Annotated in this window: 56 protein-coding genes (1 of these 56 cut by a window edge); 46 read left to right on the top strand and 10 right to left on the bottom strand. The window is 71.7% G+C overall.

Annotated features, from left to right (window positions below; translation table 11 throughout):
* The 4 genes from leuC to BKD26_RS29270 all read left to right on the top strand — a co-directional run.
* On the top strand, positions 1-695 hold the 3' portion of the coding sequence (gene leuC / locus BKD26_RS29285) for a 3-isopropylmalate dehydratase large subunit (RefSeq protein WP_084904343.1). Its footprint begins 730 nt before the window's first position; the window shows 695 of its 1,425 coding nt (coding positions 731-1,425); the start codon falls outside the window, past its left edge; it ends in the stop codon at positions 693-695.
* 6 nt (positions 696-701) lie between these two features.
* Entirely contained in the window at positions 702-1,295 is a 594-nt protein-coding gene (leuD, locus tag BKD26_RS29280) for a 3-isopropylmalate dehydratase small subunit (RefSeq protein WP_084904340.1), read from the top strand.
* A 368-nt stretch (positions 1,296-1,663) separates the two neighbouring features.
* Positions 1,664-1,891 (top strand): hypothetical protein, encoded by a 228-nt coding sequence (locus BKD26_RS29275; protein WP_084904337.1) that lies wholly within the window; start codon positions 1,664-1,666, stop codon positions 1,889-1,891.
* Between the two features lie 141 nt (positions 1,892-2,032).
* Positions 2,033-2,704: an HU family DNA-binding protein gene (locus BKD26_RS29270; protein ID WP_084904334.1), complete on the top strand. Its 672-nt coding sequence runs from the start codon at positions 2,033-2,035 to the stop codon at positions 2,702-2,704.
* Positions 2,705-2,790: 86 nt separating this feature from the next.
* On the opposite strand, the gene BKD26_RS29265 is transcribed toward BKD26_RS29270, so the two are convergent.
* Both BKD26_RS29265 and cofC read right to left on the bottom strand, forming a co-directional pair.
* Complete coding sequence (locus BKD26_RS29265) at positions 2,791-2,994, bottom strand: hypothetical protein (RefSeq protein WP_084904331.1); 204 nt, start codon at positions 2,992-2,994, stop codon at positions 2,791-2,793.
* A gap of 10 nt (positions 2,995-3,004) precedes the next feature.
* Positions 3,005-3,643 (bottom strand): 2-phospho-L-lactate guanylyltransferase, encoded by a 639-nt coding sequence (gene cofC / locus BKD26_RS29260; RefSeq protein ID WP_084904410.1) that lies wholly within the window; start codon positions 3,641-3,643, stop codon positions 3,005-3,007.
* 213 nt (positions 3,644-3,856) lie between these two features.
* Here cofC and BKD26_RS29255 point away from each other — a divergent pair, with 213 nt between their 5' ends.
* The 3 genes from BKD26_RS29255 (at position 3,857) to BKD26_RS29245 (ending at position 6,845) form a co-directional block, all read left to right on the top strand.
* Positions 3,857-4,609, top strand: coding sequence for a lysophospholipid acyltransferase family protein (locus BKD26_RS29255; RefSeq protein WP_084904328.1), 753 nt, complete (start codon positions 3,857-3,859; stop codon positions 4,607-4,609).
* Complete coding sequence (locus tag BKD26_RS29250) at positions 4,606-5,634, top strand: NAD(P)H-dependent glycerol-3-phosphate dehydrogenase (RefSeq protein WP_084904325.1); 1,029 nt, start codon at positions 4,606-4,608, stop codon at positions 5,632-5,634. The genes BKD26_RS29255 and BKD26_RS29250 overlap by 4 nt, the downstream gene beginning before the upstream one ends.
* A gap of 62 nt (positions 5,635-5,696) precedes the next feature.
* Entirely contained in the window at positions 5,697-6,845 is a 1,149-nt protein-coding gene (locus BKD26_RS29245; RefSeq protein WP_084904322.1) for a D-alanine--D-alanine ligase family protein, read from the top strand.
* A gap of 11 nt (positions 6,846-6,856) precedes the next feature.
* Here the strand turns inward: BKD26_RS29245 and BKD26_RS29240 are convergent, their stop codons facing one another.
* Together BKD26_RS29240 and BKD26_RS29235 are read right to left on the bottom strand one after the other, a co-directional pair.
* A complete protein-coding gene (locus tag BKD26_RS29240) occupies positions 6,857-7,351 on the bottom strand; it encodes a DUF3515 domain-containing protein (protein WP_084904319.1) in 495 nt (164 codons plus the stop codon).
* A gap of 20 nt (positions 7,352-7,371) precedes the next feature.
* Entirely contained in the window at positions 7,372-7,605 is a 234-nt protein-coding gene (locus BKD26_RS29235) for an Lrp/AsnC ligand binding domain-containing protein (protein WP_028802415.1), read from the bottom strand.
* Positions 7,606-7,808: 203 nt separating this feature from the next.
* Here BKD26_RS29235 and BKD26_RS29230 point away from each other — a divergent pair, with 203 nt between their 5' ends.
* Positions 7,809-8,771 carry a thiamine-phosphate kinase gene (locus BKD26_RS29230; RefSeq protein ID WP_084904316.1) on the top strand — a complete coding sequence of 321 codons (963 nt, stop codon included), beginning with the start codon at positions 7,809-7,811 and terminating at the stop codon, positions 8,769-8,771.
* An 8-nt stretch (positions 8,772-8,779) separates the two neighbouring features.
* Positions 8,780-9,565, top strand: coding sequence for a bifunctional hydroxymethylpyrimidine kinase/phosphomethylpyrimidine kinase (gene thiD, locus BKD26_RS29225; RefSeq protein WP_084904407.1), 786 nt, complete (start codon positions 8,780-8,782; stop codon positions 9,563-9,565).
* Positions 9,566-9,649: 84 nt separating this feature from the next.
* Here the strand turns inward: thiD and rpmB are convergent, their stop codons facing one another.
* Positions 9,650-9,835, bottom strand: coding sequence for a 50S ribosomal protein L28 (gene rpmB, locus BKD26_RS29220; RefSeq protein WP_064070327.1), 186 nt, complete (start codon positions 9,833-9,835; stop codon positions 9,650-9,652).
* A 241-nt stretch (positions 9,836-10,076) separates the two neighbouring features.
* Between rpmB and BKD26_RS29215 the strand changes: the two genes are divergently transcribed.
* The 9 genes from BKD26_RS29215 (at position 10,077) to mutM (ending at position 19,163) form a co-directional block, all read left to right on the top strand.
* Positions 10,077-11,720 (top strand): DAK2 domain-containing protein, encoded by a 1,644-nt coding sequence (locus tag BKD26_RS29215; protein ID WP_179166748.1) that lies wholly within the window; start codon positions 10,077-10,079, stop codon positions 11,718-11,720.
* Between the two features lie 46 nt (positions 11,721-11,766).
* Entirely contained in the window at positions 11,767-13,956 is a 2,190-nt protein-coding gene (gene recG / locus BKD26_RS29210) for an ATP-dependent DNA helicase RecG (RefSeq protein WP_084904313.1), read from the top strand.
* A gap of 69 nt (positions 13,957-14,025) precedes the next feature.
* On the top strand, positions 14,026-14,610 hold the full coding sequence (rsmD, locus tag BKD26_RS29205) for a 16S rRNA (guanine(966)-N(2))-methyltransferase RsmD (RefSeq protein WP_084904309.1): 585 nt from the start codon (positions 14,026-14,028) through the stop codon (positions 14,608-14,610).
* Positions 14,611-14,636: 26 nt separating this feature from the next.
* Positions 14,637-15,116 carry a pantetheine-phosphate adenylyltransferase gene (gene coaD, locus BKD26_RS29200; RefSeq protein ID WP_179166750.1) on the top strand — a complete coding sequence of 160 codons (480 nt, stop codon included), beginning with the start codon at positions 14,637-14,639 and terminating at the stop codon, positions 15,114-15,116.
* 99 nt (positions 15,117-15,215) lie between these two features.
* Positions 15,216-16,295 (top strand): ATP synthase F0 subunit B, encoded by a 1,080-nt coding sequence (locus BKD26_RS29195; protein ID WP_084904303.1) that lies wholly within the window; start codon positions 15,216-15,218, stop codon positions 16,293-16,295.
* A gap of 119 nt (positions 16,296-16,414) precedes the next feature.
* Positions 16,415-17,074 (top strand): DUF177 domain-containing protein, encoded by a 660-nt coding sequence (locus BKD26_RS29190; protein WP_084904402.1) that lies wholly within the window; start codon positions 16,415-16,417, stop codon positions 17,072-17,074.
* Between the two features lie 2 nt (positions 17,075-17,076).
* Positions 17,077-17,250, top strand: coding sequence for a 50S ribosomal protein L32 (gene rpmF, locus BKD26_RS29185; RefSeq protein WP_030496967.1), 174 nt, complete (start codon positions 17,077-17,079; stop codon positions 17,248-17,250).
* A gap of 20 nt (positions 17,251-17,270) precedes the next feature.
* Positions 17,271-18,209 carry a ribonuclease III gene (gene rnc, locus BKD26_RS29180; RefSeq protein ID WP_084904300.1) on the top strand — a complete coding sequence of 313 codons (939 nt, stop codon included), beginning with the start codon at positions 17,271-17,273 and terminating at the stop codon, positions 18,207-18,209.
* Between the two features lie 81 nt (positions 18,210-18,290).
* Positions 18,291-19,163, top strand: a complete 873-nt coding sequence (gene mutM, locus BKD26_RS29175; protein WP_084904296.1) for a bifunctional DNA-formamidopyrimidine glycosylase/DNA-(apurinic or apyrimidinic site) lyase — start codon at positions 18,291-18,293, stop codon at positions 19,161-19,163.
* A 10-nt stretch (positions 19,164-19,173) separates the two neighbouring features.
* Here the strand turns inward: mutM and BKD26_RS29170 are convergent, their stop codons facing one another.
* On the bottom strand, positions 19,174-20,037 hold the full coding sequence (locus BKD26_RS29170; protein WP_084904293.1) for a CAP domain-containing protein: 864 nt from the start codon (positions 20,035-20,037) through the stop codon (positions 19,174-19,176).
* 151 nt (positions 20,038-20,188) lie between these two features.
* Here BKD26_RS29170 and BKD26_RS29165 point away from each other — a divergent pair, with 151 nt between their 5' ends.
* The 4 genes from BKD26_RS29165 to BKD26_RS29150 all read left to right on the top strand — a co-directional run bounded on the left by BKD26_RS29165 (position 20,189) and on the right by BKD26_RS29150 (position 26,493).
* Positions 20,189-20,470 (top strand): acylphosphatase, encoded by a 282-nt coding sequence (locus BKD26_RS29165; RefSeq protein ID WP_073754569.1) that lies wholly within the window; start codon positions 20,189-20,191, stop codon positions 20,468-20,470.
* 410 nt (positions 20,471-20,880) lie between these two features.
* A complete protein-coding gene (locus tag BKD26_RS29160; RefSeq protein ID WP_073754570.1) occupies positions 20,881-21,090 on the top strand; it encodes a hypothetical protein in 210 nt (69 codons plus the stop codon).
* Between the two features lie 206 nt (positions 21,091-21,296).
* Positions 21,297-24,851, top strand: a complete 3,555-nt coding sequence (gene smc, locus BKD26_RS29155) for a chromosome segregation protein SMC (protein ID WP_084904290.1) — start codon at positions 21,297-21,299, stop codon at positions 24,849-24,851.
* Positions 24,852-25,074: 223 nt separating this feature from the next.
* Positions 25,075-26,493 carry a sugar porter family MFS transporter gene (locus BKD26_RS29150; protein ID WP_084904287.1) on the top strand — a complete coding sequence of 473 codons (1,419 nt, stop codon included), beginning with the start codon at positions 25,075-25,077 and terminating at the stop codon, positions 26,491-26,493.
* A 40-nt stretch (positions 26,494-26,533) separates the two neighbouring features.
* On the opposite strand, the gene BKD26_RS29145 is transcribed toward BKD26_RS29150, so the two are convergent.
* Positions 26,534-27,514, bottom strand: a complete 981-nt coding sequence (locus BKD26_RS29145; RefSeq protein WP_084904284.1) for an LLM class flavin-dependent oxidoreductase — start codon at positions 27,512-27,514, stop codon at positions 26,534-26,536.
* Positions 27,515-27,574: 60 nt separating this feature from the next.
* On the bottom strand, positions 27,575-29,023 hold the full coding sequence (locus tag BKD26_RS29140; protein ID WP_084904281.1) for a cytosine permease: 1,449 nt from the start codon (positions 29,021-29,023) through the stop codon (positions 27,575-27,577).
* 139 nt (positions 29,024-29,162) lie between these two features.
* Here BKD26_RS29140 and ftsY point away from each other — a divergent pair, with 139 nt between their 5' ends.
* Positions 29,163-30,389 (top strand): signal recognition particle-docking protein FtsY, encoded by a 1,227-nt coding sequence (gene ftsY / locus BKD26_RS29135; protein ID WP_084904278.1) that lies wholly within the window; start codon positions 29,163-29,165, stop codon positions 30,387-30,389.
* 510 nt (positions 30,390-30,899) lie between these two features.
* Here ftsY and BKD26_RS29130 read toward each other — a convergent pair.
* Positions 30,900-31,550 (bottom strand): bifunctional DNA primase/polymerase, encoded by a 651-nt coding sequence (locus BKD26_RS29130; RefSeq protein WP_084904275.1) that lies wholly within the window; start codon positions 31,548-31,550, stop codon positions 30,900-30,902.
* A gap of 427 nt (positions 31,551-31,977) precedes the next feature.
* On the opposite strand from BKD26_RS29130, the gene BKD26_RS29125 reads away from it, so the two are divergent.
* From BKD26_RS29125 to ftsH, 6 genes are all read left to right on the top strand, one after another.
* On the top strand, positions 31,978-33,450 hold the full coding sequence (locus BKD26_RS29125) for a hypothetical protein (protein ID WP_084904273.1): 1,473 nt from the start codon (positions 31,978-31,980) through the stop codon (positions 33,448-33,450).
* A gap of 317 nt (positions 33,451-33,767) precedes the next feature.
* Complete coding sequence (locus tag BKD26_RS29120) at positions 33,768-35,114, top strand: ammonium transporter (protein ID WP_084904270.1); 1,347 nt, start codon at positions 33,768-33,770, stop codon at positions 35,112-35,114.
* Complete coding sequence (locus BKD26_RS29115; protein WP_084904268.1) at positions 35,111-35,449, top strand: P-II family nitrogen regulator; 339 nt, start codon at positions 35,111-35,113, stop codon at positions 35,447-35,449. The genes BKD26_RS29120 and BKD26_RS29115 overlap by 4 nt, the downstream gene beginning before the upstream one ends.
* Positions 35,450-35,460: 11 nt before the next feature.
* The gene (locus BKD26_RS29110) at positions 35,461-37,893 is read left to right on the top strand and encodes a [protein-PII] uridylyltransferase (RefSeq protein ID WP_084904265.1); all 2,433 of its coding nucleotides are present in this window, start codon (positions 35,461-35,463) and stop codon (positions 37,891-37,893) included.
* A 201-nt stretch (positions 37,894-38,094) separates the two neighbouring features.
* A complete protein-coding gene (ffh, locus tag BKD26_RS29105; RefSeq protein ID WP_084904262.1) occupies positions 38,095-39,645 on the top strand; it encodes a signal recognition particle protein in 1,551 nt (516 codons plus the stop codon).
* A 282-nt stretch (positions 39,646-39,927) separates the two neighbouring features.
* Positions 39,928-41,814: an ATP-dependent zinc metalloprotease FtsH gene (gene ftsH / locus BKD26_RS29100; protein WP_107418027.1), complete on the top strand. Its 1,887-nt coding sequence runs from the start codon at positions 39,928-39,930 to the stop codon at positions 41,812-41,814.
* 22 nt (positions 41,815-41,836) lie between these two features.
* Here ftsH and BKD26_RS29095 read toward each other — a convergent pair whose 3' ends face one another.
* Positions 41,837-42,688, bottom strand: coding sequence for a methyltransferase domain-containing protein (locus BKD26_RS29095; protein ID WP_241518899.1), 852 nt, complete (start codon positions 42,686-42,688; stop codon positions 41,837-41,839).
* A gap of 669 nt (positions 42,689-43,357) precedes the next feature.
* On the opposite strand from BKD26_RS29095, the gene BKD26_RS29085 reads away from it, so the two are divergent.
* The 17 genes from BKD26_RS29085 (at position 43,358) to BKD26_RS29005 (ending at position 56,595) form a co-directional block, all read left to right on the top strand.
* Complete coding sequence (locus BKD26_RS29085; RefSeq protein ID WP_179166746.1) at positions 43,358-43,951, top strand: hypothetical protein; 594 nt, start codon at positions 43,358-43,360, stop codon at positions 43,949-43,951.
* Between the two features lie 155 nt (positions 43,952-44,106).
* Complete coding sequence (rpsP, locus tag BKD26_RS29080) at positions 44,107-44,550, top strand: 30S ribosomal protein S16 (protein WP_073754583.1); 444 nt, start codon at positions 44,107-44,109, stop codon at positions 44,548-44,550.
* Between the two features lie 2 nt (positions 44,551-44,552).
* Positions 44,553-44,792, top strand: a complete 240-nt coding sequence (locus tag BKD26_RS29075; RefSeq protein WP_005311361.1) for an RNA-binding protein — start codon at positions 44,553-44,555, stop codon at positions 44,790-44,792.
* Between the two features lie 94 nt (positions 44,793-44,886).
* Positions 44,887-45,435 (top strand): ribosome maturation factor RimM, encoded by a 549-nt coding sequence (gene rimM / locus BKD26_RS29070; protein ID WP_084904251.1) that lies wholly within the window; start codon positions 44,887-44,889, stop codon positions 45,433-45,435.
* Positions 45,435-46,256 carry a tRNA (guanosine(37)-N1)-methyltransferase TrmD gene (gene trmD / locus BKD26_RS29065; protein ID WP_084904248.1) on the top strand — a complete coding sequence of 274 codons (822 nt, stop codon included), beginning with the start codon at positions 45,435-45,437 and terminating at the stop codon, positions 46,254-46,256. The genes rimM and trmD overlap by 1 nt, the downstream gene beginning before the upstream one ends.
* A gap of 131 nt (positions 46,257-46,387) precedes the next feature.
* Positions 46,388-46,738 (top strand): 50S ribosomal protein L19, encoded by a 351-nt coding sequence (gene rplS / locus BKD26_RS29060; RefSeq protein ID WP_073754586.1) that lies wholly within the window; start codon positions 46,388-46,390, stop codon positions 46,736-46,738.
* A 34-nt stretch (positions 46,739-46,772) separates the two neighbouring features.
* Positions 46,773-47,552, top strand: coding sequence for a signal peptidase I (gene lepB, locus BKD26_RS29055; RefSeq protein WP_084904245.1), 780 nt, complete (start codon positions 46,773-46,775; stop codon positions 47,550-47,552).
* The gene (gene lepB / locus BKD26_RS29050; RefSeq protein ID WP_143662724.1) at positions 47,545-48,636 is read left to right on the top strand and encodes a signal peptidase I; all 1,092 of its coding nucleotides are present in this window, start codon (positions 47,545-47,547) and stop codon (positions 48,634-48,636) included. Before lepB (BKD26_RS29055) ends, lepB (BKD26_RS29050) begins: the two co-directional genes overlap by 8 nt.
* Positions 48,521-49,444: a signal peptidase I gene (gene lepB, locus BKD26_RS29045; protein WP_084904243.1), complete on the top strand. Its 924-nt coding sequence runs from the start codon at positions 48,521-48,523 to the stop codon at positions 49,442-49,444. Before lepB (BKD26_RS29050) ends, lepB (BKD26_RS29045) begins: the two co-directional genes overlap by 116 nt.
* A gap of 103 nt (positions 49,445-49,547) precedes the next feature.
* Positions 49,548-50,288 carry a signal peptidase I gene (lepB, locus tag BKD26_RS29040; protein WP_084904240.1) on the top strand — a complete coding sequence of 247 codons (741 nt, stop codon included), beginning with the start codon at positions 49,548-49,550 and terminating at the stop codon, positions 50,286-50,288.
* Positions 50,281-50,775, top strand: coding sequence for an NUDIX domain-containing protein (locus BKD26_RS29035; protein ID WP_084904237.1), 495 nt, complete (start codon positions 50,281-50,283; stop codon positions 50,773-50,775). The genes lepB (BKD26_RS29040) and BKD26_RS29035 overlap by 8 nt, the downstream gene beginning before the upstream one ends.
* A gap of 55 nt (positions 50,776-50,830) precedes the next feature.
* Positions 50,831-51,139, top strand: a complete 309-nt coding sequence (locus tag BKD26_RS29030) for a DUF2469 domain-containing protein (RefSeq protein ID WP_005311352.1) — start codon at positions 50,831-50,833, stop codon at positions 51,137-51,139.
* 119 nt (positions 51,140-51,258) lie between these two features.
* Positions 51,259-51,621, top strand: a complete 363-nt coding sequence (locus BKD26_RS29025; protein ID WP_084904234.1) for a YraN family protein — start codon at positions 51,259-51,261, stop codon at positions 51,619-51,621.
* On the top strand, positions 51,621-53,234 hold the full coding sequence (locus tag BKD26_RS29020; protein WP_084904231.1) for a YifB family Mg chelatase-like AAA ATPase: 1,614 nt from the start codon (positions 51,621-51,623) through the stop codon (positions 53,232-53,234). Before BKD26_RS29025 ends, BKD26_RS29020 begins: the two co-directional genes overlap by 1 nt.
* Before the next feature lie 477 nt (positions 53,235-53,711).
* Positions 53,712-54,881 carry a DNA-processing protein DprA gene (gene dprA, locus BKD26_RS29015; RefSeq protein ID WP_084904228.1) on the top strand — a complete coding sequence of 390 codons (1,170 nt, stop codon included), beginning with the start codon at positions 53,712-53,714 and terminating at the stop codon, positions 54,879-54,881.
* 263 nt (positions 54,882-55,144) lie between these two features.
* On the top strand, positions 55,145-55,981 hold the full coding sequence (gene whiG, locus BKD26_RS29010; RefSeq protein ID WP_073754594.1) for an RNA polymerase sigma factor WhiG: 837 nt from the start codon (positions 55,145-55,147) through the stop codon (positions 55,979-55,981).
* Positions 55,982-56,034: 53 nt separating this feature from the next.
* Positions 56,035-56,595: a TetR/AcrR family transcriptional regulator gene (locus tag BKD26_RS29005; protein WP_084904224.1), complete on the top strand. Its 561-nt coding sequence runs from the start codon at positions 56,035-56,037 to the stop codon at positions 56,593-56,595.
* The last annotated feature ends 397 nt before the right edge of the window (positions 56,596-56,992 follow it).

The raw sequence follows: 56,992 nt of genomic DNA, 5'->3' as shown, positions 1-56,992 counted from the left end.
AGGGCCGCGCCCACGCGCCCGAGGGCGAGGACTGGGACGCGGCGGTCGCCTACTGGAAGACCCTGAGGACGGACGAGGACGCGGTCTTCGACGCCGAGGTCGTCATCGACGCCGCCGAGCTGGCCCCCTTCGTCACCTGGGGCACCAACCCGGGCCAGGGAGCGCCGCTCTCGGCGTCCGTCCCCGACCCGGCTTCGTACGAAGACGCTTCGGAGCGCCTGGCCGCCGAAAACGCCCTGAAGTACATGGGGTTGACCGCCGGGCAGCCGCTGCGCGACATCAAGGTCGACACCGTCTTCGTAGGCTCCTGCACCAACGGCCGCATCGAGGACCTGCGCTCCGCCGCCGCCATCCTGGGCGGCCGCAAAGTCGCCGACGGCGTACGGATGCTGGTCGTCCCCGGCTCGGTCCGGGTCGCCCTGCAGGCCGTCGAGGAGGGCCTGGACAAGGTCTTCAAGGAGGCCGGGGCCGAATGGCGGCACGCGGGCTGCTCGATGTGCCTGGGCATGAACCCCGACCAACTCGCGCCCGGCGAGCGTTCCGCCTCCACCTCCAACCGCAACTTCGAGGGCAGGCAGGGCAAGGGCGGCCGCACCCACCTGGTGTCGCCCCAGGTCGCCGCCGCCACCGCGGTACTGGGCCACCTGGCCTCGCCCGCCGACCTGTCCGAAGCCCCCGCGACCGCCGGAGTCTGAGCAACCATGGAAGCTTTCACCACCCACACCGGCCGGGCCGTCCCGCTGCGCCGCAGCAATGTCGACACCGACCAGATCATCCCGGCGCACTGGCTGAAGAAGGTCACCCGCGACGGCTTCGAGGACGGCCTGTTCGAGGCCTGGCGCAAGGACGCCGAGTTCGTCCTCAACCGCCCCGAGCGGCAGGGCGCCACGGTCCTGGTCGCCGGCCCCGACTTCGGCACCGGCTCCTCGCGCGAGCACGCCGTATGGGCGCTGCAGAACTACGGCTTCAAGGCCGTCATCTCCTCCCGCTTCGCCGACATCTTCCGTGGCAACTCGCTGAAGAACGGCCTGCTCACCGTGGTCCTCGACCAGAAGACCGTGGACGCGCTGTGGGAGCTGACCGAGGCCGACCCGCAGGCGGAGGTCACCGTCGACCTCGAGGCGCGTGAGGTGCGCGCCGAGGGCATCACCGCTGCCTTCGAACTCGACGAGAACGCCCGCTGGCGGCTGCTGAACGGCCTGGACGACATCAGCATCACGCTGCAGAACGAGGCGGACATCGCGGCGTACGAGGCGAAGCGCCCCTCGTACAAGCCGCGCACCCTGGAGGTCTGAGCCTCCCGCCAGCCCCACGCGTCACCATCCGGTGCCCCCGGCCGATCCACGGCCGGGGGCACCGTCGTATGCACGCGCTCAACTCCGCCGCGCGAACCGTGGGGACGATGGCCGAAAGTGACCTTGCCTGTCATCGTGAGAGGCACCCGAGGGGCCATCCGGCTGACGCCGTTCCCGCGTCCTGGTGCACCCCTCCCAGAGCCTGCCGAGGGGGTGGTGGAGTGCTTCAACTTCCTTATGACGGCGGGCATTTGCGGTTCGAAGGGTGGCCGGCCGGTGAGGCCGTACGCAGGTCCCGAAACGCCGCCGCAGCAGGCCAGTTACCCCCTACGGAGGCGACAACTCGCCCCAGATGGCACAATCGGCGCATGGAACGCGACAGCCAACTCGAGCTCTATCAGGCCGTCGCGGCCCGGCTGAAAGAAGCGCACACCCGAGTGCGTGAACTGCAAGTCCCGGAGGGCGTAAGGATGACGCTGTCCCGGAAGCTGTTGGCCATCACGGCCGTGGCGAAGCACGATCTCGCAGGCGCGGCAAGACGGCTGGACCGGTTGATGAAGGACGTCGACGAAGGCCGATTCCCTGAAGGGGACTGACACTCGAACTCCGCGGCGGCCGACTTCGTTGCGGCACTAGGGTGATTAGCCCGTTTCGTGTTTGATTTGCGGTATATATCTGCCTAACGTGCGAAAAAGCTTGAACACTTTCGTTCCGGCAATGTCTCCGAAGGGGAAGACGTGAACAAGGCGCAGCTCGTAGAAGCGATTGCCGACAAGATGGGCGGCCGTCAGCAGGCCGCCGATGCTGTCGACGCGGTACTCGACGCGATCGTCCGTGCCGTGGTGGGGGGTGACCGGGTCTCGGTCACCGGCTTCGGCTCGTTCGAGAAGGTCGACCGTCCGGCCCGTTACGCCCGCAACCCGCAGACGGGTGAGCGCGTGCGGGTCAAGAAGACCTCCGTTCCGCGCTTCCGTGCCGGTCAGGGCTTCAAGGACCTGGTCAGCGGCTCGAAGAAGCTCCCCAAGGGTGGCGAGGTCGCCGTCAAGAAGGCGCCCAAGGGCAGCCTTTCGGGCCCGCCGCCCACCATCGCCAAGGCCGCCGGCAAGAAGGCCGCCGCCAAGAAGACCACCGCGGCGGCGGCGAAGAAGACCGCAGCGAAGAAGGCCACCCCGGCGAAGAAGACCACCACCGCGGCGGCCAAGAAGACCACCGCCAAGAAGGCCACCCCGGCCAAGAAGACCACGGCGAAGAAGGCCACGCCGGCCAAGAAGACCACCACCGCGGCGGCCAAGAAGACCACCGCCAAGAAGACCGCGCCGGCGAAGAAGGCCACGGCGAAGAAGGCACCCGCCAAGAAGACGACGGCGCGCAAGACCACCGCCAAGAAGACCGCCTCGCGCAGCAAGTAAGCGGCACGAGGCCCCAGGGCCGCTCACACGCCGGGCCGGGCTCCCCGAGAGGGAGCCCGGCCCGCGGTGCGTGGGGAACCGGAGGGTCAGAACGTCTGGAGCGTCACCAGTGTGATCCGCAGGGCGTCGCCCTGCCCTTCCGTCTCGATCCGCACCCGCTGCCCCGGCCGCAGCAGCCGCAGCCCGCCCGCGTCGAAGGCCGCGGTGGAGAAGTCCACCGGGGTGCCGTCGTCGAGCAGCACACTCCCGCTGCGGGATTCGGGGTCGTACGTGTACGCGGTCGCCTGCATGAACGGCAGCTTATCCGGCCGCCCCGCCCGCCGCTCGGACGTCCACCGCCCACCGCTCCGCCGTGCGCGGCCCCACACCCAGCCCCAGCGCGGCCCGCAGATCGTCGCCCGTGTCCACGTCCTGGCGTACGGAGGGGACGCCGTCCAGCCGGATTTCCACCGCACCCGACAACAAATGCCGGCGCCGCGACTCCCCGCCGAAAGCCGGGCGCAATTCCACTCCGGGCCCCGCCGACAGCAAAGTCGTGCCGATTTCGGCGGCATCCGGGAGAAAAGCGCGCGGGAATTCCGAGGCAACGGCCAGCACCCGCGACAGTTCCGCCGGCCGAAGTGCCGGGAGATCGGCGTTCAGGGTCGCCACCGGTGCGCCGGGGCGCCGCGCGCGTACCCTCTCCGCCCCGTACGCCAGTGCGGCATTCAGGCCCGCGGCCGGGGCGTCCGGAACGATCCGCGCCCCCAGGGCACCGAGCGTGAGCGCCGCCACCGGATCGTCCGTGACGACGGACACATCCCGCACCGCCGGGCAGGCCAGTGCCGCCGCCACCGTGTCCTGCGCGAAAGCCAGCGCCAGCCGAGGCCGCACCAGCGGACCGGCGGCGCCCGCGAGCCTGCTCTTGGCCCGTACAAGGGGCTTCAGCGGGACGACCAGGGACCAGGAGCCGGTCGGGTCGGCGTTCGTGGCGGCTCTCCTTCCTCGGGGCCGCCATTCGGCAGGCCGTGCGCGTCGGGGCCCATTGTGGCGCGGGCCCGGTGCGACCGGGGGCGCCGGTGTCCGAGGCGGGGCGTACGGTGTTCTCGACAGACCAGGGGCCCGGGGCGACACTTGACCCCCGGCAAGCCAGTCCCACAGGAAGGTGTCCGAGTGTCCCGCCGCAGAATCGGCTTCTGGTACCGCCTTGCGGCGGTCATCGCAAAACCGCCACTGGTGGTTCTGTTCAAGCGGGACTGGCGGGGAACGGAGCACATTCCGGCCGAGGGCGGGTTCATCACCGCCGTCAACCACAACTCCTATCTGGACCCGCTGTCGTACGGACACTTCCAGTACAACACCGGACGCGTTCCCCGTTTCCTGGCGAAGGCGGACCTCTTCAAGGGGTCGTTCGTCGGCACCATGCTGCGCGGCACCGGACAGATCCCCGTCTACCGCGAGACGACCAACGCGCTGGACGCCTTCCGCGCCGCCGTCGCCGCCATCGAGCGGGGCGAATGCGTCGCCTTCTACCCCGAGGGCACCCTCACCCGCGACCCCGACATGTGGCCCATGGCGGGCAAGACCGGCGCCGCCCGCGTCGCCCTGCTCACCAAGGTGCCGGTCATCCCCGTCGCCCAGTGGGGCGCCAACTTGGCGATGCCGCCGTACGCCAAGGAGAACAAGTTCCGCCTCCTCCCGCGCAAGACACTGATCGTGCAGGCCGGCCCGCCCGTCGACCTCAACCGGTTCTACGACAAGGAACCCACCCCGGAGGTGCTCCGCGAGGCGACCGAGGCCATCATGGCCGCGATCACCTCCCTCCTGGAGGAGGTCCGGGGCGAGAAGGCCCCCGCCACGCCGTACGACCACCGCAAGGCCCGCCTGGAACAGCGGCGCAGGGCCGCAGGGGAGGAAGCGAAGTGACACGCCCCGACACGGCAGGACGCCCCGTGAAAGCAGCCGTCTTCGGAACCGGCTCCTGGGGTACGGCCTTCGGCATGGTGCTCGCCGACGCCGGCTGCCAGGTGACCCTCTGGGGCCGCCGCCAGGAGGTCGCCGACGCCATCAACACCACCCGCGCCAACCCGGACTACTTCCCGGGCACCGAACTGCCCGAGTCGGTACGCGCCACCACCGACCCCGCCGAAGCGGCCCACGACGCCGACTTCACGGTGCTGGCCATCCCCTCCCAGACGCTGCGCGGCAACCTCGCCGCATGGGCGCCGGAGCTGGCCCCCGGCACGGTCCTCGTCTCCCTGATGAAGGGGATCGAACTGGGCACCGCCAAGCGGATGAGCGAGGTCATCCAGGAGGTCGCCGAGGTGCCGGAGGACCGCGTCGCCGTGGTCACCGGCCCCAACCTCGCCAAGGAGATCGTCGCCCGCATGCCCGCCGCGGCCGTCGTCGCCTGCCGCGACGAGGCCGTCGCCCAGCGGCTCCAGGCCGCCTGCCACACCCCGTACTTCCGCCCCTACACCAACACCGACGTCGTCGGCTGCGAACTCGGCGGCGCCGTGAAGAACGTCATCGGGCTGGCCGTCGGCATCGCGGACGGCATGGGCCTCGGCGACAACGCCAAGGGCTCGCTCATCACCCGCGGCCTGGCCGAAACGACCCGCCTCGGACTGGCGATGGGCGCCGACCCGCTGACCTTCTCCGGCCTGGCCGGACTCGGAGACCTGGTCGCCACCTGCTGCTCGCCGCTCTCCCGCAACCACACCTTCGGCTTCAACCTCGGCAAGGGTATGACCCTGCAGGAGACCATCGCGGTCACCAAGCAGACCGCCGAAGGCGTCAAGTCCTGTGAATCCGTACTGGATCTGGCCCGTCGCCATGACGTCGACATGCCCATCACGGAGACCGTCGTCGGCATCGTCCACGAAGGAAAGCCGCCCATGGTGGCGCTCAAGGAGCTGATGGCGCGCGCCGCCAAGCCCGAGCGGCGCTGACACGAACCGGCGGCCGACCGGTCGCTGACGCGACCGGAAGGAGCGGGTACGCTCAACGCGATATGAGCAGCGAGAACCTCCCCACCAGCACCGGGCGCAAGCCGCGCGTGGCCGTCGTCTTCGGCGGCCGCAGCTCCGAGCACGCCATCTCCGTCGTCACGGCCGGCGCCGTCCTGCGCGCCATCGACCGGGACACGTACGACGTGCTCCCCATCGGCATCACCACCGACGGCCGCTGGGCGCTGACCGCCGACGAACCGGAGCGGATGGCCATCGCCGACCGCACGCTGCCGAACGTCGCCGACCTCGCCGAGTCCGACGAGGGCAGCGTCGTGCTGTCCGTCGACCCCGGCAGCCGCGAGGTCGTCTACAGCGAGCCCGGCTCGGTCCCCAAGGTCCTCGGAGACGTCGACGTCGTCTTCCCGGTGCTGCACGGCCCGTACGGCGAGGACGGCACCCTCCAGGGGCTCCTGGAGCTCGCCGGCGTGCCCTATGTCGGCGCCGGCGTGCTGTCCTCGGCCGTCGGCCAGGACAAGGAGTACATGAAGCGGGTCTTCGTCTCCTTCGGGCTGCCTGTCGGCCCGTACGAGGTGATCCGCCCCCGCGAGTGGGAGCAGGATCCTTCCGCCGCCCGTGACAAGATCGTCGGCTTCGCCGCCGAGCACGGCTGGCCGCTGTTCGTGAAGCCCGCCCGGGGCGGCTCCTCGGTGGGCATCACCAAGGTCGACGACCTCTCCGGGCTGGAAGACGCCATCGAGGAGGCCCGCCGCCATGACCCCAAGGTCATCGTCGAGTCGCTGCTGACCGGCCGCGAGATCGAGTGCGGCGTGCTGGAGTTCGAGGACGGCCCGCGCGCGTCCGTACCCGCCTGGATCCCGCCCGTCACCGACCACGACTTCTACGACTTCGAGGCCAAGTACATCGACTCGGCCTCCGGTGTCGTCCCCGCCCCGATCACCCCGGAGCAGACCGCCGAGGTGCAGCGCCTCGCCATCGCCGCGTTCGAGGCGGCGTCCTGCGAGGGCCTGGTGCGCGCGGACTTCTTCCTCACCGACGACGGCGAGTTCGTCATCAACGAGATCAACACCATGCCGGGCTTCACGCCGATCTCCATGTACCCGCGCATGTGGCAGGAGAGCGGCGTCAGCTACCCGGAGCTCGTCGACCGGCTCATCCAGGCCGCCCTGCGCCGCCCGACCGGCCTGCGGTAGTCACGAGCGGGCTACACGCTCGGGGGGACGGTCTTCTTCACGGCGCCGGCGAGCGCCGCGAGCGGGCTGGCATCGTGCGCGAACCGCTCGTCCAGCGACACCTCCACGTACGTCTCGCGTGCCGTGGAGGTGAAGCGGGGCCCGTCACCCTCGCGCTGCTCCAGCATCCAGTTCACCCCGCCCGCCTCGACGCCCTCCGCACGGGGATCGCTCATCCGGGCGGGCCGGGGGACACCGCAGCGCAGTACGATCGCCCCGTCCCCCCATCCGGCGGTCAGATCGGAACCCGGCTCCGGATCATTCCGGCCGAGTCCCGCGACGGTCTCGGGCAGCTCCTCGTGCAGCGCGCCGCACAGGGCGGCTTCCTCCGGCGGCGGGCTGGGAACCGCGACGGACACCTCGGCGTCCGTCGGGGAACAGCCCACGGCCGCCAGCAGGACAGCGGCGGCCGCGGCGGTGGCGAAGGGCAGGGCGGGCAGGCGGCGAAGCCGGTGCGAAGACGTCACCGGCTCAGGGTAGACGGGGGCTACAGGTGTACGACCGGGCAGGTCAGGGTCCGTGTGATCCCGTCCACTTGCTGGACCTTCGCGACCACCATGCGGCCGAGCTCGTCGACCGTGTCGGCCTGGGCGCGCACGATCACGTCGTACGGGCCCGTGACGTCCTCGGCCTGGATCACCCCCGGGATCTTGGAGATGGTCTCGGCGACCGTCGACGCCTTGCCCACCTCGGTCTGAATAAGGATGTACGCCTGTACCACGGAACCTCCAGGGCGGCCACGAGGATCTTGTGGAGAAGAAAGGGACGCCACGGTACCGCGTCGCCGCGGGCAGCGGGGAGACCCGCGCGGCCGGTGGCGCGCGAGGCCGGCGCACGAAGCACCGAGTTGACGGTCTACTTGACGGTACCTACAGCAGTGACGGGTCGCGACCGCAACCGCACTGGGGCAGAAGGGGCACAGCGATGAAGGGCACTGTCGGCGAGTTGGGGGAGTTCGGGCTGATCAGGGAGCTCACCTCCCGGCTCACCTCCACCCCGGCGGTACGGATCGGCCCCGGCGACGACGCCGCGGTCGTGGCCGCACCCGACCGGCGTGTGGTGGCCAGTACGGACATCCTGCTGGAGGGACGGCACTTCCGCCGCGACTGGTCCACCGCGTACGACGTCGGCCGCAAGGCCGCCGCGCAGAACCTCGCGGACATCGCCGCCATGGGCGCCGTACCCACCGCACTGCTGCTCGGCCTGGTCGTCCCCGCCGAACTGCCGGTGACCTGGCCGACCGAGCTGATGGACGGGCTGCGCGACGAGTGCCAGGTCGCGGGCGCGGCCGTGGTCGGCGGCGACGTCGTACGCGGCGACACGATCACCGTGGCCATCACGGCGCTGGGCGACCTGCGCAACCACGAACCGGTCACCCGGGGCGGGGCGCAGCCCGGCGACGTCGTCGCGTACACCGGCTGGCTGGGCTGGTCGGCGGCCGGGTACGCGGTCCTCTCGCGCGGTTTCCGCTCGCCGCGCGCCTTCGTCGAGGCCCACCGGCGGCCGGAACCGCCCTACCACGCCGGCCCGGCGGCGGCCGGGCTGGGCGCGACCGCCATGTGCGACGTCAGCGACGGCCTGATCGCCGACCTCGGGCACATCGCCGAGGCCAGCAAGGTGCGGATCGACCTGCGCTCCGGGCTCATCGACATCCCGACCCAGATGAACGACATCGGCCAGGCCGTCGGGGTCGACCCCATGCAGTGGGTCCTCACCGGAGGTGAGGACCACGCGATCGTCGCGACCTTCCCGCCCGACGTGAAGCTGCCGGCCCGCTGGAAGGTCATCGGCGAGGTCCTCAACCCCTCCGCCCTGCCCCAGGTGACCGTCGACGGCGCGCCCTGGCACTCCGCGGGCGGCTGGGACCACTTCGGGGAGGGCGAGTGACACCCCGCGTGATCCCGAACGTCCTGACCGTCGCCGGGTCCGACTCCGGCGGCGGGGCCGGCATCCAGGCCGATCTGAAGACCATGCTGGCGCTCGGCGTGCACGGCATGAGCGTGATCACCGCCGTGACCGCGCAGAACTCGCTGGGCGTCCAGGGGGCCTGGGAGCTCCCGGTGGAGGCGGTGCGGGCCCAGTACCGCAGCGTCGTCGACGACATCGGCGTACAGGCCGTGAAGACCGGGATGCTGGCGTCGGCGCCGCTCGTGGAGGCGGTCGCGGAGCTGCTGGCCGGGACGGACGCGCCCGTGGTCGTCGACCCGGTCGGGGTGTCCAAGCACGGGGACTCGCTGCTGGCCGCCTCCGCGCTCGATTCGGTGCGCGAGCGGCTGCTGCCGGTCGCCACCGTGGCGACGCCCAACCTGGACGAGGTGGCCCAGCTCACCGGCGTGACGGTGGAGGGCGAGGACGATCTGCGGCGGGCCGCCGCGGCCGTGCTGGAGTACGGGCCGCGCTGGGCGCTCATCAAGGGAGGGCACCTGGCCGGGGACGCCGTGGACCTGCTGACGGACGGCACGGAGGAGCACTGGCTTCGCGCGCCCCGGCACGACAACCGGCACACCCACGGGACGGGCTGCACGCTCGCCTCGGCGGTCGCGGCGGGCCTCGGCAAGGGCCTGGCCGTGCCGGAGGCCGTACGGGCCGCCAAGGAGTACGTGACCGGGGCGATCGCGGCCGGGTTCGCGCTGGGCGGCGGCATCGGGCCGGTGGACCACGGGTGGCGCTTCAGGTCCTGAGCACGGCAAAAAGCCGGTCCACCGAGGTGGACCGGCTTTTCAAGGCAACCGCAGAGGCTGCGCTACGACGAACCGACGTCGGCGTTAGCGCGAGACCTTGCCGGCCTTGATGCACGAGGTGCAGGCGTTGAGCCGCTTCGGCGTCCCACTGACCACGGCACGCACGCGCTGGATGTTCGGGTTCCAGCGACGAGACGTACGGCGGTGCGAGTGCGAGATGTTGTTGCCGAAGCCCGGCCCCTTGCCGCAGACGTCGCAGTTGGCAGCCACGGGTCACTCCAAAGACTTCAGATGCACTTACAGTGAAATCCGGCGAGCCGGAATCAGATCTGGTGACTGAAGTGGCGTTGCCGGGGGAATGGCCCGACTTTCATCGGGCAACCGGAGCAGCATACAACGACTGCTTCGGTTCAACGAAACTACCACGGTTCGCCCGGCCCCCGCCCAGGGCCCCGGCCTGGGGCGGGGTCTACGCTGCGGTGCAGTCAGCGCTGCTCGAGGAGGACACCAGGTGCCGCAGACCCTGCCGCAGGCGCTCGATTCCGCAGTGGTCCGTAGCTGGTGCTCACTGGCGCTGGAGGCGCTCGGCCGGGAGCGCGAGGAGATCGACGCGATCAACGTCTACCCGGTCGCGGACGGGGACACCGGCACCAACCTGTACCTGACGGTCGAGTCCGCCTCCCAGGCGGTGGAGGCGGTTTTCGCCGCCATCACGGCTCCCGACTTCGCCGACACCGTACGCGCCATGGCGCACGGCGCGCTGATCGGCGCCCGGGGGAACTCCGGGACGATCCTGTCGCAGCTGCTGCGGGGCATGAGCGAGGTCCTCGCCGAAGGCCGTGACGCGGACCACCTCGCCAGGGCGCTGCGGAGAGCCTCGGTGTCCGCGCGGGAGGCGGTGGCGCACCCCGTCGAGGGCACCATCCTGAGCGTGGCGGCAGCGGCCGCGTCCGCCGCGGCGGGGCGAGCCGATGTGGCCGGCGGTTCGGATGCGACCGGCGGTTCGGATGTGACCGGTGGTTCCGATGTGGCGGCGGTCGCGCGCGCCGCGTACGCGGGGGCCCGCGCGGCCCTGGAGGCCACGCCCGCGCAGCTCGCCGTGCTGGAGCGGGCCGGTGTGGTGGACGCGGGCGGGCGCGGGCTCGTCACGGTGCTGGGCGCGCTGGTGGAGGCCGTGTCGGGGGAGGCGCCCGCGCGGACCCCGCGTGCGCCCCGGGCGACCGTGCTGCCCTCCGCGGAGCCGTGCTCGGAGGCCGGACCGGCCTTCGAGGTCATCTACCTGCTGGAGGCCGACGACGCGGCCGTGGCGCGGCTGCGCGACCGGCTCGACGGGCTCGGCGACTCGCTCGTCGTGGTGGGCGGCGACGGGCTGTGGAACGTCCACGTGCACGTCGACGACGCGGGCGCTGCGGTGGAGGCGGGCGTGGAGGCGGGGCGCCCGTACCGGATCCGGATCACGCACTTCGGTACGGAGGCGGCTCCCGAGGAACGCGCGGGGCGCGCCGTGGTGGCGGTCCTGCCCGGCGAGGGGCTCGCCCACCTGTGCGCCGAGGCGGGCGCGACGACGGTGCTGGCCCGGCCCGGCGAGCCGCCGGCCAGCGGCGAACTCGTCGAGGCCATCCGGCGCGCCCACGCGCGCGAGGTCGTCCTGCTTCCGAACGACGCCGCCCTGCGGCACACCGCGGCCGCCGCCGCCGAACAGGCGCGTGCGGAGGGCATCCGGGTCGCCCTCGTCCCCACGCGCGCCGCCGTCCAGGGCATCGCCGCCCTCGCCGTCCACGAACCCGACCGGCGCTTCGACGAGGACGTCGTCGCCATGACCGCCGCGGCGGGCGCCACCCGCTACGGCGAACTGGCCCTCGCCGAGCGCCAGTCGTTCACCTCCGCCGGCGTCTGCCAGGCCGGCGACGTGCTCGGCCTGATCGACGGCGACGTCGCCGTGATCGGCCACGACGTGGCGACCATCGCGGAGACGGTCCTGGACCGCATGCTCTCGGCGGGCGGCGAACTGGTCACCCTCGTCCTCGCCGACGACGCCCCCGACGGTCTCGCGGGCCGCCTGGAGACCCACGTACGCGAAACCCACCTCGCGGTCGACACGGTCATCTACTCCGGCGGCCCCCAGGCCCCCCTGCTGCTGATCGGCGTCGAATAGCGCGTCCGTCCACAGGTGCGCACGCCTGTCAGTGCCGTGGTGTGCAATGGGAGACGTGTCAGCTCTCGACGAACCACTGAAGAAGCAGCTCGGCGCCGCCACCGCCAAGGTGATGGCCGAGCACCTCGACCTGCACACCGTCGGCGACCTGCTCCACCACTACCCGCGGCGGTACGCGGAGCGCGGCGAGCTCACCACCCTCGCCGACCTGCCGCTGGACGAGCACGTCACCGTGGTCGCCCGGGTCGCGGACGCCCGGGTGCTGACGTTCAACAGTGCCAAGGGGCGCGGCCAGCGGCTGGAGGTGACCATCACCGACGGCAGCGGACGGCTGCAGCTGGTCTTCTTCGGCAAGGGCGTCCACAAGCCGCACAAGGACCTGCTGCCCGGCACCCGGGCGATGTTCGCCGGCAAGGTCTCCGTCTTCAACCGCAAGACGCAGCTCGCCCACCCCGCCTACGAGCTGCTGCGCGGCGAGGACGGCGAGAGCGCCGTGGACAGCTGGGCCGGGGCCCTCATCCCGATCTACCCGGCCACCACCAAGCTGGAGTCCTGGAAGATCGCCAAGGCGGTCGACGCGGTGCTGCCCAGCGCGGCGGACGCCGCCGACCCGCTGCCGCCCGCCCTCCGCGAGGGCCGGGGCCTGACCGGCCTCCCCGCCGCCCTGCGCAAGATCCACCGGCCGCGCACCAAGGAGGACATCGCCCAGGCCCGTGACCGGCTCAAGTGGGACGAGGCGTTCGTCCTCCAGGTCGCCCTCGCCCGCCGGCGGTACGCCGACACCCAACTGCCCGCCGTGGCACGCAAACCGGTGCCGGGCGGAATGCTGGACGCCTTCGACGCCAAGCTGCCGTTCACGCTCACCGAGGGCCAGCAGAAGGTCTCGAAGGAGATCTTCGACGACCTGGTTACCGAGCACCCGATGCACCGCCTCCTCCAGGGCGAGGTGGGCAGTGGAAAGACCATGGTGGCGCTGCGGGCCATGCTCGCCGTCGTCGACGCGGGGGGCCAGGCCGCCATGCTCGCCCCCACCGAGGTCCTCGCCCAGCAGCACCACCGGTCGGTCACGGAGATGATGGGCGAGCTGGCCGAAGGTGGGATGCTGGGCGGCGCCGAGCAGGCCACCAAGGTCGTCCTGCTCACCGGCTCGATGAGCGCCGCCGCCCGCCGCCAGGCGCTGCTCGACCTGGTCACCGGCGAGGCGGGCATCGTCATCGGCACCCACGCGCTGATCGAGGACAAGGTCCAGTTCCACGACCTGGGCCTGGTCGTCGTCGACGAGCAGCACCGCTTCGGGGTCGAGCAGCGCGACGCCCTGCGCGGCAAGGGCAAGCAGCCCCCGCACCTGCTGGTCATGACCGCCACGCCCATTCCGCGCACGGTCGCGATGACCGTCTTCGGCGACCTGGAGACCTCCGTCCTGGACCAGCTCCCCGCCGGCCGCTCGCCGATCGCCAGCCATGTCGTCCCGGCCGCCGACAAGCCGCACTTCCTGGCCCGCGCCTGGGAGCGGGTCCGCGAAGAGGTGGAGAACGGGCACCAGGCGTATGTGGTCTGCCCCCGCATCGGTGACGACGAGGACCTGCCCAAGAAGAAGTCCCCGGAGGACGACGCCGAGAAGCGGCCCCCGCTCGCCGTCCTGGACATCGCCGACCAGCTCGCCAAGGGCCCCCTGGCGGGCCTCCGCGTCGAGGTGCTGCACGGCAGGATGGCCCCCGACGACAAGGACGCCGTCATGCGCCGCTTCGCCGCCGGGGACGCGGACGTCCTCGTCGCGACGACCGTCATCGAGGTCGGCGTCAACGTCCCCAACGCCACCGCCATGGTCATCATGGACGCGGACCGGTTCGGCGTCTCCCAGCTGCACCAGCTGCGCGGCCGCGTGGGCCGGGGCTCCGCCCCCGGTCTGTGCCTGCTGGTCACCGAGATGCCCGAGGCGAGCCCCGCCCGGCAGCGCCTGACCGCCGTCGCCTCCACTCTCGACGGCTTCGAGCTCTCCCGTATCGACCTCGAACAGCGCCGCGAGGGCGATGTGCTCGGCCAGGCCCAGTCCGGGGTGCGCTCCAGCCTCCGGATGCTCGCCGTCATCGAGGACGAGGACGTCATCGCGGCCGCCCGCGAGGAGGCCGTCGCGGTCGTCAGCGCCGACCCCGAGCTGGAGCGCCTCCCGGAGCTGCGCACCGCCCTCGACGCCCTGCTCGACCAGGAGCGCGAGCAGTACCTGGAGAAGGGCTGACCGGTGCACATCCCGCTTGAGCCCATATCGTGGAGTCACCAGCATCCACAGGACGGCTAAGGACCTCAGATGACCCGCGTGATCGCCGGCGCGGCCGGCGGACGCCGCCTGGCCGTGCCGCCGGGCAACGGCACCCGCCCCACCTCCGACCGGGCACGCGAGGGGCTGTTCTCCACCTGGGAGGCGCTCCTCGGGACGCTCGACGGCATCCGGATCGCCGACCTCTACGCCGGGTCCGGCGCCGTCGGCCTGGAGGCGCTCTCCCGGGGCGCCGCCCACGCCCTGCTCGTCGAGGCCGACCAGCGGGCCGCCCGCACGGTCCGCGAGAACGTCCGGGCACTCGGCCTGCCCGGCGCCGAGGTCCGCGCCGGCAAAGCCGAACAGATCGTGACAGGACCGGCGCCGGCGCAGCCGTACGACGTGATCTTCCTCGACCCGCCGTACGCCGTCTCCGACGACGATCTTGGCGAGATCCTCCTCACACTCCGCACCAAAGGCTGGCTCGCCGACGCCGCGCTCGTCACCGTGGAGCGCAGCACCAGGGGCGGAGAATTCACCTGGCCGGACGGTTTCGAACCGCTACGGGCCCGTCGCTACGGCGAGGGAACGTTTTGGTACGGTCGCGCCGCCTCTACGTGCGAAGACGCACGATGACCGGTTCGGAGAGCGAGGGACTTCAGTTGCGCCGCGCAGTCTGTCCGGGGTCGTTCGACCCCATCACCAACGGACACCTCGACATCATCGCCCGCGCCTCCAAGCTGTACGACGTCGTCCACGTCGCGGTGATGATCAACCAGTCCAAGAAGGGCCTGTTCACCGTCGAGGAGCGGATGGAACTCATCCGCCAGGTCACCAGTGAGTACGGCAACGTCAAGGTGGAGTCCCACCACGGCCTGCTCGTCGACTTCTGCAAGGAGCGCGACATCCCCGCCATCGTCAAGGGGCTGCGCGCGGTCAGCGACTTCGACTACGAACTCCAGATGGCCCAGATGAACAACGGCCTCTCCGGTGTCGAGACCCTCTTCGTCCCGACCAACCCCACCTACAGCTTCCTGTCCTCCTCCCTGGTCAAGGAGGTCGCCGCCTGGGGCGGTGACGTCTCCCACCTCCTCCCGCCGGTCGTCCACGAGGCCCTGGTGAAGCGGCTGGGCGAGAAGTGAGCAACTGACAGCCCGTCACCCGGTGTCGGGCTCCGGCCGACTGGCCTTACAGTCGTCCCGTCCGTCTCCAATCCGGCTGTAGAGAGTGGCGAGCACACGGTGGACGTGCAGAAGAAGCTCGACGAGATCGTCGAGACGGTCGCGAGCGCCCGTTCCATGCCCATGTCGGCCTCCTGCGTGGTCAACCGCGCCGAGCTGCTCGGGATGCTCGACGAGCTGCGCCAGGCCCTGCCCGGCTCGCTGGCCCAGGCCCAGGAGCTGATCGGCGGCCGCGAGCAGCTGGTCGAGCAGGCCCGCCAGGAGGCCGAGCGGATCATCGAGGCCGCCCACGCCCAGCGCGGCTCGCTGATCTCCGACACCCAGATCGCCCGCCAGTCCCAGGAGGAGGCCGACCGCATCCTCGCCGAGGCCCGCCGGGAGGCCGAGGAGGTCCGTGCCGAGGCCGACGACTACGTCGACTCCAAGCTCGCCAACTTCGAGGTCGTCCTCACCAAGACCATCGGCTCGGTCGACCGCGGCCGCGAGAAGCTCCTCGGCCGGGGCCCCGGCCTCGACGAGCAGGGGTACGCGGACGAGGACGCCCCCGAGTACAGCGCGGACCCGCAGACCCTGATCCGGCGCGCGGACGAGTACGTCGACGCCAAGATCAGCGCCTTCGAGGCCGTGCTGACCAAGACCCTGGAGGCGGTCGGCCGCGGCCGCCAGAAGCTGCACGGCCGGATCGCCACCGACGATCTGGGTGCCCACATGGCCGCCCAGGACGCGGCCGGCGGCGGGCGGCAGCACACCAGCGACGCCGACTACCTGGCCGGCCTGGCGGAGCTGGCCGACCCGGAGCCGGGCCGGCAGCCCGTACCGCAGCCCGTGCAGCCGGCGGCGGCCCACATCCCGGCCCAGCAGCAGCCCGACCCGTACGCCTACCAGCAGCCCCACCAGACCCAGGACGCCTACGCCTACCAGCAGGACCCGTACGCGTACCAGGGCTACGACCAGAGCCAGAGCCAGGGCTATGCCCAGCAGCCGTACCCGTACGAGCAGCAGCCCCAGCAGGCCCATCAGCCCCAGGCCGCCGCGCTCGACGAGACGAGCTTCTTCGACACGAGCATGATCGACCTGGACCAGCTCCGTCAGTACGAGCAGGGTCACGGGCAGGGGCACGGCCACGGACAAGGGCACTGACCGGCCCGGATTGGGCTGTGAGCGAAGCGTCCAGTATCCTGGCTCTTCGGTCGCGAGTACGTCCGCGATCCCGCGTGCCCGCGTCGGCTCACATTTTGACGCCGGGCACCCCCCGAACGATTCCGAAAGCAGGAAAAGCCCTGAGTACGCGCCTCGACCACCGCAACCCCCTCGTGTTCGACACGCACGAGCTGGGTCGGCGTCCCGGTGCCCTCCAGCGGCTGTCCCGCACGGTCGAGGCCCCCGTGGACCTCGGCATCGACGGGGTCATCGGCGTGCCGCAGGGCTCGCCCGTCGAGCTGGACCTCCGTCTCGAGTCGGTCATGGAAGGGGTGCTTGTCACAGGCACCGCCCGTGCGTCGGCCGAGGGGGAGTGCGTAAGGTGTCTGGAGCCGCTGCGCCAGGAGGTTGCTGCGGGCTTCCAGGAGATGTTCTCGTACCCCGACACCGATGACCGGGGCCACCGCAAGGCGGCCGCGGACGACGATGCCGAGGACGACGAGGACATCACCCCCCTCGAGGACGGCATGTTCGACCTCGAGCCCGTGCTGCGTGATGCGGTGGTGCTCGCACTACCGATGCAGCCGGTGTGCCGGGAGGACTGTGCCGGGTTGTGCGCCGAATGCGGGGCCAACCTGAACGAGAACCCGGACCACCACCATGACGCCGTCGACATCCGTTGGGCGGCACTGCAGGGACTCGCCGGTTCACTCGGAACCGACGAGAAGGACAACATGAGCGGCGCCGAAGCGGGCGTCGACGAGAAGCAGGAGAAGTAGCCGTGGCTGTTCCGAAGCGGAAGATGTCGCGCAGCAACACGCGCCACCGCCGGTCGCAGTGGAAGGCTGCGGTCCCCACCCTGGTTTCGTGTGAGCGTTGCCAGGAGCCGAAGCAGCAGCACATCGCGTGCCCGAGCTGCGGCACGTACAACAAGCGCCAGGTCCTCTCGGTCTGAGCGGGCTGGTGAGAGGCGCGATGTCTGACGCCAAGAAGCAGGCGGAGAACACGGCCTCGTCCCACACGCTTCTGGAAGGGCGGCTCGGGTACCACCTCGAGTCCGCCCTTCTGGTGCGTGCGCTGACCCACCGTTCGTACGCGTACGAGAACGGCGGCCTGCCCACCAACGAGCGCCTGGAGTTCCTCGGGGACTCCGTGCTCGGCCTGGTGGTCACGGACACGCTGTACCGCACCCACCCCGACCTGCCCGAAGGCCAGCTGGCCAAGTTGCGGGCCGCGGTGGTCAACTCGCGTGCGCTGGCGGAGGTCGGCCGCGGCCTCGACCTGGGCTCCTTCATCCGGCTGGGCCGGGGCGAAGAAGGCACCGGAGGCCGGGACAAGGCATCCATCCTCGCCGACACCCTGGAAGCGGTGATCGGCGCGGTCTATCTCGACCAGGGCCTCGAAGCGGCGTCCGAGCTGGTACACCGGCTCTTCGACCCGCTGATCGAGAAGTCCTCGAACCTCGGCGCCGGCCTGGACTGGAAGACCAGTCTCCAGGAACTCACCGCGGCCGAGGGTCTCGGCGTTCCGGAGTACCTGGTCACCGAGACCGGACCGGACCACGAGAAGACCTTCACTGCTGCTGCCCGCGTCGGTGGTGTCTCGTACGGCACCGGCACCGGCCGCAGCAAGAAGGAAGCGGAGCAGCAGGCGGCGGAGTCCGCCTGGCGGGCCATCCGGGCCGCCGCGGACGAACGGGAGGCGGCGGCGAAGGCCGCGGCCAAGGCTGCGGCCAAGGCCGCGGCTGAATCCGCTCCGTCCGCCGTCCCTGACGACGGCACGGGTGCCGACGACGGTTCCGGCGACGGTTCCGGCGACGGCACGGGCTCCGGTTCCCACTCCGAAGAGGCCGCCGACACCTCTTCGGGTTCCGGAGTTCCTCAGACCCCGGCGGCCGACTCGGCCACGGCCTGAGCTTCTTCGCTTCCGGCCCCGCCGCACCTCATCGGTGCGGCGGGGCTTTCCCATCCACCGTCCGTCCCCCGGAGGAGTCCCGTGCCCGAGCTGCCCGAGGTCGAAGTCGTACGGCGCGGCCTGGAGCGCTGGGTCAGCGGCCGGACCGTGGCCGACGTCCACGTCCTGCACCCCCGTGCCGTACGGCGGCACCTCGCGGGCGGCGAGGACTTCGCGGCCCGCCTCAAGGGACACCGCTTCGGCGTCGCGCGACGGCGCGGGAAGTACCTGTGGCTGCCGCTGGAGGACAGCGACGCGTCCGTGCTCGGGCACCTGGGCATGAGCGGCCAGCTGCTGGTGCAGCCGGAGGACGCGGCGGACGAGAAACACCTGCGGATTCGTATCCGCTTCGCCGACGAGCTCGGCACCGAACTGCGCTTCGTCGACCAGCGCACCTTCGGCGGGCTCTCGCTCCACGAGAACACCCCGGACGGGCTGCCCCAGGCCATCGCGCACATCGCCCGCGACCCGCTCGACCCGGACTTCGACGACGCCGCCTTCCACACGGCGCTGCGCCTCCGCCGTACGACGGTCAAGCGGGCCCTGCTGGACCAGTCGCTGATCAGCGGCGTCGGCAACATCTACGCGGACGAGGCGCTGTGGCGCTCCCGCCTCCACTACGACCGTCCCACCGCGAGCTTGACCCGCCCCCGCTCCGCCGAGCTGCTCGGCCACGTACGGGACGTGATGACGGCCGCGCTCGCGGTCGGCGGCACCAGCTTCGACAGCCTGTACGTCAACGTCAACGGCGAGTCCGGGTACTTCGACCGCTCCCTGGACGCGTACGGCCGTGAGGGCGAGCCGTGCCGGCGGTGCGCCACGCCGATGCGCCGCCGCCCCTGGATGAACCGGTCCAGCTACTACTGCCCGCGCTGCCAGCGCCCGCCGCGTACGGTGCCGCGCACCTCGTCGTGACGCCCCCGCGTCAGAAGCCGAAGTTCTGGGTCCACCAGGGGCCGCCCTCGGCGAAGTGCACCCCGACGCCGATCCGCGTGTAGTCGCAGTTGAGGATGTTGGCGCGGTGCCCGTCGCTGTTCATCCAGGACTCCATCACGGCCTCGGCGTCCGCCTGGCCCCGGGCGATGTTCTCCGCCGCGAGGCCTTCGACGCCCGCCTTCGCGGCGCGGTCCCAGGGCGACGCCCCGTCGGGGTCGGTGTGCGAGAAGAAGCCGCGCTCGGCCATGTCCTTGCTGTACGCGCCGGCCAGCGCCGCCAGCCCGCGGGACGCCTGCACCGGGCTGCAGCCCACCTTGGCGCGCTCGGCGTTGACCAGGCCGAGCACCGCGGCCTCGGCGGCCGCCTCCCGGCCGGTGTCGGCGGCAGCGGCGGAGGAGGGGACGGAGGACGGGACGGACGACGGGACCGACGGGGCCTTGGGCCGCTCGGCGGTCCGCTTCGGCGTGGGCGTCGCCGTGCGGGTGGGTGTCGCGCTCTTGGTGGCCGTCTTCTTCGGCGCCGGGGCCTTCGTCTGCTTCGGCGGCGTGGAGGAGGCGGGTGCGGACGGCGTCGCCGAGGGGGCCTTGGACGGCGCGAGGGTCCGCTCGGCGCTCCGGCTGGCGGCCGTCGACGGGCGCTCGGGCGTGGCGCCGGAGCCGCCCTGGGCGTCCAGCTCGGGGGAGCTCCCGGCGTGGACGCGCTCGCCCGAGCCGCTGCCGCCGATGGTGAAGGTGTCGCCACCGGGCAGCAGGCCGGAGGTCACGGCGACGGCGCCGACCGCCATCGCGGCGGAGGCGCCGAGCAGCCCGGTGCGTACGGGCACCACGGCCCGCTTCTTCCGGTGGCGTCCCATCTGCTGTGCCTTCCTGCTTCGACGTCTGGTCCGTACGTCAAGGTCATTCGGTCACTCGCCCGAACGGGTGAGGCTCATTTCGTCGGGACTGTACGCCATGACGCGTGGGGGAGAAGTGCTCCGAGTGCAATTGGCCGGTTAGCGTGCAGCCATGAACGAAGACGCACGGCTCACCGCCTGGGTACGCGGTCGAGTACAGGGAGTGGGCTTCCGCTGGTTCACCAGGGCAAACGCTCTGGAGATCGGCGGCCTTACGGGTTTCGCCTCCAATCTGGACGACGGGCGCGTGCAGGTAGTGGCCGAGGGGCCGAGTGAGAATTGCCACCGTTTGCTGGAGTGGCTTCGCTCCGGCGACACTCCCGGGCGCGTCGACGGAGTCACCGAGATCTGGGACACCCCCCGCGGCGGTTACGACGGCTTCGCGATCCGCTGACGATCTTGGTCGCGGCGGCGGCCGGGTTCGCGCGCTGGGACCCCTGGAACTGCCGGCAGCATGTGCGCACGGCAGAAATGACCTGGTGGTTGCCAAGAATCGGTTGTCATGCCAGGCTGCGCGGGTAAGGATGATCGAAAGGCCCCGATGGATCATCCGCACGCCCCTGGGCACCGCAGCGCGAGGCGCCGCCGCACCATTCGCGGCCGCAGGCTCCCCGGTTGCCCCTTGATGCGGGGCGTGATCGTGTTGACCGTCAAACTTTTTGGTGAGACTCTGGAAGCCCCGCGCACCTTAGCTGTTTGGCAGTAAGAACCGCAGCGGCACCACCACTGCTGGACACCGCGGGTGCGAATCCCTCACGACCCACACCGCTTCGGTCGGTCACTCAGTGTGGAGGACCAAAAGTCATGGCAAAGGCGCTTCTCGGTTATGTCGGCGGTTCCGACCCGCGACTTCTCGCCGAGATGCGACGGCTTCAGCAGCGCGTCCAGGACCTCGAGTCCGAGCTCGTACGGATTCAGTCCGAGAACGATGCGCTGAACGCCGCCGCACACAGCGAGTCGCTGCTCGACGGCATCGACATCGACGTACCCAAGGCGGAGCCTGCGCTCACCTGAACCCAGCCCCCGTCAGCCAGGCCCGTATCGGCACGTCGGTATCGGGCAGGGTGAGAAACACTCTCGCGAGATATGCAAGGGACGCTTCGGCGTCCCTTCTTTCTTTTCCTTCCCCCGCCGTCACCGGCGTTCCACTGATCCTTAACCTCTGATCTGCCCTGCACGTTCATGGGGCAAACGGGAAGCGGCGGGTAAAGTCCGGGGGCGTGCACCTCAAGGCCCTGACCCTGCGCGGTTTCAAGTCGTTCGCCTCCGCCACCACCCTCCGGTTCGAACCGGGAATCACGTGCGTCGTGGGGCCGAACGGCTCGGGCAAGTCCAATGTGGTGGACGCGCTCTCCTGGGTCATGGGGGAACAGGGGGCCAAGTCGCTGCGCGGCGGCAAGATGGAGGACGTCATCTTCGCCGGGACGACCGGGCGGCCCCCGCTCGGCCGCGCCGAGGTCTCCCTCACCATCGACAACTCCGACGGCGCGCTGCCCATCGACTACGCCGAAGTCACCATTACGCGGATCATGTTCCGGGGCGGCAGCAGCGAATACCAGATCAACGGCGACACCTGCCGGCTGCTCGATATCCAAGATCTCCTCAGCGACTCCGGTATCGGCCGGGAAATGCACGTCATCGTCGGCCAGGGCCAGCTCGACTCCGTGCTGCACGCTGACCCGATGGGCCGCCGGGCGTTCATCGAGGAGGCCGCCGGCGTCCTCAAGCACCGCAAGCGCAAGGAGAAGGCGCTGCGGAAGCTGGACGCGATGCAGGCCAACCTCGCCCGCGTACAGGACCTCACCGACGAGCTGCGCCGTCAGCTCAAGCCGCTCGGGCGGCAGGCCGCCGTGGCGCGGCGGGCCGCCGTCATCCAGGCCGACCTGCGGGACGCCCGGCTGCGGCTGCTCGCCGACGATCTCGTACGCCTCCGGGAGGCGCTGCAGGCCGAGATCGCCGACGAGGCCGCGCTGAAGGAGCTCAAGGAGCGGGCGGAGGCCGAGCTGAAGGCGGCGCTCGCGCGGGAAGCGGCGCTGGAGGACGAGGTACGGCGCCTCGCGCCACGGCTCCAGCGCGCCCAGCAGACCTGGTACGAGCTGTCGCAGCTGGCCGAGCGGGTGCGCGGCACGATCTCGCTGGCCGACGCCCGGGTGAAGAGCGCCACCGCTCCGCCGGTGGAGGAGCGGCGTGGCCGCGACCCCGAGGACCTGGAGCGGGAGGCCGCCCGGATCCGCGAGCAGGAGGCGGAGCTGGAGGCCGCGCTGGAGGCGGCCGAGCGGGCCCTGGAGGACACCGTCGCCCACCGTGCCGAGCTGGAGCGGGAGCTGGCGGTGGAGGAGCGGCGCCTGAAGGACGCGGCGCGGGCGATCGCCGACCGGCGCGAGGGCCTGGCCCGGCTGAGCGGGCAGGTGGGCGCCGCCCGCTCCCGCGCCGCCTCCGCCCAGGCCGAGATCGACCGGCTGGCCGCCGCCCGCGACGAGGCACAGGAGCGGGCGGTCGCCGCGCAGGAGGAGTACGAGGCGCTCAAGGCGGAGGTCGACGGGCTGGACGCGGGCGACGCCGAGCTCGCCGAGCAGCACGAGGCGGCCAAGCGGGAGCTCGCCGACGCGGAGGCCGCGCTCACCGCCGCGCGGGAGGCCGCCACCGCGGCGGAGCGGAAGCGGGCCGCGACCCAGGCCCGGCAGGAGGCCCTGGCGCTGGGGCTGCGCCGCAAGGACGGGACGGGCGCGCTGCTGGGCGCCGCCGACCGCCTCGCCGGCCTGCTGGGTCCGGCCGCCGAGCTGCTCACCGTGACGCCCGGGTACGAGGTGCCCGTCGCCGCCGCCCTGGGCGCGGCCGCCGACGCGGTCGCGGTGCGGGACCCGGCGACGGCCGCCGAGGCCATCCGGCTGCTGCGCAAACAGGACGCGGGGCGCGCCGCGCTGCTGCTGGGCGGCCTGCCGGGCGGCCCCACCGGTGACGTACGCGAAGAGGGCCGTACGTACGCCGTGGACCTGGTGCGCGGGCCCGAGGAGCTGATGCCGGCCGTGCGGCGGCTGCTGCGGGACGTCGTGGTCGTGGCCACCCTGGAGGACGCCGAGGACCTGGTGTACGCCCGCCCCGGGCTGGTCGCCGTCACCGCGGAGGGCGACGTCCTCGGGGCGCACGTCGCGCACGGCGGGTCGGCCGGGGCGCCGAGCCTGCTGGAGGTGCAGGCGTCCGTCGACGAGGCAGCCGCCCAGCTGGCCGAGCTGGCCGTTCGGTGTGAGGAGCTCGCCGCCGCGCAGGCCGAGGCCACCGAGCGGCGCCGTACCTCCGCGGCGCGGGTCGAGGAACTGGCCGAGCGGTGCCGGGCGGCCGACCGGGAGAAGTCCTCCGTCGCCCAGGCTCTCGGGCGGCTCGCCGGCCAGGCGCGCGGCGCCGCGGGCGAGGCCGAGCGCACCGCCGCGGCCGCCGCCCGCGCCCAGGAGGCCCTGGAGAAGGCCACCGAGGAGGCCGAGGAGCTGGCCGAGCGGCTGCTCGTCGCCGAGGAGGCGCCGGCCGAGGAGGAGCCCGACACCTCCGTACGCGACCGGCTCGCCGCCGACGGCGCCAACGCCCGCCAGACCGAGATGGAGGCCCGCCTCCAGGCGCGTACGCACGAGGAGCGGGTCAAGGGCCTGGCCGGCCGCGCCGACGCCCTCGACCGGGCCGCCCGCGCCGAACGGGAGGCACGCGCGCGTGCCGAGCAGCGCCGCGCCCGGCTGTGCCACGAGGCGGAGGTCGCCGCGGCCGTCGCCTCCGGAGCCCGTCAGCTCCTCGCGCACGTGGAAGTGTCCCTCGTACGGGCCGAGCGGGAGCGGGCGGCGGCCGAGGCGGCCAAGGCGGCGCGCGAGGAGGACCTGTCGGCGGCCCGCGCCCAGGGCCGGGACCTGAAGGGCGAGCTGGACAAGCTGACGGATTCGGTGCACCGGGGCGAGGTGCTGGGCGCGGAGAAGCGGCTGCGCATCGAGCAGTTGGAGACCAAGGCGCTGGAGGAGCTGGGCGTGGAGCCGGCCGTGCTCATCGCCGAGTACGGCCCCGACCAGCTGGTCCCGCCGTCCTTGCCCGCCGAGGGCGAGGAGCTTCCGGAAGACCCGGACCACCCGCGCAACCAGCCGAGACGTTTCGTCCGGGCCGAACAGGAAAAGCGCCTGAAGTCGGCCGAACGGGCGTACCAACAGCTCGGAAAGGTGAACCCGCTGGCGCTGGAGGAGTTCGCGGCGCTGGAGGAGCGCCACCAGTTCCTGTCCGAGCAGCTCGAGGACCTGAAGAAGACGCGGGCCGACCTCCTTCAGGTGGTGAAGGAGGTGGACGAACGCGTCGAACAGGTCTTCACGGAGGCGTACCGCGACACGGCCCGCGAGTTCGAGGGCGTCTTCTCGCGGCTCTTCCCGGGCGGCGAGGGACGGCTCGTGCTGACCGACCCCGACAACATGCTCACCACGGGCGTGGACGTCGAGGCACGCCCGCCCGGCAAGAAGGTCAAGCGGCTGTCGCTGCTGTCCGGCGGGGAGCGGTCGCTGACGGCCGTCGCCATGCTGGTGTCGATCTTCAAGGCGCGGCCGAGCCCGTTCTACGTGATGGACGAGGTCGAGGCGGCGCTCGACGACACCAACCTCCAGCGGCTGATCCGGATCATGCAGGAGCTCCAGGAGAGCTCCCAGCTGATTGTGATCACCCACCAGAAGCGGACCATGGAGGTCGCCGACGCGCTCTACGGCGTGTCCATGCAGGGAGACGGCGTCTCGAAGGTCATCAGCCAGCGCCTCCGCTGAGCCGCCGGGCGGACCGCCCCTGCCTGATTGCTTCAAGTCGTGAACACAAGCCGACACGCCGTGCGCTCAGATTCACATCCCAAAGACCCTTGACTTCGAAACTTGAAGGAATAGTCTCTGCAACGTTGCTTTTACCTTCAAGTGGTGGGCGGCGTGAAGTTGTGCGCCACTGGAAGGGCTCGCCCCCCATGCCCGGCGACGGCGCCGGGTACCAGGAGTTCACGTGACCAGCACAGCGCAGCCACCGGCGTCGGGGGCCCGAGAGGCCCACCCCGACCACCTCGGCCATGTCATCTTCATCACGGCCGCCGCCGCGATGGGCGGATTCCTCTTCGGCTACGACAGCTCCGTCATCAACGGCGCCGTCGAGGCCATCCGCCACCGGTACGAGATCGGTTCCGGCACCCTCGCCCAGGTCATCGCCATCGCCCTGATCGGCTGCGCCATCGGCGCCGCGACCGCCGGGCGGATCGCCGATCGCATCGGCCGCATCCGCTGCATGCAGATCGCCGCCGTCCTGTTCACCATCAGCGCCGTCGGCTCCGCCCTGCCGTTCGCCCTCTGGGACCTCGCCATGTGGCGCGTGGTCGGCGGCTTCGCCATCGGTATGGCCTCGGTGATCGGCCCCGCCTATATCGCCGAGGTCGCCCCCGCCGCCTACCGCGGCCGGCTCGGCTCCTTCCAGCAGGCCGCCATCGTCGTGGGCATCGCCGTCTCCCAGCTTGTCAACTGGGCCATCCTCAACATGGCCGGCGGCGACCAGCGCGGCGAGATCGCCGGACTGGAGGCCTGGCAGTGGATGCTCGGCGTCATGGTCGTCCCCGCCGTGCTCTACGGCCTGCTCTCCTTCGCGATCCCCGAGTCGCCCCGCTTCCTGATCTCCGTCGGCCGCAAGGACAAGGCCAAGGAGGTCCTCTCCGAGGTCGAGGGCCGGGGCGTCGACCTCGACGCGCGCGTACGCGAGATCGAGATCGCGATGCACCGCGAGCACAAGTCGACCTTCCGCGACCTGCTCGGCAGCCGCTTCGGCTTCCTGCCCATCGTCTGGGTCGGTATCGGCCTCTCGGTCTTCCAGCAGCTCGTCGGCATCAACGTCGCGTTCTACTACTCCTCGACGCTCTGGCAGTCGGTCGGCGTCAACCCCGAGAGCTCGTTCTTCTACTCGTTCACCACGTCGATCATCAACATCATCGGCACCGTGATCGCGATGATCCTGGTGGACCGGGTCGGCCGCAGGCCGCTCGCCCTCGTCGGCTCCGCCGGTATGGCGATCGCCCTCGCCTTCGAGGCCTGGGCCTTCTCCGCCGACCTTGTCGGCGGCAAACTGCCGGAGACCCAGGGCATCGTCGCGCTGATCGCCGCCCACCTCTTCGTGCTCTTCTTCGCCCTCTCCTGGGGCGTGGTGGTCTGGGTCTTCCTCGGCGAGATGTTCCCCAACCGGATCCGCGCCGCCGCCCTCGGCGTCGCCGCCTCCGCGCAGTGGATCGCCAACTGGGCCATCACCGCGAGCTTCCCGTCCCTGGCGGACTGGAACCTCTCCGGTACGTACGTCATCTACACGGTCTTCGCCGTGCTCTCCATCCCCTTCGTGCTCAAGTACGTGAAGGAGACCAAGGGCAAGGCGTTGGAGGAGATGGGCTAATCCCCGCTGCCCCTCTCCTCGGAACGAGGACTGCCCCGGCTCAGGCCCTGACGGCCTTGAGCCGGGGCAGTACGTTCTCGCCCAGCAGATGCAGCGCGCGCCACCCCTCGTCGACCGGCATCCCGCCACACAGCGGATGCAGTACGAGACCCCCGGCGCCCAGCGCCACACACTCCTCGGGCGTCACCACCCGGTACACCCCCTCCGCCCGCAGCTCCTCCACCGTCGTCGCCCGCGACCGCACCGCCGAGCGGATCCCCTCCGACTGCCAGGAGGCGTACGTCCGCGCCTCGTGCAGCAAGTGCTCCCCGTGCACCGCCCATGTACGGTCCGGGTCCTCGGACAGGTGCAGCAGCGGCGTCGCCGCCGCCGGCATCATGCAGAAGCCCTCCGTCCCGTAGGCGGCCCGCTGCTCGTGGTAGTACGCCTCCAGCTCCGGCAGGTGCGCGCTCGGGAAGAACGGCAGGCCCAGACGGGCGGCCCGCCGGGCGGCCGGCCGCGACGAGCCGCCCACCAGCAGCAGCGGATGCGGCTGCGTGTACGGGCGCGGGGTGACCCGTACCGTACGGCCCTGGTACGTGAACTCCTCGCCCGTCCACGCCCGCAGCACCGTCTCCAGGAGCAGGTCCTGGAGCTGCCCGCGCCGGCCCCAGTCGACGCCGTGCGCCGCGTACTCCTCCGGCCGGTAGCCGATCCCCGCGACCGTCACCAGCCGCCCCTTCGACAGCAGGTCCAGTACGGCGACCTCCTCCGCCAGCCGCAGCGGGTCGTGCAGCGGGCCGATCACCGCCGAGACGGTGACGCCGATCCGGCGGGTCGCGCCGAAGACCGCGCCGGCGAAGACCAAGGGGGAGGGCAGCCAGTTGTTCGCGGCGCCGTGGTGCTCCTCCGTCTGAACCGTGTCCACGCCGATGCCGTCGGCGTACGCGGCCATCTCCAGCGCCGCGCGGTAACGCCCGGCGAGGGCCTCGGGAGTCGCGCCGGGCGCCACGAGGTTGAACCGGACCACTGTGAAGGCCATGAGAAGTCCCCCTCCGCCGGACGGTGAACGCGGCGAAGGGGGACGTTAGCTGACGTGACGTCAGATGGAAACAGGGACGGCTTCGGGCGCCGCCCTGGTCTCCTGCCGCGGGCTGCGCGGCAGCACGCCGTACAGCACCGCCGCCACCACGATCGTCACCAGCCAGCCCAGACCGTTCGCACCGATCCACGAACCGGCCAGCGGCCCGGCGAACCAGTCGACCTTCGTGAACAGCAGCCCCACCACCAGCGCCACGCCCCACGCGGCCATCGCCTGCCACGCGAAGCCGCCGCGGTACCAGTAGGCGCTCGTCCGGGTGGTGTCCATCAGCGCCTCGCCGTCGTACGACGTCCGGCGCAGCATGTCGACGCCGAAGACGCCGATCCACGCCGAGAACGCCACCGCCAGCAGCGTCAGGAACGAGATGAACGAGCCGATGAAGCTGGTCGCCACCACCATCAGCAGGAAGCCGAACACCAGGGAGATCACCGCGTTCACGCTGACCGCCCAGGCACGCGGCACGTTGATGCCCAGCGTCTGCGCGGTGAACCCGGCCGAGTACATCGACATCGAGTTGATCAGCAGCATGCCGATCAGCGCGATCACCAGGTACGGCACCGAGATCCACGCCGGCAGCAGCTCGCCGATGAACGACACCGGGTCCTGCGCGGACGCCAGGCTCGGCGTCGACACCGCCATCACCGCGCCCATCAGCACCATCGGCAGCACCACGATCCCGGCACCGCCGACCGTGGACCCGACCATCGCCCTCGACGACGCCGTACGCGGCAGATAGCGCGTGAAGTCCGGCCCGGAGGGCACCCAGCTGATGCCGCCCGCCGCGATCGTGCCGATGCCCGCGATCATCATCGCCGTCGAACCGGCCGGCCTGGCGAAGACGGCACTCCAGTCGGTGTTGGCGACCAGGTAGACCAGCACGAGGACGGAGAACGCGCCGAAGAGGTACGTCGACCACGTGCTGCACACGCGCAGGGCGTTGATGCCGAGCCCGGAGACGAGGAAGGTCGCGGCGACGAAGAGGAGGAGGGTGGTGACGATGAGGGCGGTGTTGCTCTTGATGCCGAAGAGCAGGTCGAGGACGGTGAGGACGGCGTACGCACCCGTCACCGCGTTGATCGTCTCCCAGCCCCAGCGGGCCACCCAGATCAGCGTCCCCGGGAAAAGGTTCCCGCGCTGCCCGAACACCGCACGGGACAGCGCCATGCCGGGGGAGCCGCCGCGCTTGCCCGCGATCGAGATCAGACCGACGATCCCGTACGAGAGGACCGGCGCGGCGATCGCGACGGTCAGCACCTGCCAGAAGTTCAGGCCGTTGAAGACGATCAGGCCGGCGCCCATGGTGAGCAGCAGCACACTGATGTTCGCCGCGACCCAGGTGGGGAACAGCTCCCGGATGTGACCGGTGCGCTCGGCATCGGGGACGGGCTCGAGACCGCGGGTCTCTATCGCGGTCTCTGTCGCGCCTTCGGACTCGGAGGCGTGGGGCATGGATCAGCTCCGTGCGGGAGGAGGGGGGACTCCCCGCATCGTACGTTCCTGTCCAAAAAGGTCCAAACAGGGGCCTTGGTCCCGGGTGCATGCTCCGAGACCGCTCGCGGGGGCGGTCGTGGCCGATACTGGACGGGTTATGGAAATCCTCATCCTTGCTGTAGTCATCGCTCTGGTCGCGGTCGGCGCGATCAGCGGCCTCGTGGTCAGCAGCCGCAAGAAGAAGCAGCTGCCGCCGCCCCAGGCGCCGTCGAGTACGCCGACCATCACCGCTCCGCCCGCCGAGCCGCACGTCGGCGAGGAGGCGGAGACACCGCGGGAGGAACCGCGCCGCACCATCGAGGAGGTGGACCTCCCGACGGCCGAAGAGGCCCTGGAGGCCCCCGCCGCCGTCGAGGACCCGCTCGTCGCGGCGCCGCCCGTGCCCGAGATCGAGGTCCCGGAGCCGACCGCCGGCCGGCTCGTCCGGCTGCGCGCCCGGCTCGCCCGCTCGCAGAACACCCTGGGCAAGGGCCTGCTGACCCTGCTGTCGCGGGAGCACCTCGACGAGGACACCTGGGAGGAGATCGAGGACACCCTCCTCACGGCCGACGTCGGCGTCACCCCGACCCAGGAACTGGTGGAGCGCCTGCGCGAGCGCGTGCGCGTCCTCGGTACGCGTACGCCCGAGGAGCTGCGCGCCCTGCTGCGTGAGGAGCTGCTCACTCTCGTCGGTACGGACCTCGACCGCACCGTCCACACCGAGAGCGACCTGGACACGCCGGGGATCGTCATGGTCGTCGGCGTCAACGGCACCGGCAAGACCACGACCACCGGCAAGCTGGCGCGGGTGCTCGTCGCCGACGGCAAGTCGGTCGTCCTCGGCGCGGCGGACACGTTCCGCGCGGCGGCCGCGGACCAGCTCCAGACCTGGGGCGAGCGGGTCGGCGCACGCACGGTGCGCGGACCGGAGGCGGGCGACCCGGCGTCGGTCGCGTACGACGCGGTGAAGGAAGGTATCGCCGAGGGCGCCGACGTGGTGCTGATCGACACGGCGGGCCGGCTGCACACCAAGACCGGTCTGATGGACGAGCTCGGCAAGGTCAAGCGCGTCGTGGAGAAGCACGGCCCGCTGGACGAGATCCTGCTCGTCCTGGACGCCACGACCGGCCAGAACGGGCTGGTCCAGGCGCGGGTCTTCGCCGAGGTCGTCGACATCACCGGCATCGTCCTCACCAAGCTGGACGGCACGGCCAAGGGCGGCATCGTCGTCGCGGTCCAGCGGGAGCTGGGCGTCCCGGTGAAGCTGGTCGGCCTGGGCGAGGGCCCGGACGACCTGGCCCCCTTCGAACCGGAAGCCTTCGTCGACGCCCTGATCGGCGACTAGCCCTCCCACCGGGCGGGCGCCCTTACGGGGGGTGCCCCTCCGGGGCGGGGGTGTGGGGGTGCCCCTCCAGGGCGGGGCTTTGTCGGGCTCGCCCGTCCGGGCGGCGCCCTGTCGGGCCGCCCCGGCGTGGGGGGCGTGCCGTTGGGTCCGCTCCGTACGGGGTGTCCTGGGCTCTCCTTCGCAAGCTCGGTCGTCTTACGCCCAGAACACCCCGCACTGCGCGTCCCCTTCGGGGCGGGCCCAGCCCCACCGCGTCCACGTGCGTGCTGCCCTTGGCAGCGCGCACCGAGTGCCCGGCTGCGTGGGTGGCCTTTCGCGCGCGAAGCGTCGCATCCGCGTGCGTGCCGCACCCCGCGGCGCGAAGCTGCCGCGCCTGGGGGCGTCAGCCCCCATGAACACCTCCCCCCCCGCACGGGGGCCCGAGGGCGGAGCCCCCGGTTTCGGGAAGGGGCGGGGTGGGGGGAAGCCCCCGCGAAGCTGCCGTGCCCGGGGGAACGGGGGCGGGCCCCGTTACATCGCCGACCGGTGGCAGATGTACGCCAGCGTGCCCAGCAGCAGGCGGGCCTGGGGCGGGGCGCCCGCGTCGAGGGTCGGGGGGCGGAGCCAGCGGGCGGGGCCCAGGCCCGCGTGGTCCGACGGGGGAGCCGTGATGTGCGCGCCCGGGCCGAGGCACCGCAAATCCAGGTCCGCGTCGTCCCAGCCCATCCGGTACAGCAGCTGCGGCAGCTCCGCCGCCGCGCCGGGCGCCACGAAGAACTGCGCCCGGTCCGTGGGCGTGACGCACACCGGGCCCAGCGGCAGGCCCATCCGCTCCAGCCGGACCAGCGCCCGGTGGCCGGCCTGCTCCGCGACCTCCAGCACGTCGAAGGTGCGGCCCACGGGCAGCATCAGCGCCGCGCCGGGGAACTCCGACCAGACCTCGGCGACCGCGTCGAGCGTCGAGCCCGCCGGCACCTCGGGTGCGAAGTCCAGCGGGTGCGCCCCCGGAGCCGTACAGGCCGGGTCGCCGCAGGAGCACCGGCCGGACGCGGCCCGGGCGCCGGGGACCACGTCCCAGCCCCACAGGCCGGTGTACTCCGCGGCCACGGTGCACTCCGTGGCGCGGGCGCCGCGCCGCCGCGAGCCGGACAGGATGCGGGAGCCGCCGATCGTGAAGCCCATGTCCCCTCCAACGGTGGAAATCGCCGGTGGTTACGACCCGGAGTTCCACCGTGACACTCCGTCGCGGCCGTACCCCGGCGGGCGGCGCGCAGTGGTGCGCAGGGTGGTGCGTCCCGTAGCGCACGCCTTGTCGCGCTACCGTCCGCCGACTCCCGATCGTCGTCGTGTCAAGTGAATCGCGCCTGGCGGCGGGGGAGTTCATTCGAAGGGGTGGCGAATGGTGGCGTTTATGGAAACGACCTCGCCGGGCGGGTGATCGTAGGATTACTTTCAGTGCACGAACCCGGGGTAGTGGCCGCACAGGTGGGTATGCCGGAGGCAAGCCGGTTCCCTGTTCGAAGGGTGCAACCTCCGGACGGGCGGCCGTGATTGACGGCATTCTGATACGGGTTCGCGCAACAGTGATTCGGCGGATGGGGGCCTTCCAGTGGGCGGCAGTGGCGCAGACGGTACGAACGCCGGGAAGCGCCCGAACGAGCAGCTGAGCTCGTGGTTCGTGCGCAGCGGCTGGTCGAAGGGCGAGCTGGCGCGTCAAGTGAACCGCCGGGCGCGCCAGATGGGCGCACACCACATCAGCACCGACACCTCGCGCGTACGGCGCTGGCTCGACGGCGAACAGCCGCGCGAGCCCATCCCGCGCATCCTCTCCGAGCTGTTCTCCGAGCGGTTCGGCAGCGTCGTCGCCATCGAGGACCTCGGCCTGCGCACGGCACACCAGTCACCCTCGGTGTCCGGCGTCGACCTCCCCTGGGCGGGCCCCCAGACCGTGGCCCTGCTCAGCGACTTCTCCCGCAGCGACCTGATGCTGGCCCGGCGCGGCTTCCTCGGCACCTCGCTCGCCCTGGCCGCCGGCCCCGCCCTCATCGAGCCCATGCAGCGCTGGCTCGTACCCACCCCCACAGTCGAACCGGCCCGCGCCGAACCGACCGCCCCGCGCCGCCCCACCCGGCTCTCCCGCGCCGAGCTGGACCTGCTGGAATCCACCACCGTCATGTTCCGCCAGTGGGACGCCCAGTGCGGTGGCGGGCTGCGCCGCAAGGCGGTCGTCGGCCAACTTCACGAGGTCACCGACCTGTTGCAGGAGCCGCAGCCCGCCTCGACCGCGAAGCGGCTGTTCAAGTGCGCCGCCGAACTGGCCGAACTGGCCGGCTGGATGAGCTACGACGTGGGCCTCCAGCCCACTGCCCAGAAGTACTTCGTCCTCGCCCTGCACGCCGCCAAGGAGGCCGGCGACAAGCCGCTGGGCTCGTACATCCTCTCCTCCATGAGCCGCCAGATGATCCACCTCGGACGGCCCGACGACGCGCTGGAGCTCATCCACCTCGCCCAGTACGGAAGCCGGGAGTGCGCGACCTCCCGCACCCAGGCCATGCTGTATGCGATGGAGGCCCGGGCGTACGCGAACATGGGCCAGCCCAGCAAGTGCAAGCGGGCCGTGCGGATGGCGGAGGACACCTTCGCCGACGTCGGCCTCGACGGCGAGCCCGAGCCCGACTGGATCCGCTTCTTCTCCGAGGCCGAGCTGAACGGGGAGAACGCGCACTCCTACCGCGACCTCGCCTATGTGGCCGGCCGCAGCCCCACGTACGCCTCGCTCGCCGAGCCCGTGATGCAGCGGGCCGTGGACCTGTTCTCCAAGGACGAGGACCACCAGCGTTCGTACGCCCTCAACCTGGTCGGCATGGCCACCGTTCACCTGCTCAAGCGCGAGCCGGAGGAGGCCACCAAGCTGGCCGAGTCCGCCCTCGGCATCGCCCGGCGGGTCCGCTCCGAGCGGGTCAACACCCGGCTGCGCAAGACTGTCGACACGGCGGCCCGCGACTTCGGGGACGTACCGGAGGTGGCCAGGCTCACCGACATCCTCACCGCCCAGCTCCCCGAGACCGCAGAAGCGGTCTGACCAGGAACAACACCAGACTCCGGCCGCGACCGTCACCCCGTACAGCCCGACTCGGCTCCCCCATTGCCAGGTCAACAGGGTGACCGTCGCGGCCGGTCCCATGACGTGTGCGGAGGGTACTCCCGTTACATCCCCGTGACTCCGCGGTTCATGGCGACGTAACACACCCGCCCTCTTCGTCACTGCGGCGAAACATCGTGCGGCATTGACCGAAACCGCGCTGCGTAAATCTCGGGCTCATAACCGGCCACCCCTCATAGCCGAACGCAGCACCGGCTCAGCCCCGCACAGGCCGTACCGACGACGAGGAGACGCCGATGCCCCCAGGCATCACGACCCTTGCCGCAGACGCACCCACGCTGTCTGCCGCCAACACCGGGTTCATGCTCATCTGTTCCGCCCTGGTGATGCTGATGACACCGGCCCTCGCCTTCTTCTACGGAGGCATGGTCCGCGTCAAATCCACCCTCAACATGCTGATGATGAGCTTCATCAGCCTCGGGATCGTCACGATCCTGTGGGTGCTCTACGGCTTCAGCATCGCCTTCGGCACCGACTCGGGCTCCATCGTCGGATGGTCGTCCGACTACGTCGGGCTCAGCGGCATCGGGATCACCGAGCTGTGGGACGGCTACACCATCCCGGTGTACGTCTTCGCCGTCTTCCAGCTGATGTTCGCGATCCTCACGCCCGCCCTGATCAGCGGCGCGCTCGCGGACCGCGTGAAGTTCACCGCGTGGGCCCTGTTCATCGCCCTGTGGGTCACCGTCGTCTACTTCCCTGTCGCCCACTGGGTGTGGGGCACCGGCGGCTGGCTCTTCGAGATGGGCGTCATCGACTTCGCGGGCGGCACGGCCGTCCACATCAACGCCGGTGCCGCCGCCCTGGGTGTGATCCTGGTCATCGGCAAGCGCGTCGGCTTCAAGAGGGACCCGATGCGGCCGCACAGCCTGCCGCTGGTCATGCTCGGCGCCGGCCTGCTGTGGTTCGGCTGGTTCGGCTTCAACGCCGGCTCGTGGCTCGGCAACGACGACGGCGTCGGCGCGGTGATGTTCGTCAACACCCAGGTCGCCACCGCCGCCGCGATGCTCGCCTGGCTCGCGTACGAGAAGATTCGCCACGGCGCCTTCACCACCCTCGGCGCCGCCTCCGGCGCGGTCGCGGGCCTGGTCGCCATCACCCCGGCCGGCGGCTCCTGCTCGCCGCTCGGCGCGATCGCCATCGGCGCCATCGCCGGTCTGCTGTGCGCCATGGCCGTGGGCCTGAAGTACAAGTTCGGCTACGACGACTCCCTCGACGTCATCGGCGTCCACCTCGTCGGCGGTGTGGTCGGCTCGCTGCTGGTCGGCTTCTTCGCCACCGGCGGCGTCCAGTCCGACGCCAAGGGCCTCTTCTACGGCGGCGGCCTGGAGCAGCTCGGCAAGCAGGCCACCGGAGTCTTCGCCGTCCTCGCCTACTCTCTGATCGTCTCCGCGCTGCTCGCCTTCCTCATCGACAAGGTGATGGGGATGCGCGTCAGCGAGGACGACGAGGTCCGGGGCATCGACCAGGTCGAGCACGCCGAGACGGCGTACGACTTCAGCGGGGCCGGCGGCGGTGCCGGTTCGCGCAAGTCCCTCACCGAGGCCCTGCCCGCAGCGGAGAACAAGAAGGTGGACGCATGAAGCTCATCACCGCGGTCGTCAAGCCGCACCGCCTGGACGAGATCAAGGAGGCCCTCCAGGCCTTCGGAGTCCAGGGCCTGACCGTCACCGAGGCCAGCGGCTACGGACGGCAGCGCGGCCACACCGAGGTCTACCGGGGCGCCGAGTACACCGTCGACCTCGTCCCGAAGATCCGTATCGAGGTGCTGGTCGAGGACGACGACGCCGAACAGCTCATCGACGTGGTGGTGAAGGCCGCCCGCACCGGCAAGATCGGTGACGGGAAGGTGTGGAGCGTCCCCGTCGACACCGCCGTACGCGTCCGCACCGGCGAACGCGGACCCGACGCACTGTAAGGAGCCCACGGGTGACGAGTACCGATGTGACCAGCGAAGACTCGGGACCCAGCGGCTACGCGGCGGCCCGGCTGCGCCTCCTCCAGCAGGAGGCGCGGTCCGGGCCGCCGCGCCGTACCGCCCTGGCGCGGCTCACCGACGACTGGCTGACCGCCCTCCACACGGCCGCCGCCCCGCCCCGAGGCACCGCCCTCGTCGCCGTCGGCGGCTACGGACGCGGTGAACTCTCCCCCCGCAGCGATCTCGACCTGCTGCTCCTCCACGACGGCACCGCCGACGCCACCACCATCGCGGCGCTCGCCGACCGCATCTGGTACCCCGTCTGGGACCTGGGCCTCGCCCTCGACCACTCCGTACGCACCCCGGCCGAGGCCCGCAAGACCGCCGCCGAGGACCTCAAGGTCCAGCTCGGCCTCCTCGACGCCCGCCCCATCGCGGGCGACCTCGGACTGGTCGCCGGATTGCGTACGACCGTCCTCGCCGACTGGCGCAACCAGGCCCCCAAACGCCTCCCCGAACTCGGTGAACTGTGCCGGGAGCGCGCCGAACGCCAGGGCGAGCTGCAGTTCCTCCTCGAACCCGACCTCAAGGAGGCCCGCGGTGGCCTGCGCGACGCCACCGCCCTGCGCGCGGTCGCCGCCTCCTGGCTCGCCGACGCCCCCCGTGAAGGGCTCGCCGAAGCCCGCCGCACCCTCCTCGACGCCCGCGACGCACTCCACCTCGTCACCGGGCGGGCCACCGACCGCCTCGCCCTCCAGGAACAGGACCAGGTCGCCGGCGCCCTGGAGCTGCTCGACTCCGACACCCTGCTCCGCCAGGTCTACGAAGCCGCCCGCACCATCTCGTACGCCGGCGACGTCACCTGGCGCGAGGTCAACCGGGTCCTGCGCGCCCGGTCCGTACGCCCCAGGCTGCGCAAGATGCTGGGCGGGAAGCCCCCCATCGAACGCACCCCGCTCGCCGAGGGCGTCGTCGAGATGGACGGCGAGGTCGTCCTCGCCCGCACCGCCCGCCCCGAACGCGACCCGGTCCTCCCGCTGCGCGCCGCCGCCGCGGCCGCCCAGTCCGGCCTGCCCCTCTCCCTGCACGCCGTACGCCACCTCGCGGCCACCACGAAACCGCTGCCCGAGCCCTGGCCGGCCGACGCGCGCGAGGAACTCGTCACGCTCCTCGGCGCCGGAGAACCCACCGTCCCCGTCTGGGAAGCCCTGGAGGCCGAAGGCCTCATCACCCGCCTCCTGCCCGACTGGGAACGCGTCCGCTGCCGCCCGCAGCGCAACCCCGTCCACACCTGGACGGTCGACCGGCACCTCGTCGAGACCGCGGTACGCGCCGCCGCCCTCACTCGCCGCGTCGGCCGCCCCGACCTCCTCCTGGTCGCGGCCCTCCTCCACGACATCGGCAAGGGCTGGCCCGGCGACCACTCCGTGGCGGGCGAGACCATCGCCCGGGACGTGGCCGGCCGGATCGGCTTCGACCCGCACGACGTCGTCGTCATCGCCACCCTCGTACGCCACCACCTGCTGCTCGTCGAGACCGCGACCCGCCGCGACCTGGACGACCCGGCCACCGTCCAGTCCGTCGCCGCGGCCGTCGGCTCGGCGTCCACGCTGGAACTCCTGCACGCCCTCACCGAGGCCGACGCCCTGGCCACCGGCCCCGCCGCCTGGTCCTCCTGGCGCGCCTCACTCGTCGCCGACCTGGTCAAACGGGTCGGGGGCGTCCTCGCGGGCGGCACACCCCCCGCCCCGGAGCCCGCCGCCGCACCCAGCGCCGAGGAGGAACGCCTCGCCGTCGAAGCCCTCCGCACCGGCGAACCGGTCCTGACCCTCCACGCCGAGCACCCTTCCGAACACACGGAACCGGAACCGGTCGGCGTCGAACTGCTCATCGCCCTCCCCGACCAGCCGGGCGTCCTGCCCGCCGTCGCCGGGGTCCTCGCCCTGCACCGCCTCACCGTCCGCTCCGCCGACCTCCGCGCCATCGACCTGCCCACCGAGCTCGGCCCCGCCGCCGTCCTCGTACTGAACTGGCGCGTCGCGGCCGAATACGGCTCCCTGCCGCAGGCCACCCGGCTGCGCGCCGACCTCTTCCGGGCCCTGGACGGCTCCCTGAACATCGCCGGCCGCCTCGCCGAGCGCGAGGCTGCCTACCCGCGCCGGCGCGGCGTCACGGCCCCGCCACCGCGCGTCACGGTCGCCCCGGCCGGGTCGACGCTGGCCACGGTCATCGAAGTCCGCGCCCATGACGCCCCGGGCCTGCTGCACCGCATCGGCCGCGCCCTCGAAACGGCCGCGGTCCGCGTCCGCAGCGCCCACATCTCGACGCTGGGCGCGAACGCGGTCGACGCCTTCTACGTCACGGACGTCACGGGCGCCACACTGACCCCGGAAGAAGCCTCGGAGGTGGCCCGCACCCTGGAGGCCGATCTCCGCGACCGATAGCCGTCGGACGGACGACGGCCGGGCACCCACCGGGGGTGGCCGCCACCCGGCACCGCGCCCGCAGGGGCCCCGTTCCGGCCGGGGCTGATGTGTAACCGCGCCGGGCGGATACCCTGGGGGGCGACTGTCCGCCCTCCCCCTAGTTCTCGGCTTCGCTCGAACAGGGGGACCCCCACCTACACCCGAGGATCCGCGACTGCCGTGTTCGATACCCTCTCCGACCGCCTTGCAGCGACATTCAAGAACCTCCGGGGCAAGGGGCGCCTGTCCGAGGCGGACATCGACGCCACCGCCCGCGAGATCCGTATCGCACTGCTGGAGGCCGACGTCGCGCTGCCCGTGGTGCGGGCCTTCATCAAGCAGGTCAAGGAGCGGGCGCTCGGGCTCGAGGTCTCGCAGGCGCTGAACCCCGCCCAGCAGGTCATCAAGATCGTCAACGAGGAGCTCATCGGCATCCTCGGCGGCGAGACCCGCCGTCTGCGGTTCGCCAAGAACCCGCCGACCGTGATCATGCTCGCGGGTCTCCAGGGTGCTGGTAAGACCACCCTCGCCGGAAAGCTCGGCAAGTGGCTCCAGGGCCAGGGGCACGCGCCGCTCCTCGTCGCCTGTGACCTCCAGCGCCCGAACGCCGTCAACCAGCTCGCCGTCGTCGCCGAGCGCGCCGGCGTCGGCATCTACGCCCCCGAGCCGGGCAACGGCGTCGGTGACCCGGTCCAGGTCGCCAAGGACTCGGTCGAGTACGCGAAGACCAAGCAGTACGACGTGGTCATCGTCGACACCGCCGGCCGCCTCGGCATCGACCAGGAGCTGATGCAGCAGGCCGCGGACATCCGCGACGCCGTCAGCCCCGACGAGGTGCTGTTCGTCGTCGACGCGATGATCGGTCAGGACGCGGTCAACACGGCCGAGGCGTTCCGCGACGGCGTCGGCTTCGACGGCGTGGTGCTGTCCAAGCTCGACGGCGACGCCCGCGGTGGTGCCGCGCTGTCGATCGCGCACGTGACCGGCCGCCAGATCATGTTCGCCTCCAACGGCGAGAAGCTGGACGACTTCGACGCGTTCCACCCGGACCGCATGGCGTCCCGCATCCTCGGCATGGGCGACGTGCTCTCGCTGATCGAGAAGGCCGAGCAGACCTTCAGCCAGGAAGAGGCCGCCAAGATGGCCTCCAAGCTGGCGAGCAGCAAGGGCAAGGACTTCACGCTCGACGACTTCCTGGCCCAGATGGAGCAGGTCAGGAAGATGGGCTCCATCTCCAAGCTGCTCGGCATGCTCCCGGGCATGGCGCAGATGAAGGAGCAGATCAACAACATCGACGAGCGGGACGTGGACCGTACGGCCGCGATCATCAAGTCGATGACGCCGGGCGAGCGCCAGGACCCGACGATCATCAACGGCTCCCGCCGGGCGCGTATCGCCCGTGGTTCAGGTGTCGACGTCAGCGCGGTCAAGTCGCTGGTCGAGCGGTTCTTCGAGGCCCGCAAGATGATGTCCCGCATGGCCCAGGGCGGCGGCATGCCCGGTATGCCGGGCATCCCGGGCATGGGCGGTGGCCCGGGCCGGCAGAAGAAGCAGCAGAAGCAGGCCAAGGGCAAGCGCAAGAGCGGCAACCCGATGAAGCGGAAGGCCGAGGAGGCCGCCGAGGCGGCGCGCCGCGAACAGGCCCAGCAGGGCGGCGCGTTCGGGCTGCCGAACGGTGAACCGGGCAAGGACTTCGAGCTCCCTGACGAGTTCAAGAAGTTCATGGGCTGACCAGCAACCACATAAGGCACGGCCTCCCGGCCTCGTCGAACGGGCGTCCACCACGGGTGGACGCCCGTTCGTCCATTCAGGAGCCCCCCGCCTGGGGAGGCGGACGCCCTCGGCCCGCCAGGGAGACGTCTCATGCCCGTCCGGGAGGCCCACGCCCGGCAGGGGGACGTCCTCGCGTGCCGGGAGGAACAGGGCCCCGCCTGTCGGGGGCGTCGGCCATACGGGGGTGGACGCCCCGGCGTCCGTAATGCCGCTTTCGTTAGCCTCTCGCATCATGGCTGCGTGGCCGATTCCGTACCCCCGCGCGACCGTACCGACCAGCCCTGGCGCTCCGAGGGCGCACCGCCTCCACCGCCTCCACGCAAGAGGATGCCGGGCTGGATGGGGCTGCTTCTCGCCGCGGTGGCCGTCTTCATCCTCACCAATCTGGCCCTGTCCTACTTCGGTGACGGCGACGAGCGGACCATCTCGTACACCGAATTCAGCCAGCAGGTTTCGGGTGGCAACGTCACAAAGATCTACTCCAAGGGCGACGCCATTGAGGGGGAGCTGAAGAACAAGCAGCGCTTCACCACCCAGCGGCCGGCGTTCGCCGACGACAACCTCTGGGCCGAGCTGACGAAGCAGAAGGTCACCGTGACGGCCGAGCCGGTCGTCGAGAAGCCCAGCTTCCTCGCCAACCTGCTGTTCTCGCTGGCGCCGATCCTGCTGCTCGTCGTGCTGTGGCTGTTCATCGCCCGGCGGATGAGGGGCGCCGGGTTCGGCGCGGGCGGCATGCTCGGCCGCAAGGCGCCGCCCAAACCGGTCGAGCTGGAGGTGGGGCAGCGGACCACCTTCGCCGACGTCGCGGGGATCGACGAGGTGGAGGGCGAGCTCAACGACGTCGTCGACTTCCTGAAGAACCCCCAGGCCTACCGCAGGATGGGCGCCAAGATGCCGCGCGGCGTGCTGCTGTCCGGCCTGCCCGGCACCGGCAAGACGCTGCTGGCGCGGGCCGTGGCGGGTGAGGCGGGCGTGCCGTTCTTCTCCGCGTCCGCGTCCGAGTTCATCGAGATGATCGTGGGAGTCGGCGCCTCACGCGTACGGGAACTCTTCAACGAGGCCCGCAAGGTCGCGCCCGCGATCATCTTCATCGACGAGATCGACACCATCGGGCGCGTCAGGGGCGGCGGCGCCGCCATGGGCGGACACGACGAGCGCGAACAGACGCTCAACCAGATCCTCACCGAAATGGACGGCTTCTCCGGCTCCGAGGGCGTCATCGTCATCGCGGCCACCAACCGCGCCGACGTCCTGGACCCGGCGCTGACCCGCCCCGGCCGCTTCGACCGGATCGTCCACGTCAGCCCGCCCGACCGGGGCGGCCGCGAGGCCATCCTCCGGATCCACACCCGCGACATCCCACTGGCCGACGACGTCGACCTCACCCAGGTCGCCCGTACGACACCGGGCATGACCGGCGCCGAACTGGCCAACCTCGCCAACGAGGCCGCCCTCCTCGCGGTCAAGCGCCGACAGCACCAGGTCACCCGCTCGGACCTCTCCGACGCGCTGGAGAAGGTCCAGCTCGGCGCCGAACGCTCGCTGGTCATGCCCCTGGAGGAACGGCGCCGTACCGCGTACCACGAGAGCGGGCACGCGCTGCTCGGCATGCTCCAGCCCGGCGCCGACCCGGTCCGCAAGGTCACCATCGTCCCGCGCGGGCGGGCCCTCGGGGTGACCCTGTCGACGCCGGACGCCGACAAGTACGCGTACACGGAGGACTATCTGCGCGGCCGCATCATCGGGGCGCTCGGCGGCATGGCGGCCGAGCACATCGTCTTCGGCGTCATCACGACGGGCTCGGAGAGCGACCTGGAACAGGTCACCAACATCGCGCGCGGCATGGCCGGCCGCTGGGGCATGAGCGACCGGGTCGGCCGGCTCAGCGCCATCCCCGGCGACGCGCAGCAGGCGTACGGGCTGTCGGCGGCGCCCGCCACGCTGGACGCCGTCGCCCACGAGATGCGCCGCATCGTCGACGAGTGCTACGAGAGTGCCTGCCGACAGCTCCAGGAGCACCGCGCCAGGCTGGACACGCTGGCGGCGGCGCTCCTGGAGAACGAGACGCTGGAGGAGGAGGACGCCTACCGGGCCGCGGGCATCCCCCGTCTCGCCAAGGAGGAGTGACCCGCCGGTGTCCCCGCGAGTGTCACGGAGTACGGGCGACGAGGTAGCGGAACACGTTGGGCATCCATACGGTGCCGTCGGGGCGCACATGCGGGTGGAGGGCCTCGGTGACCTCCTTCTCCACCGTCGCCTGGTCCGAGACGGCCACCGCCGCGTCGAACAGGCCGGTCGAGAACAGCCCGCGTACGGCGCTGTCCATGTCCGCGTACCCGAACGGGCACGCCACCCGTCCCGAGCCGTCCGGCCTGAGCCCGGCCCGCGAGGCCACCTCCTCCAGGTCGTCCCGGAGAGCCGGACGCCAGGTCGCGCCCGTGCGCAGCCGCTCGGTCAGCCGGCCCGCCACCCGCAGTACCGCCGAGGTGGCACACCGCTCCGGCGGGCCCCAGCCCGCCAGCACCACCGCGCTGCCCCGCTCCGCCAGCCGTACGGCGGCCGCGAGGGCGGGCGCCAGCCCGTCGGAGTCGCCCGCGGTGCAGCCGATCGGCTGGAAGGCGGTGATCAGGTTGTACGCCGGACGGGTGAGGTCCGCGGCGTCCGCGGGCCCGCCGTACAGCAGCCTCGTCTCGCCGCAGCGGTGGGTTTCACGCCCGCCCGCGTCGGGGAGCAGCCGCTTACGGGCCAGGTCCACGCGCGCGTGGTCCGTGTCGACGCCCGTGACCTGCGCGCCGCGTGCGGCGGCCATCAGCAGGGCGAGGCCGGAGCCGCATCCGAGACCGAGCAGCCGCGTCCCGGTACCGACCTCCAGGTGCTCGTACACCGCTTCATAGAGCGGGACGAGCATCCGTTCCTGGATCTCCGCCCAGTCGCGGGCACGGCCGGGCGCATCCGAAGCCGGAGGGGCCGAGGCCGGGTGGGGGTGGTGCTGGACGAGCATAGGTGTCATCGAAAGCGCCCCAATCCGCCGAGAGTCCATCTGTGCGTCTCTGCCCTGATTGACAGCCCCCGTGTACGTGCGCTCGCACTCCCCGTAGCCAGGGAACTCCGCATCCGCCCCCAAGTCCAGGGGTCGGGGAGCAATGCTTGCGTGCCCCGGTTGTGCGCCCCCGAGTGCGGCACGAACCACCTCCCATAGTGGCGGCGCCCTGCGAATCCCGCCATGCCAGGACGGCGCCGAGGGCCCGCCGGCCCATGTGGCCCGGGCCCCGGCACGTTTCCCGGCCCGGCTCCCGGCCCGGCTCCCGGCCCGGGTCCTGACCTCCGTCCTGACCCCGTCCTGACCGGCGGGGGAACCGCCCGGTGCCCGCCGATGCCGGGGTGGTTGGCCGTGCCGGGAACGGCCCCGGTACTGTCGGCTCCGTACACCGCTCGGGGCCCCGCCCGCGCGCCCTCCACGATCCGGGGGCGGCGACCGGCGCACGGCGGCCGGCTACGCGCCGGGGCGTACGCGCCGCTACGTACCACCTTGATGGGAGCTGCGCGGCTTCTCCGCAGATCAGCGCACTGGCCCTCGTCAGGACGCATCAACGGCAACTGACGGGTACGTGCAAATTATTTGGGATGCCCCGGAATGGAACCCGGCGGCACTCCGGCTCGTTGTCACGACGTGAGCACGACACCACCTGTTCTCGCCGCAGAGCTGGCACAGGCGTGGGCCGACATTCAGCGGCACCACCCCGAGCTGCCCGATCTTGCCGCGCCCGAATCCCTGATCGGAGAGTCGTCGTCCGCGTGTGGCGCCGAGCTCTCCTTCGAACGACTGCTCCATGAGGCAGTCCACGGCATCGCCGCCGCGCGAGGCGTCCGCGACACCTCGCGCGCCGGTCGCTACCACAACCGCAGATTCCTGGCGATCGCCGAGGAGATGGGCCTGGACCACTCCGAGGAGCCGCACCCCAGCAGCGGTTTCTCCCTGGTCACGCTCAGCCCCGAGGCCAAGCGCCGGTACCGCCCGACCATGGAGCGGCTGCAGCGCGCCCTCAAGGCGCACACGGTCGCCACGGCCGCGGACACCAAGCGCTCCTTCCGCGGGCCGGCCGCCCGGCACGGTTCCTCCGGTGGCGGCGTACGCGTCAAGGCCGTGTGCGACTGCGGTCGCAACGTCCGGGTCGTGCCCTCGGTCCTCGCGCAGGCGCCCATCGTGTGCGGCGGCTGCGGGAAGCCCTTCCGTATCCCGGAAGCCGTGGGCGCGGCGAGCTGACCGCGCGTGATGTGGCACAATGGCTAGCTGTACTCGACAGTCGAACAGGACCCCTCTCTCCTCCGGCTGACGCGTCCATCGGGCACTCGAGTACCGCAACCCCACGCGGCATCACGTTGTGCCCAACCACGTCAAGACCAGGAGACACCACACCCGTGGCAGTCAAGATCAAGCTGAAGCGTCTGGGCAAGATCCGTTCGCCTCACTACCGCATCGTCGTCGCCGACTCCCGTACCCGCCGTGACGGCCGGGCCATCGAGGAGATCGGCCTGTACCACCCGGTGCAGAACCCGTCGCGCATCGAGGTCGACTCGGAGCGTGCGCAGTACTGGCTGTCCGTCGGCGCCCAGCCGACCGAGCCGGTCCTCGCGATCCTGAAGCTCACCGGCGACTGGCAGAAGGCGAAGGGCCTCCCGGCCCCGGAGAAGCCGCTGCTGGCCCCGGCGGCCAAGGAAGACAAGCGCGCCTCCTTCGACGCCTTCGCCAAGGCGCTCGAGGGCGACGACACCAAGGGTGAGGCCATCACCCCGAAGGCGAAGAAGGCCGACAAGAAGGCGGACGAGGCCGAGGCCGCGTCCACCGAGTCGACCGAGGCCTGAGCATGCTCGAGGAGGCTCTCGAGCACCTCGTGAAGGGCATCGTCGACAACCCCGACGACGTGCAGGTCGCCTCGCGCAACCTGCGCCGTGGGCGCGTGCTGGAGGTCCGGGTCCACCCCGACGACCTCGGCAAGGTGATCGGCCGCAACGGCCGCACCGCGCGCGCTCTGCGTACCGTCGTGGGCGCCATCGGCGGCCGTGGCATCCGCGTCGACCTCGTCGACGTGGACCAGGTCCGCTGATCAAGTTGGCTGTTTTCGCTTAAATGCGCCGGCACGGGCCGGGGAGGGCTTCGGGCCCGCCCCGGCCCGTAGTCGTTGTCGTAAAGGAGAGGTAGTGCAGCTGGTAGTCGCACGGATCGGCCGCGCCCACGGCATCAAGGGCGAGGTCACCGTCGAGGTGCGTACGGACGAGCCCGAGCTGCGGCTCGCGCCCGGTGCCGTACTGGCCACGGACCCGGCCTCCACCGGGCCGCTGACCATCGAGACCGGCCGCGTCCACAGCGGCCGGCTGCTGCTGCGCTTCGAGGGTGTACGGGACCGCAACGCCGCCGAGGCCCTGCGCAACACCCTGCTGATCGCCGATGTGGACCCGGACGAGCGTCCGGAGGAGCCCGACGAGTACTACGACCACCAGCTCATCGACCTGGACGTCGTCCTCGCCGACGGCACCGAGGTCGGCCGGATCACCGAGATCTCCCACCTGCCCTCCCAGGACCTGTTCGTGGTGGAACGGCCCGACGGCAGTGAAGTCATGATCCCGTTCGTCGAGGAGATCGTCACCGACATCGACCTCGACGAGCAGAAGGCGGTCATCACCCCGCCGCCGGGACTCATCGACGACCGCGCCGAGATCGTGTCCACCCGTGACGAGGACGGGTCCTGATGCGGCTCGACGTCGTCACGATCTTCCCGGAGTACCTGGAACCGCTGAACGTCTCCCTCGTCGGCAAGGCACGCGCGCGCGGCCAGCTCGACGTCCACGTACACGATCTGCGCCGGTGGACCTACGACCGGCACAACACGGTCGACGACACCCCCTACGGCGGCGGCCCCGGCATGGTCATGAAGACCGAGCCCTGGGGCGACGCCCTGGACGACGTCCTGGCCTCCGGCTACGAGACCGGCGCGCACGGACCCGTGCTGGTCGTCCCCACGCCCAGCGGCCGGCCCTTCACCCAGGAACTGGCCGTCGAGCTCTCCCAGCGCCCCTGGCTGATCTTCACCCCGGCCCGGTACGAAGGCATCGACCGCCGTGTCATGGACGAGTACGCCACCCGGATACCGGTCTACGAGGTGTCCATCGGCGACTACGTACTGGCCGGCGGCGAGGCCGCCGTCCTGGTCGTCACCGAAGCCGTGGCGCGCCTGCTGCCCGGCGTCCTGGGCAACGCCGAATCCCACCGGGACGACTCCTTCGCCCCCGGCGCGATGGCCAACCTGCTGGAAGGCCCCGTCTACACCAAGCCGCCCGAGTGGCGCGGCCGCGGCATCCCCGACGTCCTGCTCAGCGGACACCACGGCAAGATCGCGAGGTGGCGGCGGGACGAGGCGCTGCGGCGTACCGCCCGCCACCGGCCCGATCTGATCGAGCGCTGCGACCCCTCCGCGTTCGACAAGAAGGACCGCGAAACCCTCTCCCTGCTGGGCTGGGCACCGGAACAAGGTGGCCGATTTTGGCGCAGGCCGCAGGACGTGGAAGAATAGGCCGCTGCTGTACGTCCGGCGTGCGCCCCTGCCACAGGGGGACACGACGCCCGTCCGACGCGATCAGCACCCCTTTTCTCCTTACGACATTCCGTTGATGACCTGTGGCATCAGCGAGGAAGCAGACACACATGTCTCACGTGCTCGACGCTGTCAACTCCGCGTCCCTGCGTACCGACGTCCCGGCGTTCCGTCCCGGTGACACCGTGAACGTCCACGTCCGCGTCATCGAGGGCAACCGCTCCCGTATCCAGCAGTTCAAGGGTGTCGTCATCCGCCGCCAGGGCTCGGGCGTCAGCGAGACGTTCACCGTCCGCAAGGTCTCCTTCTCCGTCGGCGTCGAGCGCACCTTCCCGGTGCACAGCCCGATCTTCGAGAAGATCGAGCTCGTGACCCGCGGTGACGTCCGTCGCGCCAAGCTGTACTACCTCCGTGAGCTGCGCGGCAAGGCCGCGAAGATCAAGGAGAAGCGCGACAACTGACCGTCACAGGAGGGCCGGATACCATCTGGCTCCGATGGACACCGAAGCACAGCACACAGAGCGCGACCGTTCCTCCGAGAAGGAGGAGCGGTCGCGCTCCGTGCGTTTCCGGCCCCCGCGCCTCCGACGGCTCACGCGGCTCTCCTGGCGGCGTGCCGGGCTGATCGGGCTTGCCTGTGCGGTCTTCCTGCTGCTGTTCAGCCACTTCGTGGTGCAGCCCTTCCAGATCCCGAGCGGCTCCATGGAACCCACCCTCCGGATCGGGGACCGGGTACTGGTGAACAAGGTGGCGTACCGTTTCGGTGCCGAGCCCGCGCGCGGGGACGTGGTCGTCTTCGACGGCACCGGATCCTTCGTCCAGGAGGCACCGGAGCAGAACCCGGTCGCCGGGCTGCTGCGCGGCGCGGCCGCCGCACTCGGCCTCGCCGAGCCGGCCGACACCGACTTCGTCAAGCGCGTCGTGGGCGTGGGAGGCGACCGCGTGAAGTGCTGCGACAAGGGGGGAAGGGTCGAGGTGAACGGCGTACCCGTGGACGAGGACTACCTGTACCCCGGTGACGCACCCTCGCGGGTGCCCTTCGACATCGTCGTACCCCAGGGCACCCTGTGGGTCATGGGGGACCACCGCAGCCACTCGCGCGACTCCCGCGACCACCTCGGCTCCCCGGGCGGCGGCATGGTCCCCGTGGACCGGGTGATCGGGCGGGCGGACTGGATCGGCTGGCCGTTCGGGCGCTGGTCGGAGGTGGAGCCCACGGGCGCCTTCCGCGACGTACCGGAGGCGGCGGGAGCGGCGGGCGGGGGCCATGGGTAACCGCGGCAAGCAGGGCAGCCACCGGGCCGACACCCGGCTGCCCACCGGCTCACGTCCCACGGACGGCGCCCGGCCGCTGCCCGGGCGCGCGGAGCGGCGCAAACTGGCCCGCAAGGTCAAGCGGCGCCGGCGCCGGTCGGCCGTCAAGGAGATACCCCTCCTCATCACCGTGGCGCTGCTCATCGCGCTCGTCCTGAAGACCTTCCTGGTGCAGGCCTTCGTCATCCCGTCCGGCTCCATGGAGCAGACGATCCAGATCGACGACCGGGTACTGGTGGACAAGCTCACCCCGTGGTTCGGCTCCAAGCCGCAGCGCGGGGACGTCGTCGTCTTCAAGGACCCGGGCGGCTGGCTCCAGCAGGAGCAGACGCCCAAGGAGGACGACCCGGTGGGCGTCAAGCAGGCCAAGCAGGCCCTGACCTTCATCGGTCTGCTGCCGTCCGAGGACGAACAGGACCTGATCAAACGGGTCGTCGCGGTCGGCGGGGACACCGTCAAGTGCTGCGACAAGGACCGAAGGGTCACCGTCAACGGCGTACCGCTCACCGAACCGTATCTGCACCCGGGAGACGTCCCCTCGACCATCCCGTTCGAGGTGAAGGTGCCGGACGGACGGATCTTCGTGATGGGGGACCACCGGTCGAACTCGGCGGACTCGCGATTTCACCTGAACGAGGCGTTTCAGGGAACGGTCTCGGAGGAGGAGGTCGTGGGGCGGGCGGTCGTCATCGCCTGGCCCTTCGACCACTGGCGGAGCCTGGAGGAGCCGGACACCTTCGCGTCCGTCCCGGACTCGCGGACCGGGACTGCGACGGCGCTCGGCGCGTCGCATAGTGTGTCCTCTCGGAATGTGAACGGATTGACCGGGCTCCCGACCCCTGCGGAACTCCCGCTCGTTATGGGAGTGATGGGCCTGCCCCTGCTGTGGGGCCGGCGGTTGCACGGAGTGAGGAGTGGATGTGGGGGATTTGGCGGTCGGCGCGCGATCCGGACACGACGAGCCCGAGGAGAGGCCCGACAGGTTCGGCGAGGCTTCGTCGTCCGGTTCCGCCGGGGAGCCCCCATCCGAGGCCGGTCCGACTGACGGCGACACCGCCGAGGACGGCGGCCCTGACGAGCCGAGGAAGCCCCGTTCCTTCTGGAAGGAACTGCCGCTGCTGATCGGTATCGCGCTGCTCCTGGCGCTGCTGATCAAGACGTTCCTGGTGCAGGCGTTCTCGATTCCCTCGGAGTCGATGATGAACACCCTCCAGCGCGGCGACCGGGTGCTGGTCGACAAGCTCACCCCATGGTTCGGGTCGGAGCCGGAGCGCGGCGAGGTGGTCGTCTTCCACGACCCGGGCGGCTGGCTGGAGGGCGAGCCCACTCCCGAGCCCAACGTGGTGCAGAAGTTCCTGAGCTTCATCGGCCTGATGCCGTCCGCCGAGGAGAAGGACCTGATCAAGCGGGTCATCGCGGTCGGCGGCGACACCGTGGGCTGCAAGAAGGGCGGCAAGGTCGTCGTCAACGGCAAGCCGCTGGACGAGACCGCGTACATCCACCCCGGCTCCACGCCGTGCGACGACGAGCCGTTCGGGCCGATCAAGGTGCCCGAGGGCCGTATCTGGGTGATGGGCGACAACCGTCAGAACTCGCTGGACTCCCGCTACCACCAGGAACTGCCCGGCAGCGGCACGATCGCCGACGACCAGGTCGTCGGACGGGCGGTCGTGGTGGCCTGGCCGGTCACCCGCTGGTCCACCCTGCCGGTGCCGGACACGTTCGACCAGCCGGGGCTCAGCACCGCGGCGGCCGCGACCGCCGCCGCGGAGATGGCCGGGCCGGGCGCGCTGGGCCTCGCCGGGGCGTTGCCGGTCATCCTGTGGCGGCGGAAGCGGCGTACGGCGGCGTAACGGCTGACCGACGGTCGGCTTGTGGTCGGCGTACCGCCGGGTAGGGCACCGCGGGTAGGGTGCCGTCCCAGATCGTGGATCTGGCGAAGGCGGGAGCGCGGGGATGAGCAAAAACGTCACGACGGGCGACGGCCACGGCCGTCTCGGCAGCGTGCTGTCGGGGCTGGCCGTGGCCGTCGGCTGTGTGCTCTTCCTCGGTGGGTTCGCCTGGGGAGCGGTCCAGTACCAGCCGTACACCGTGCCGACCGACTCGATGGCCCCGACCGTCGCCGCGGGGGACCGCGTGCTGGCGCAGCGGATCGACGGCTCCGAGGTCCGGCGCGGTGACGTGGTGGTCTTCAGGGACTCGGCCTGGGGCGATCTGCCGATGGTGAAGCGGGTCGTGGGCGTGGGCGGTGACACGGTGGCCTGCTGCGACATCGGGGGCCGGCTCACGGTCAACGGAAAAGCCGTTGAAGAACCGTATCTGCGCTCGAAGGGGCCCGCCTCCACGACGACGTTCTCGGCCGCGGTGCCGGAGGGGCAGCTCTTCCTGCTCGGTGACGAGCGCGCCGGCTCGCAGGACTCCCGCGTCCATCTCCAGGACCCCGGGCAGGGCTCGGTGCCGCGCAGTGCGGTGAACGCGCGGGTGGACGCCGTGGCGTGGCCGCTGGGCGCGATGGTGGAGCGGCCGCGGAGCTTCGCGGCGCTGCCGGGCGGCGTGTCGCGGCCCGGTCCGGTGAAGCTGGTGGCCGGTTCGGTGGTGGCCGGGGCGGTGCTGATCCTGGGCGGCGCGGCGTACGGGCCGGTCGCCAGGGTCCTGTCGCGGTCTCGGCCGCGTACCGAGGCGGGCGCACATGGGTGAGGAGTCGCGGAAGGTCGCGCGGGTCGTGCTGCTCGACCCCGACGACCGGATCCTGCTGCTGCACGGGTACGAGCCGGACGACCCGGCCGAGACCTGGTGGTTCACCCCGGGCGGTGGGGTGGAGGGCGACGAGACGCGCGAAGAGGCCGCGGCGCGCGAGCTGGCCGAGGAGACCGGGCTCACGGATGTGGAGCTGGGCCCGGTGCTGTGGCAGCGGTTCTGCTCGTTCCCGTTCGCCGGGCGGCGCTGGAACCAGGACGAGTGGTACTACCTGGCGCGTACGCGGCAGCCCGCGGCAGCGGTGGCCCTGGCCGACCCCACGGAGCTGGAGGCGCGCAGTGTCACAGGGCTGAGGTGGTGGACCTCCGCCGAACTGTCGGCGGCCCGTGAGACGGTGTACCCGACACGACTCGCCGAGCTGCTCCGCACACTGCTCGACGAGGGACCCCCTGCTACGCCGGTGGTCCTGGCCCCGGAAATCGTCTAGGGGCGCAGGAGACTGGAGCACAATAGGGGGACGCACGGCTGAAGGGGAACATGCCATGAGCGCCGAGGACCTCGAGAAGTACGAGACCGAGATGGAGCTGAAGCTCTACCGGGAGTACCGCGATGTCGTCGGTCTGTTCAAATACGTGATCGAGACCGAGCGTCGTTTCTACCTCACCAATGACTACGAGATGCAGGTGCACTCGGTCCAGGGCGAGGTGTTCTTCGAAGTGTCCATGGCGGACGCGTGGGTCTGGGACATGTATCGGCCGGCGCGGTTCGTCAAGCAAGTACGCGTTCTCACGTTCAAGGACGTGAATATCGAGGAGCTCAACAAGAGCGACCTGGAGCTGCCCGGCAGCTGATTCTCGTCGCGCTGTTCACCGGTGTGGGGGACGAGGTTTTCCACAACCGGACGGTTATCCACCAAGATCCACAAGCCCGGCGCCGACGCGTCACAGTCGGTGCCGGAGGTGGTGCCGAAATGAACGCGACGGGGGCACTGGGGCGGTACGGCGAGGACCTGGCCGTCCGACGGCTCGGCGAGGCCGGGATGGCCACGCTCGCCCGGAACTGGCGGTGCGGGCGGGCCGGGGAGATCGACATCGTCGCCCGCGACGGCGACACGGTGGTCATCTGCGAGGTCAAGACCCGAAGAGGGGGCGGCTTCGAGCACCCCATGGCGGGAGTGACGCCCGCCAAGGCGGAGAGGCTGCGGCGGCTGGCGCAATGCTGGCTGGAGCGGCACGGCGGGCCACCGCCCGGCGGGGTGCGCATCGATCTGGTGGGGGTACTGCTGCCCCGGCGCGGCGCGCCCGTCGTCGAGCATGTGCGGGGGGTGGCCTGATGGGGTTCGCCCGGACGTGCTCGGTTGCCCTGGTCGGCGTCGAAGGCGTGGTCGTCGAGGTCCAGGCGGACCTGGAGCCGGGCGTCGCGGCGTTCACGCTGGTCGGACTGCCGGACAAGAGCCTGACGGAGAGCCGCGACCGGGTGCGGGCGGCGGTCGTCAACTCGGGCGCGGAGTGGCCGCAGAAGAAGCTGACGGTCGGGCTCAGCCCGGCCTCCGTACCCAAGGGCGGCTCGGGCTTCGATCTGGCGGTCGCCTGCGCGGTACTGGGCGCGGCCGAGCGCATCGATCCCCGGACGATCGCCGACCTCGTCCTCATCGGCGAGCTTGGGCTCGACGGGCGGGTCAGGCCCGTCCGGGGCGTGCTGCCGGCGGTGCTCGCCGCCGCGGAGGCCGGCTACCAGCAGGTGGTCGTCCCGGAGCAGACGGCGGGGGAGGCCGCGCTGGTGCCGGGCGTCTCGGTCCTCGGCGTCCGTACGCTGCGGCAGCTGATCGCCGTGCTCGCGGACGAGCCGGTGCCGGAGGAGGAGCCCGCCGAGGCGGGGCGGCCCGACGCCATGCTGGCCGGACTGCTGGTCCCCGGCGCCGGCGTGGGCACCGGGCTCAGCCACGACCCGGCCGACGGGCCCGATCTGGCGGACGTCGCCGGGCAGCGGGTGGCGCGCGTCGCCCTGGAGGTCGCCGCGGCCGGCGGGCACCACCTGCTGCTGTCCGGCCCGCCGGGCGCGGGCAAGACCATGCTGGCCGAGCGGCTGCCGAGCGTCCTGCCACCGCTGACCCGCCAGGAGGCCCTGGAGGTCACCGCGGTCCACTCGGTGGCGGGGCTCCTGCCGCCGGGCGAGCCGCTTGTGCACCGGCCGCCGTACTGCGCGCCGCACCACTCCGCGACCATGCAGTCCCTGGTCGGCGGCGGCAACGGCCTGCCGAGACCGGGCGCCGTCTCCCTGGCCCATCGAGGCGTGCTCTTTCTGGACGAGGCGCCCGAGTTCTCCGGCAAGGCACTGGACGCGCTGCGACAGCCCCTGGAGTCCGGCCATGTGGTGGTAGCGCGCAGCGCGGGCGTGGTGCGGCTGCCGGCGCGGTTCCTGATGGTGCTGGCCGCCAACCCGTGCCCGTGCGGGCGGCACACCCTGCACGGGACGGGCTGCGAATGCCCCGCGTCGGTGATCCGCCGCTACCAGGCCCGGCTGTCCGGGCCGCTGCTGGACCGGGTCGACCTGCGCGTCGAGGTGGAACCGGTCAGCCGCGCTGACCTGCTGGGCCGGTGCGGGCGCGGCGAGTCCACCGAGGCCGTCGCCGCGCGGGTGCGGGACGCCCGGGCGCGCGCCGTCGCCCGCCTGGACGGCACGCCCTGGAGCGTCAACTGCGAGGTGCCCGGGCACGAACTGCGCACCCGCTGGCAGGTCGCCCCCGGCGCCCTCGCCGCCGCCGAGCGGGACATCGAACGGGGCCTGCTCACCGCGCGCGGCCTGGACCGGGTCCTCCGGGTCGCCTGGACGATCGCCGACCTCGCCGGCCGCGACCGCCCCGGCCCCGCCGACGTCCACCTGGCGCTGGAGCTGCGCACCGGCATCGCCCGGGGCGTGCCCATGGCGGTCGGGGAGGCACCGTGACCGGGAGCGGGGATGGTGCGGGGCACCTCCCCGGTGCGGGGCGGGGCGAGCGGGCTGGTGGCGGCGGAAGCGGATCGGGGAGGGCGGGTTGCGCGGCCCGACACCGCGAGCCCGTCCGGACGAGCCACGCCGAGGAACTACCCGCACGGCTCCGGGCGGCGGCCGGGGCGGCTGGGTGCCCGGCCTCGGTGGGCCCGGGTGCCCCGGCCCGGCTGGCCCTGGGTGGCTCCGGTCCGGGTGGCGGCGGGCAGCTCAGGCCGGTGGCCCTGGGTGGCTCCGGTCCGGGCGGCGGCGGGTGGTTCCGGCTTGGTGGGCCTGGGCGACCCCGCCCAGGTGGCGTCGGGCGGAATCGGTTCCGGTGGTCCCTGGGTGGCCTGGGCCGGGCGGGGGGGCACCGGGGGCGAGATGGGCGGGCGGCCCCGGAGGGGAACGGGGCTGCCTGGGCGGGGTGCGAACAGTTCGCGACGGGGGTGCGGCATGGCTGAGAGGGTGACGAAGGAAGAGCGGTGGGCGCGGGCGGCGTTGACGCGGGTCATCGAACCGGGTGATGAGCACGGCGGGCGCTGGCTGCGGCAGCTGGGGGCCGTGGAGCTGCTGCGGCGGCTGACGTCGGTGCCGTACGACGACAGCGCGCTCACCGGGGCGAGCGAGCAGCGGATCCAGGGCTTCCGGACGCGGGCGGCGCGGGCCGAGCCGGACCGGGACCTGGCGGCGGTGGACGCGTGCGACGGGCGGTTCGTCGTGCCGGGCGACTCCGAGTGGCCCAGCCAGCTCGACGACCTCGGGGACGGCCGGCCCGTCGGCCTCTGGGTGCGCGGCCGGCCCGACCTCCGTCGCTGGGCGCTGCGCTCCGTCGCGGTCGTCGGGGCGCGGGCCTGCACACCGTACGGGGCACACATGGCGGCGACCCTCGCCTCGGGCCTCTCCGAGCGCGGCTGGGTCGTCGTCTCCGGCGCGGCGTTCGGCGTCGACGGCGCCGCCCACCGGGGCGCGCTGGCCGCCGGCGGGGCGACCGTCGCCGTGCTGGCCTGCGGGGTCGACGTGGCCTATCCGCGCGGCCACGCCGAGCTGATCGGGCGTATCGCGGAACAGGGCCTGGTGGTCGGCGAGTTGGCGCCCGGCGCCCATCCGACCCCTGGCCGGTTCATCCTCCGCAACCGCGTGATCGCCGCGCTCACCCGGGGCACGGTCGTCGTCGAGGCCGAGTACCGCAGCGGTTCCCTGGTGACCGCCCGCGCCGCGCAGAAGCTCGGCCGGTTCACCATGGGCGTCCCCGGCCCGGCCACCAGCGGCCTCTCCGCGGGCGTGCACGAGCTGCTGCGCGGCGGGGCCGAGCTGGTCACGGACGCCGCGGAAGTCGCGGAGCTGGTCGGGGAGATCGGCGACCTGGCCCCGTCCCGGCGAGGGCCCGTCCTGCCCAGGGACCTCCTCGACCCGGTCAGCGCACGCGTGCTCGAAGCCCTGCCCGCACGAGGGAGGGCCGCCACCCGGAACGACATCGCGCGTGACGCCGGCACCAGCGTTGACGTGACACTCGCCAGGCTGTACGAACTCCACTCCATCGGTTTCGTCGAACGCCATGGCGACGGCTGGCAGTTGACGGCCGCGGCCGTACGTCGCCCGAACGCCCGGCGAGGCGGTGCTTGACCCGCAGCATTCGGGTGAAAAGGTGATGCCGATGACCCTCGTAGCTCTCTTGGTGACACCCGAGGGGCCGGCGCGCGCAGTCGGCCCCGTGGGCCCCATTCGAAGATGCGGCCGACGGCACGCCCTCGCGGAGTCACGATCGAGGGGCCTTCGCTCACTGCGACTGCTCAGTCACGCTACGCTCACCAGAATTACCCCCTCCGCATCCCGCCCTCATTTCCCCGTCCCCACTCACACCTCAGCAGAACGGCTCAAGGCGACGCATGCCCCAGCACACCTCCGGGTCCGACCGCGCAGCGGTGCCCCCCGCTGCCCGGGGCACTGTGCGCCCGCCCGCGCCCTCGTCGCTCGACGAGCTGTGGCGGTCGTACAAGGACACGGGCGACGAGCGGCTGCGGGAACAGCTGATCCTGCACTACTCGCCGCTGGTGAAGTACGTCGCGGGCCGGGTGAGCGTCGGTCTGCCGTCCAACGTGGAGCAGGCGGACTTCGTGTCGTCCGGGGTCTTCGGACTCATCGACGCGATCGAGAAGTTCGACATCGGCCGGTCGATCAAGTTCGAAACGTACGCCATCACCCGGATCCGTGGCGCGATGATCGACGAACTGCGGGCGCTGGACTGGATCCCGCGCTCGGTGCGGCAGAAGGCGCGGGCCGTGGAGCGCGCGTACGCCACCCTGGAGGCCCAGCTGCGGCGCACCCCCTCCGAGAGCGAGGTCGCCTCGGAGATGGGCATCGCCCTGGAGGAACTGCACGCGGTTTTCAGCCAGTTGTCCCTGGCGAACGTCGTCGCCCTGGAGGAGCTGCTGCACGTCGGCGGCGAGGGCGGCGACCGGCTCAGCCTCATGGACACGCTGGAGGACACCGCCGCCGACGACCCCGTCGAGGTCGCCGAGGACCGCGAGCTGCGGCGGCTGCTCGCCCGCGCCATCAACACCCTGCCCGAGCGCGAGAAGACGGTCGTCACGCTGTACTACTACGAGGGTCTGACCCTGGCCGAAATCGGCAACGTGCTGGGGGTCACCGAGAGCCGCGTCAGTCAGATCCACACCAAGTCGGTCCTCCAGCTGCGGGCAAAGCTGGCCGATGTAGGACGGTGACGTCGAACGGGCGGCCGTAAAGTGGAGCCGTGCCCAGGATTCGAGCGGCCTCCGTGGCCGAGCACCGGACCATGCAGCGCGGCGCCCTGCTGGACGCCGCGCGTTCCCTGCTGTCCGAAGGCGGGACGGAAGCGCTGACCTTCCCCGCCCTCGCCGAGCGAACCGGCCTGGCCCGGTCGTCCGTGTACGAGTACTTCCGCTCCCGCGCGGCCGTCGTCGAGGAGCTGTGTGCCGTCGACTTCCCCGTGTGGGCGGCGGAGGTCGAGTCGGCGATGGAGCGGGCGGACACGCCCGAGGGCAAGGTCGAGGCGTACGTCCGCACCCAGCTGGACCTCGTGGGCGACCGGCGCCACCGGGCGGTCGTCGCGATCTCCGCGAGCGAACTGGACGACGGGGCGCGGGAGAAGATCCGCGCGGCGCACGGCGGCCTCGTCGCCATGATCGTCGAAGCGCTGGCCGAGCTGGGGCAGGAGCAGCCGCGGCTGGCCGCGATGCTGCTCCAAGGCGTGGTCGACGCGGCGGTGCGCCGCATCGAGCTCGGCGCGGCGGAGGACCCGGGCTCCATCGCCGACACGGCCGTCTCGATGGCGCTCCGGGGCGTGCGGGGCGCGTAGCTCTGGTCTTGCGGGGCCCGGGCCTCCGCCTGGCATCTCGGTCGGCCCCTCTCGTGCGGGGCATGTGCTTTCGGCACCCCGGGCTTTCACCCCCGGCCCCCTCGGCGCCGGCCCGGCTTTTGGCTCGGCCTGCGGTGCGGGGTGCTGCTCGGTCTGCGGTGCGGCCACCCCCGTGGGTGGTGGGGTGTGGCCCCTCCGGGCTCACCTCCTCGAGGCCCGCGGCCTTGGGTCTCGGCGGTAGGGAGCCCGTCCGACGCCGCCGACCTCTGCGGGGGCGACCCTGCACGGCCACACCCCGGTCGTACGCCGACTGCGGGCCGTTGGTCTTACGAAGACGGCGAGGAAGGGCCGTGCAGGGTCGCCCCCGCAGCGGTTGGCGGCACGATACGGCCAAGAG

It is taken from the genome of Streptomyces sp. CB03238 (assembly GCF_002099185.1).
Taxonomy (GTDB): domain Bacteria; phylum Actinomycetota; class Actinomycetes; order Streptomycetales; family Streptomycetaceae; genus Streptomyces.
This window is presented reverse-complemented; position numbering and strand designations above follow the sequence as displayed.

Coding starts and splice junctions, on each gene's coding strand:
- ftsY (WP_084904278.1), top strand. CDS start 29,163: ATGGAAATCCTCATCCTTGCTGTAGTCATCGCTCTGGTCGCGGTCGGC.
- lepB (WP_084904245.1), top strand. CDS start 46,773: ATGGACACCGAAGCACAGCACACAGAGCGCGACCGTTCCTCCGAGAAG.
- BKD26_RS29115 (WP_084904268.1), top strand. CDS start 35,111: ATGAAGCTCATCACCGCGGTCGTCAAGCCGCACCGCCTGGACGAGATC.
- BKD26_RS29140 (WP_084904281.1), bottom strand. CDS start 29,023: ATGCCCCACGCCTCCGAGTCCGAAGGCGCGACAGAGACCGCGATAGAG.
- rsmD (WP_084904309.1), top strand. CDS start 14,026: ATGACCCGCGTGATCGCCGGCGCGGCCGGCGGACGCCGCCTGGCCGTG.
- BKD26_RS29265 (WP_084904331.1), bottom strand. CDS start 2,994: ATGCAGGCGACCGCGTACACGTACGACCCCGAATCCCGCAGCGGGAGT.
- BKD26_RS29145 (WP_084904284.1), bottom strand. CDS start 27,514: ATGGCCTTCACAGTGGTCCGGTTCAACCTCGTGGCGCCCGGCGCGACT.
- BKD26_RS29035 (WP_084904237.1), top strand. CDS start 50,281: ATGGGTGAGGAGTCGCGGAAGGTCGCGCGGGTCGTGCTGCTCGACCCC.
- BKD26_RS29160 (WP_073754570.1), top strand. CDS start 20,881: ATGGCAAAGGCGCTTCTCGGTTATGTCGGCGGTTCCGACCCGCGACTT.
- recG (WP_084904313.1), top strand. CDS start 11,767: ATGGGAGACGTGTCAGCTCTCGACGAACCACTGAAGAAGCAGCTCGGC.
- dprA (WP_084904228.1), top strand. CDS start 53,712: ATGGCTGAGAGGGTGACGAAGGAAGAGCGGTGGGCGCGGGCGGCGTTG.
- BKD26_RS29230 (WP_084904316.1), top strand. CDS start 7,809: ATGAAGGGCACTGTCGGCGAGTTGGGGGAGTTCGGGCTGATCAGGGAG.
- BKD26_RS29120 (WP_084904270.1), top strand. CDS start 33,768: ATGCCCCCAGGCATCACGACCCTTGCCGCAGACGCACCCACGCTGTCT.
- BKD26_RS29275 (WP_084904337.1), top strand. CDS start 1,664: ATGGAACGCGACAGCCAACTCGAGCTCTATCAGGCCGTCGCGGCCCGG.
- BKD26_RS29075 (WP_005311361.1), top strand. CDS start 44,553: ATGCTCGAGGAGGCTCTCGAGCACCTCGTGAAGGGCATCGTCGACAAC.
- lepB (WP_143662724.1), top strand. CDS start 47,545: ATGGGTAACCGCGGCAAGCAGGGCAGCCACCGGGCCGACACCCGGCTG.
- BKD26_RS29170 (WP_084904293.1), bottom strand. CDS start 20,037: ATGGGACGCCACCGGAAGAAGCGGGCCGTGGTGCCCGTACGCACCGGG.
- whiG (WP_073754594.1), top strand. CDS start 55,145: ATGCCCCAGCACACCTCCGGGTCCGACCGCGCAGCGGTGCCCCCCGCT.
- rplS (WP_073754586.1), top strand. CDS start 46,388: ATGTCTCACGTGCTCGACGCTGTCAACTCCGCGTCCCTGCGTACCGAC.
- lepB (WP_084904240.1), top strand. CDS start 49,548: ATGAGCAAAAACGTCACGACGGGCGACGGCCACGGCCGTCTCGGCAGC.
- BKD26_RS29030 (WP_005311352.1), top strand. CDS start 50,831: ATGAGCGCCGAGGACCTCGAGAAGTACGAGACCGAGATGGAGCTGAAG.
- BKD26_RS29095 (WP_241518899.1), bottom strand. CDS start 42,688: ATGCTCGTCCAGCACCACCCCCACCCGGCCTCGGCCCCTCCGGCTTCG.
- rnc (WP_084904300.1), top strand. CDS start 17,271: ATGTCTGACGCCAAGAAGCAGGCGGAGAACACGGCCTCGTCCCACACG.
- BKD26_RS29025 (WP_084904234.1), top strand. CDS start 51,259: ATGAACGCGACGGGGGCACTGGGGCGGTACGGCGAGGACCTGGCCGTC.
- BKD26_RS29245 (WP_084904322.1), top strand. CDS start 5,697: ATGAGCAGCGAGAACCTCCCCACCAGCACCGGGCGCAAGCCGCGCGTG.
- leuD (WP_084904340.1), top strand. CDS start 702: ATGGAAGCTTTCACCACCCACACCGGCCGGGCCGTCCCGCTGCGCCGC.
- BKD26_RS29020 (WP_084904231.1), top strand. CDS start 51,621: ATGGGGTTCGCCCGGACGTGCTCGGTTGCCCTGGTCGGCGTCGAAGGC.
- trmD (WP_084904248.1), top strand. CDS start 45,435: ATGCGGCTCGACGTCGTCACGATCTTCCCGGAGTACCTGGAACCGCTG.
- BKD26_RS29130 (WP_084904275.1), bottom strand. CDS start 31,550: ATGGGCTTCACGATCGGCGGCTCCCGCATCCTGTCCGGCTCGCGGCGG.
- BKD26_RS29165 (WP_073754569.1), top strand. CDS start 20,189: ATGAACGAAGACGCACGGCTCACCGCCTGGGTACGCGGTCGAGTACAG.